The organism is Lentzea albidocapillata (genome assembly GCF_000719115.1).
GTDB lineage: Bacteria > Actinomycetota > Actinomycetes > Mycobacteriales > Pseudonocardiaceae > Lentzea > Lentzea albidocapillata.
Window position 1 is genome coordinate 56,805 of the sequence record NZ_JOEA01000025.1, and the last position, 55,856, is coordinate 112,660.

Below are 55,856 nucleotides of genomic sequence, written 5' to 3' on the forward strand. Positions count from 1 at the left end.
CTCGCATCGGGCAGACAGGGGTGGATGAGCAGGCTTATCTCGTCCAGCAGCCCCGCGCTGAGCAGTGCACCGATCAGCGCACCGCCACTGTCCACGCGCACGACCTCCACACCGTCCCGTTTGCCGAGTTCGTTGAGCGCCGCGGCGAGATCGACGCGCTCGGTACCGACCACCAACTCCGGTACAGATCGATCATCCGGCCGTGGCGGGGTCGCCTCGGCGTGCAGCGCGAGGACGTCCGACCAGTGCCCGACCTCGCGCAGCACCTCCCACTGCCGGACACGTCCTCGTCCGTCGACAACGGCCAGCAGCGGTCCGTCCTCGGCCGGACCAGGGCGGGCGGCGGCAGCCAGAACCTCTTCCTGCGCGAGAATCGTGTCGGCCCCCGTCAACGTGACGTCCTCCCTCCAGGTCGCCGCGAGTTCGTAGAACCGGCCGACATCCGGCTCGAATCCGGTCGTGGCCCCGTCCAGGGCGACGGCGACGTGAGCGACGACGTAGGGGCGGCCCGCAGGGGTGCGCATCTCTGTCGGCATAGTCGCGAAGGTAGCGCCCACCAAGTACGGAAAGGTGTGCGGGCTGCTGACGCGTCGACGCGCAGCTGCTTGGCTACTTGTGCTCGCGATTAGGGGCACGATGGGGACAGAAGCTGTGACCCGCCGGGGATTCCTGGCCAGACGGTGATCGTGATCCTGGCCGGAGCGGGTGTGGCCTTGGTGGCCGCCGTTGTGGTGGACGTGGCGCTTCGATGGCGGGCTAGGCCGGCCACAGCTGGATGAGCCAGCGTTCGATGCCGGATTCGAGGGTTCCCTCATCCAGTTCGGCGGCCTCATCTCGGTTGCCGACGTGGACGCGGGCGTGGTGGGCGCCTGGCTGCTCGATCGACAGCGTGTGGTCGGAATGCTCCGCGGTGACGGACTGGAGGCGGACCGCGGACTGCACATCGCAGGTCAACTCCAGCACGTGATCCCAGTAGCCGGAGGCGGTGGACGGGGCGTCGTTCCAGAGTTCGAGTCGCACCAGTGGGTAATGGTCGGTGGCGGCGCTGTGCAGCAGCAGGCCGCCGGGGCCGCCGACGGCGACCCAATCGCCCACGGGGTCCGGCAGGGCCAGCGGACTGCGCAGCATGCTGATCTCTTGTACGACGAACTGGCCGTACTCGACCACGATGGTGTCCTCAAGCGCCGTAACAAGACTCGACATCGTGATCCTTTACTCACGGGCCAGCGAGGATGCTGCGAACGAAGAAGGGATCGCCGTCCAAGATCCGGTCGGTGCCCAGCCAACCGCCGGAAGCTGGATTGGGGCGGTGACCGCGCACGCCGGCTGGGCGAATGCCGTGAAGTGGGCAGCCTTGCGTTCGTAGCGGCGTGCCGGCCGCCGGAACCGGGAACCATTCCGGGGCCCGTTCGATGACGGACCGATGGCGACCCAACCGCTTGCCGGCTCGATGGCCCCGGTGGGCGTCGGCCCAGGTATCTGAGTCACCGTGACGAAGGGCGCAGCCGGCCTCGCCCGCGCCCTTCGTCAGATGGTTGCGGCGACGATGTGGTGTGCGGCGAGGTCGACGTCCTCGGTTGTGGTCCAGCGGCCCAACGACAGCCGCAGTGCGCCCAGACCTCGTCCGGCGTCCATGCCCATGGCGGTGAGCACGGGTGACGGTTGGTGATGTCCGCTGTGGCAGGCCGATCCGGTGGAGGCGGCGATCTGCGGTGTGGCGGCGAGAAGTTCGTGCCCGGCAACGCCGTCGATGCTGATGTTGAGAGTGTTGGGCAGCCGCGCCGTCTCCGGTCCGTTGAGGTGGACGCGGCCCGGCAACGCGGTGGCGAGCAGGTGATGCAGACGGTCTCGCAATGCGCGGATGCGGTCGTGGCCACCGGTCGCGAGGTCTGTCGCGGCGAGTTCGGCCGCAGCGCCCAGTGCGGCGGCGAGGGCGACGTTCTCGGTGCCCGCGCGCAGGCCGTGTTCCTGGCCTCCGCCGTACACCAGCGGTTCCAGCGGTACGCCGGGCCAGATGCACAGGGCGCCGATTCCCTTGGGGGCGTAAATCTTGTGCCCCACCACCGTCACTAGATCAAGCTCGGTCGCGTCGAACGGGATCTTGCCGATCGCCTGGGCGGCATCGGTGTGGAACACCACGCCGTACTCGCGGGAGACCCGGGCCAGTTCGTCGATGGGTTGCAGGGCACCGGTTTCGTTGTTCGCCGCCATCACGGACGCCAGCACGGTGTGCGGGGTGATCGCCGCAGCGAGATCGGCCGGGTCGACAAGGCCGTCGCTGTCGACGGGCAGGAACGTCACCTCCGCGTTGTGCCAGCGGCGCAACGCCTCGCAGGCCTGGAGCACAGCGGGATGCTCGGTGGGCTGGGTGATCACGTGCGGCCGGCCCACGCCGGAGGCCAGCACGGTGCCGCGGATGGCGAGGTTGTCGGCCTCGGAGCCGGATCCGGTGAACACGATCCGCTCAGCTGAGGTGCCGAGTAGCGCAGCGACCTGATCGCGGGCGTGATCCAGCGCGATGCGGGACTCGCGGCCGTAGTGGTGGGTGCTGGACGGGTTGCCGAACTCCGCGGTCAGATACGGCAGCATCGATTCGGTCACCGCCGGGTCGATCGGCGTGGTGGCGTTGTAGTCGAGGTAGATCGGTCCGTCGAGAAGTCCACGTGGGACGGTCACGCGCTGACCTTCCTGTTGGAGTGGGTTTCGTACATGCGCACGGCGACCACGATTCCAGACAATGTAGTAAGCGCGGCGACCACCCACACCGCGGCGCGCAGGCCCCAGAGGTCGGCGACGATGCCGCCGAGCAGGGCGCCCACCGCGAAACCGCCGTCGCGCCAGAGCCGGTAGACGCCGACGGCTCGCGCGCGCCACGCCGGGTGCGCGACGTCGCCGATCGTCGCCAGCAAGGTCGGGTAGACCATCGCGGTACCCGCGCCCAGCAGCACGGCCGCGACCAGCCACACCGCGAAGGTGTTCGCGACCGCCACGAGTGCGAGCGCGGCGGCCTGAACGAGCATCCCACCGGTGATCAGGTGTTTGCGGCCCCAGCGGTCAGACAGCGGACCGGTGACCAGCTGCCCCAGACCCCACACCGCCGGGTAGACGGCGGCCAGGACACCGATCTTGGCGACCGACAACCCGGCGGTGGCGAACAGGATCGGGAACAGGCCCCACGCCAGGCCGTCGTTGAGGTTGTTCACCATCCCGGCCTGGCTCGCCGCCGACAGCGCAGGCTCCCGCAGGCTCGTGCGAGTGAAGATCTCCCGCTCACTCGGCATGCCCTCAGCGGCAGCGGGGTGCTGTGTCGCTTCGAGCCGTGCGTGTTCTCGGGTCTCCCGCACGGCGAACACGGTCAACCCGATACCGAGGACCACATAGGACAGTCCGAGCAGGAACGGTGCCGGGCGCAGTCCGTAGCGGGCGGCGAGGTAGCCGGTGGCGAGCGCGGTGACCGCGACGGCGATGTAGCCGGCGGCTTCGTTGAGGCCCATCGCGAGGCCGCGGCGGGACGGCCCGGCCAGGTCGATCTTCATGATCACGGTGGTGGACCAGGTCAGGCCCTGGTTCACGCCGAGCAGCACGTTCGCGGCGATCACCCAGCTCCACGACGGCGCCCAGATCAGCATCAGTGGCACGGGGATCGCGGCCAGCCAACCGGCCAGCAGCACCGGGCGGCGGCCGAAGCGGTCGGACCAGGTGCCCGCGAAGTAGTTGGTGGCGGCTTTGGTCAGACCGAAGGCGACCACGTAGGTGAGCACGAACGTGTAGCCGGTCAGGCCGAACTCGTCCTTGGCCAGCAGCGGCAGCACCGCACGTTCCTGCCCGAGCACGCCGCCGACCAGTGCGTTGACCGCGATGAGCAGGCTGAACTGGGCGAGGTTGGCGCGCAGGCCGAGTCGGAGGCTCATCTGCCGCTCTCCAGGCGTCCGCCGGTCGCGTCGGCCCAGTCCTGAGGTCCGCCGGTGAGTACGGCGACGTCGCGGTGTCCCGCCTGTTCGAGGAGGCTGGCGGCGCCCATGGCACGTTCGCCGTGTCCACACATCACGATCAGCGGTTCCTGAGGCACCTCGTCCACGCGGCTGCGCAGGTCGCCGAGTTCGACGTGCTGCGCGCCCGGTAGATGTCCGGAGGTGAACTCGCCCGCCTGCCGGATGTCCAGCACCGGCCCGCTCACCTCGTCCGGGCCCACCAACCTGGTTGTGGCGGTGGGAAGTTCCGCGGTGGTCCACGCGTCCATGCCTCCGTGAAGCTCGCTGAGGTCGAGGTAGCCGATCTTGGCGGCCTGCCAGACGATCTCCGCCGGGTCCTGGCCGGCGCCGCGTACCACGACCAGCGGCCGGTCGTGCGGCGCCAGCCAGCCGAGCCACGATGCGAACACCGCCCGCAGCGGAATCGACAGCGCGCCAGGCACGTGCGCGGCGGCGAACTCGTCGACCGGCCGGACGTCGATCAATCGCGCGCCGTCGGCCAGAAGCCGCCGCACCGCACCGACCTCCAGCGGCGGCAGCTCAGGCGTTCCCACCAGAACGCCCTGGCGGTTGATCTCGCCGAGCCGGCGGAAGTACGGCGGATAGCTGCCCAGCGAGCCGAGCAGCTCCTTCACGAACGCGTCCTCGTCAGCCGTACGCAGCAACGGGTTCGTCGCCTTCTCCCGGCCGATCGTGCTGGTGCGGTCCGCGCCAGGCGGGGCGGAGCAGAAGGATCCGGCGCCATGCGTGGGCCAGACGGCCACGTCGTCGGGCAGCTCGACGAGCCTGCGCAGCGACGCGTACTGGGCGCGGGCGAGGTCCTCGGTCCGGTCGGGTGAGACGAGGTCGGTGCGGGCGGCGGCGCCCACGATCAGCGAGCCACCGGTGAACACCCCGAGCGGACGGTCGCCGTCGAGCAGCAGGAACGACAGGTGCTCGTCGGTGTGGCCGGGGGTCCCTAACGCCCGCAGGCGTAAGCCGCCGAGGTCGACCTCGTCGCCGTCGCGCAGCCCGTAGTGCGCGAACTCGCGATGCCCGGCCGCGGAGGCGAGCACGCGGGTGTCCTCGGTCGCGGAAAGCTGACGAGCGCCGGACAGGAAGTCGGCGTGCAGGTGGGTGTCGGCGGCGAACGCCACGCGCAGGCCACGTCGCTGGGCGGCGCTGCCGACGTCCCTCAGATCGAGGCTCACGTCGACCACCAGCGCCCGGCCGTCACCCAGATCGACCAGATACGCGGAGTTCCCCAGTCCCTCGTCGACCAGCGGGACTACCTCAGGCATGGCCATCGTCTCCTTCCCACATCCAGTGTTCTACACTATTCCAAGGATGATTGGAGAACCATGGGCGACCGGGATGCCAAGAACGCGTTGTTCGACCAGTTCGCTCGGGTCGGCAAGGCCCTCGCGAGCGGCAAGCGACTGGAACTGCTCGACCTGATCGCTCAGGGCGAGCGCACGGTCGACGCGCTCGCGAAGTCGGCGGAGCTGGGGCTGACCACCGCGTCGGCGCATCTGCAGACCCTCAAGCAGGCCAACCTCGTGGTCACCCGGCGCGAAGGCACGAAGATCTTCTACCGGCTGGCAGGAGACGACGTCGCCGCGCTGTTCGCGCTGCTGCGCACCGTCGCGGACGACCGGCTGCCGGACGTCCGCACCGCGCGTGAGGCCTACCTCGGCGACGACACGGAAGCAGTCAGCCGCGAGGAGCTCCTCGAACGCGTCCGGTCGGGACGCGCGACGGTGATCGACGTGCGGCCCGCCGAGGAGTACGCCGCCGGGCACATCCCCGGCGCCGTGTCCGTTCCGCTGGACGAACTGGCGGACCGGCTGGCCGAGCTTCCGGCCGGCCAGGAGATCGTGGCGTACTGCCGCGGCGCCTACTGCGTGCTCTCCCACGACGCCGTCCGCCTGCTCACCGCGCAGGGACGAACTGCCCGGCGCCTTGCCGACGGCATGCTCGAGTGGCGCCTCGCCGAACTCCCCGTCGCGGTCTGAGGAATGGACACCGTGAACACCCTGATCACACGTCACCCTGCCCAAAGACGCATCCTGACGGTGCTCGTCGCAGCCCAGGTCCTCAGCGGCGCCGGCCTGGCCGCGGGCATCACCGTCGGCGCGCTGCTCGCCCAGGACATGCTCGGCGCCACCAGCGCGGCAGGCTTACCCGCGGCCCTGTTCACCATCGGCTCCGCCCTCGCGGCCCTGCTGATCGCCCGCGTCTCCGGCCTGCGCGGCAGACGCGCCGGTCTCGCGGGCGGTTACCTCGCCGGTGCGGTGGGCGCGCTCGGCGTCGTCATCGCTGCCGCCACCGACAACGCCGTGCTGCTGTTCGTCGCGTTGTTCGTCTACGGCGCGGGCAGCGCGACCAACCTCCAAGCGCGCTACGCCGGCGCCGACCTCGCCGCCCCGCAACGCCGAGGCAGCGCGGTGAGCACGGTCCTCGTCGCCACCACGCTCGGCGCGGTGCTCGGACCCAACCTCGTCACGGCGACCGGCGAACTGGCCACGAGCTGGCACGTCCCGGCGCTCGCCGGCCCGTTCATCCTCGCGGTCTTCGCCTACACCGCGGCCGCCATCGTGCTGTGGGCACTGCTTCGTCCCGACCCGCTTCTCACCGCCAGGTCCCTACCCGCGGCCCCTGTGGCCAGCCGTGACTCCCGCGGCGACGCGCGGCTGCTGCTGATCGGCACGACCACCATGGTGGTCATCCAGCTGGTGATGATCGCGATCATGACCATGACCCCGGTGCACATGCGCTTGCACGGTCACGGCCTAGCGGCCACCGGGTTCGTCATCGCCGTCCACGTGGCCGGCATGTTCCTGCCCTCACCGCTCAGCGGCTGGCTCGTGGACCGGATCGGCAGGCTGCCCGTGATCGCCGCCTCCGGCGTCACGCTGCTCGCGGCCGGCCTGGTCGCCGGGTTCGCCCCGGCCGAGTCGACTCCGCTGCTCACCCTCGCGCTCGGACTGCTCGGTCTCGGCTGGAACCTCGGGCTGGTCAGCGGTTCCGCGCTCATCACCGACGCCGTGCCGCTCGAAACCCGCGCCACCGTGCAGGGCCGCATCGACATGGCCATCGCCGTAGCCGGTGCGACCGGTGGCATGGCCTCCGGCTTCGTCGTCGCGAGCAGCAGCTACCCCGCCTTGTCGTTCGCGGGCGGCATCATCGCGCTCGCTCTCGTGCCGCTGGTCGTCGTCCGTCCCCGGCTCAGGGTCTGACTTTCTGGCCGGTCGATGTCGTGGCACGCTCGGTGCCGGTCGTCTTCTGGTCAGGAGGTGTCGAGCATGAAGTACGTGCTGATGTTCTGCGAGACCGAACAGTGGGAGAAGGACTGGGAGGCGATGGACCAGTCCGAGCGCGACGCGGGCTTCGCCAAGGTCCAGCAGTGGATGGCCGAGCACGCGGACAAGATCACGCACAACCGCAAACTGGCCGGCCCGGAGACCGCGACCACCGTGCGGCTGGAGAACGGCGAGCCGATCGTCACCGACGGCCCGTTCATCGAGGGCAAGGAAGTGGTCAGCGGCTACGTCGAGGTCGAGGTCGCCGACCTCGACGAGGCGCTGCGGATGGCCAGGACCTGGCCAGCCTGCCCGTTGGTGGAAATCCGACCGGTCTTGATGTGACCTCACCCGACGCCGTGCTGGCCCGCGTGGTGCGTGAGCACGCGGGCCGGCTGGCCGCGTCCCTGGTGTCGCTGCTGGGTGACTTCTCCGCCGCCGAGGACCTCGTCGCCGACGCGGTGGAGACGGCACTACGCCGCTGGCCGGTCGAAGGCGTTCCGGACCGGCCGGACGCGTGGCTGCTCACCGTCGCCAAGAACCGCGGGCTGGACGTGCTGCGCCGCCAGGCCCGCTACCGCGAGAAGCTCGCCCAGCTGCAGTGGCCCGTGCAGCCAGAACCGGACGACCGGCTGCGGCTGATCTTCACCTGCTGCCACCCCGCATTGTCCCGCGAGGCACAGATCGCACTGACGCTGCGCGTGGTGTGCGGACTGACCACCGCGCAGATCGCCCGCGCGTTCCTCGTGCCGGAAACCACCGTGGCGCAACGACTCACCCGCGCCAAGCGCAAGATCACCGACGCGGGCATCCCCTATCGGATCCCCGCACCCGAGGAGCTCGGCGAGCGGCTCGCCCAGGTGCTGCACGTGGTCTACCTGATGTTCAACGAGGGCTACCTGTCCAGCAGCGCGGACCGCGTGCAGTCACACGACCTCGTGGCCGACGCCGACTGGCTCGCCTCGTTGCTGCACGGGCTGATGCCGCGCGAGCCCGAGATCGCCGGCCTGCTCGCCCTGATCCGACTGCACCGCGCCCGCGCAGAGGCCCGCTTCTCCCCCGGCGGCAACCTGGTGCAGCTGCAGGATCAGGACCGGTCACGGTGGGACCAGCAGATGATCGGCGAGGCCGTGGAGGTGCTGACCCGCGCTGCCCGCCATCGCCGACCAGGCCCGTATCAGCTCCAGGCGGCGATCGTCGCGTGCCACGCGGAGGCGAAGTCCTGGGAGGACACCGACTGGCCGCAGATCGTGATCCTCTACGACATGCTGCTGTGCCTCGCGCCGTCCCCGGTGACCCGGCTGCACCGCGCGATCGCGCTCCGGTACGTCGCCGGGGCGGAGAAAGCGTTGGCCGAGCTGGATTCCCTCGGCCTGGACCGCTACCACCTCTACCACGCCACGCGCGCCGAACTACTCCGCGACCTCGGCCGCGGCGACGAGGCACGCGAGGCAGATCAGCGCGCGTTGGAGCTGACCGCCAACCCCGCGGAGCAGGCACTGCTGGAACAGCGGCTCAGGCCTTGACCGCGGCCACCCGTTCGACCATGCCGAGCTTGAGCCGTTCCTGCCGCTGCACCACGAACCCGGCCTGCTCCACCAACGGCAACGGCCGCCGGGTCTGGTAGTCGCCGCACATCCGCACGCTCAGCTTCTCCAGCAGCGACTGTACGAAGTGGACGACGCGGTGGTGGCTGCCGACGTGGTCGAGCAACAGCAACTTCCCACCAGGCTTCAACACGCGATGCATCTCGGCGATCGCCGCACGCTCGTCCGGGACACCGCACAGGCCGAGTGTGCAGACCACGGTGTCGAACGACTCGTCCCGGAACGGCAACGCCTGTGCGTCTCCCTCGTGCAACTCGACTTCACGCCCGAGTTCGGTCGCGCGGGTTCGGGCGATGCCCAGCATGGCCGGACTGAGGTCCAACCCGGTCAGCCTGACGTCCGCCGGGTAATGCGGGAAGTTGAGGCCGGTACCGATCGCCACCTCCAGCACGTCACCGGTCGCCTGCGGGCACACCCACTCACGGCCGCCGCTGAACTGGATGCGTTCGAAGAACCCGATGTCACGGTCGTAGCGCGGCGCGTAGCGGTCCCACACGTCACGGAGGCCTTCGGTGTCGAGCTTCTTGCTCATGTCGATGTCCCTTCAGGATCGTGCGGGCAAATGACCGACTTGGTCAGTCAACACCGCGAGCCGCCTGAATTGCGCTGTGCACCACCAGGGCGATGCGGTCGGCGGCTCGATCCGGGTCGGGTTGACCGGCGTCGAGCCAGGCGATCACGGACTCCAGGGTGGCCGTCGGCACGATCTGCACAGCCCAGTCCAGCCACGGACCCTCCGGGATCACCGCCGCGAGCTCGCGTCGCGTGACCTCCGCCGACATCGCCTGCATTCCGTCCACCACGTCACGGAACTCCGGTTCGCGCACGGCATGGCGGAACAGCAACCGGAACCCGTCCGGATCTTCGGCGGCAGCGCGCAGCAGAGCGGAGATACTGCCCTCGTCGAAGTCACCGGAGCCGACCGTCGCCTCGAGCCGGGCACACGCCCTGTCGAGCACAGCTCTGTACAGGTCGGCTTTCGAGTCGAAGTGCCGGTACAACAACACAGAGGTGACCCCGGCTTCGGCTGTCACTCCGTCGAGTCCGGTCGCCACGTATCCGGTACGGGCGAACGCGCGGGTCGCGGCGTCCAGGATCTGCTCGCGCCGCTGAGCACGCGGCATGCGCCGCACGTTCTGAGGACCCGCCACCACTGCACCTCCACTTGTTTAGAGCAGACTAAACAAGTAGCTTTGTTTAAGTCAACTTATACAAGATGACCTGAACAAGGGGCGCACGTCATGGTTTCTCCTGCTCAACTGCCGTTCGAGCAGCCCCAGCCGCTGCAGGTTCCTCCGCAACTGCGCGTACTTCAGTCCCAGGGCGCGGTCCACCGGATCCGCACCGCGGTGGGCCACGACGCGTGGCTGGTCACCGACTACGCCCACGTGCGCGAGCTACTCGGCGACGACCGGCTCGGCAGATCCCACCCCGACCCGCAGAACGCGGCACGCACCGGCGAATCCGCCCTGTTCGGCGGCCCGCTGGGAGACTTCGTCACCGAGCGGGCCGACCACGCCCGCATGCGCGCACTGCTGCAACCGCACTTCTCCCCCAAACACATGCGCGCACTGCGTCCCCGCATCGACGCACTGACCGCGCAACTGCTCGATCAACTGACCATCTCAGCAACTCCAGCCGATCTGCACGCCGCGGTCGCGGTCCCGCTGCCGATCCTCGTGATCTGCGAGCTGCTCGGCGTGCCCTACGACGACCGCGACCAGTTCCGCGCGTGGACCGAGGCCGCCGCGAACATCAACGACCGCAGCATTTCCGAACAAGGTCTCGGCAACCTGTTCGGCTACGGCATGCGCCTTGTCGAGACCAAGCGGCAAGAGCCGGGCGACGACGTGATCTCACGCCTGTGCGTGACCGACGGCGTCTCCACAGAGGAAGCCGCCATGCTCTCCATGGCACTGCTGTTCGCCGGCCACGAGACGACCGTGGTCCAGATCGGCATGGGCGCGCTGCTCCTGCTGGCCAACCCCGATCAGTGGAACGCCCTGCGCGACGACCCCGGCCTCATCCCGAACGCCGTCGAAGAAATCCTTCGGGCGCCCGGCAAGGGTGGCGGCGGGATCCCCCGCTACGCCCGCACCGACATGGAGATCGACGGCGTCAGGATCAGCGCCGGCGACCTCGTCCTGCTCGACAACGGTGCCGCAAACCACGACCCGGCCGTCTTCGCCGAGCCCGACCGAGTTGACATCACCCGCAAGGCTGCCGCCCACCTCACGTTCGGGCATGGCCTTCGCTACTGCATCGGCGCACCTCTGGCCCGTATGGAACTGCAAGCCGTGTTCTCCCAACTGATCCCGCGCTTCCCCACCATGCGCCTGGCCGCTTCGGCCGAGAACCTGACGGTCCGGAAAGACGTGCTGACCGGTGGACTCACCGCACTCCCGGTGACGTGGGACCGCTGACCTCCCACCGGGTGCGCTCCCACGTCGCCTGGCCGATGGCGAGCAGGCTCTGCACGGGAGTTTCCATTCGTCCAAGGCGGATGCGCCCGGCTGCTGCGAGGATGCAGGCATGCCTAGCTGGGATGACGTGGTGACGATGGCGTCGCGCCTGCCTGAGGTCGAGGAAGCGACCTGGCACCGGACACCATCGTTGAAGGTGGCCGGGAAGGGCTTCGCGCGCCTGCGGACCGAGGCCGAGGGCGGGCTCGTGCTGATGTGCGAGCTGGACGAGAAAGCAGCGCTGCTCGCGACCGGTGACGCAGCCTTTTACACGACACCGCACTACGACGGGTACGGCGCGATCCTCGTCGACCTGGCGAAGATCGACCCCGGCCGGCTGGCAGAGCTGGTCGAGCAGGCGTGGCGACTCAAGGCGCCCGCCAAGCTCCGCAAGGTGCTCGACCGTGAGTAAGGCCCTGGCTACGGCCCGGCGAATCGCCGACGAAGTGCTGTTCCCCACCGCAGCAGCGGTCGACGTCGCCGACCGGGTCCCTCCCGGTCATCTGGACTTGCTGGCGGAGCAAAGTTTTTACGGGCTTGCTTCTCCTCAGTCCACTTTGGACGTGCCCGACTACCAGACGGTGCAACGAATCGTGGAGACCTTCGCCGGAGGGTGCCTCACGACGGCGTTCGTATGGGTGCAGCACCACGGCGCGGTGATGGCGGTGGCCGAGTCGCGCAACGAGACCCTCCGCACGGCGTACCTGGCTGATCTCACCACGGGCGCGGTGCGAGCAGGTCTCGCCGCGGGCGCTGCCACCCGTCCGGGGCCGCCGCTGCTGCGCGCCACGCCTGCCGACGGAGGCTGGATCTTCGACGGCACAGCACCGTGGGTGACAGGTTGGGGAATGGTCGACGTGCTGCACATCGCGGCCCGCGACGACAACGATCTGCTGGTGTGGGCTCTGCTCGATGCCGCAGAAAACGCGGCGATCACGACAACGCCGGTGGAGCTGATCGCGGTGCAGGCCAGCCGGACGGTGACGATGAAGGTCGAGCAGCTGTTCGTACCGAACGAGAAGGTCACGTCCACTGTGTCACTCGCCAAGCACCTTGAAGGCGACCTGGAGTCGGTGCGTTTCACCGGATCGCTCGCGCTCGGCGTGGCCGGGCGGGCAGCCCGGCTGGCGGACATCGACCACGCTGAACTCGACGCGGCACGAGACGTGTTGCACCACGCAAGTCACAGCGAGGTCCCGCAGGCACGGGCCGCCGTTGCGGAGTTGGCGCTGCGAACGGCGGCCGCACTCGTCGTGCATGACGGAAGCCGGGCGATGCTGCCACGTGAGCACGGGCAGCGCCTTCTACGCGAGGCCGGGTTCCTGCTCGTGTTCGGGTCACGACCAGAGATCAAGACCGCGCTGCTCGACCGCCTCACCTCTTGATCGCCAGCTCTCGCCCCGGTCCAACTGGTCGGGGTTGGCGAGATGGACAAGGATGCAGGTCCAAGCACGGAATCTCTGAGCTCCGATCTCAACGACGAGGATCAACATGTCGACTGCACACCCCACTGCGATCATCACCGGTGGGACCGGCGGCATGGGGCTGGCAACGGCAGGGCTCATGGGTCACGACCACCGAATCGTGCTGGCAGACCTCGACCGGACGCGCCTCGATGACGCGGTGCGCGAACTGGCCATGGCCGGAGTTGAAGCGATCGGCGTGGTGTGCGACATCACCGACAAGGCATCCGTCGAGCAACTGTTCCAGCGCGCGGAGTCTGAAGGAAGTCACGTTCGCGCAGTGGTCCACGCCGCTGGAATCAGTCCGCACATGGGCACGGCTGAACGCATCGCTCGCATCAACGCGACCGGCACCGTCAACATCGCGCGAGCATTCCTCGCGCGAGCTGCGGACGGTGACGCACTCGTCAACGTGGCATCCACCGCCGGACACAGCATTCCCAGGATCCTCGTCCCGCTCCGTGCTTTCCGCCTTGCCGAGCAGCGGCCCGACGACTTCGAGAAGGCGATCGTCAGTCGCGCGCGGGTCGTCGGCCGGAAGCTCAAACCCGGGCTGGCCTACGCGATCAGCAAGAACTTCGTCCACTGGTACAGCCGTTTCCTCGCGGCCGGGTTCGGAGAGCGGGGAGCGCGGGTCGTTTCCGTCTCTCCAGGGAGCTTCGACACCGCGATGGGGCGCCTGGAGGAGAACCACGGCGCCGGCGAGCTGGTGAAGTCGGCAGCGATCAAGCGATTCGGCAGGCCTGAGGAGGTCGCGGCTGTGCTCGCGTTCTGCGCGAGCGAGGCACCCGGCTATCTGACCGGGGTCGACATCCTGGTCGATGGGGGCACCAAGGCCGGGAAAGAGTTGGGAACGAGAGGTCGACGGCAGGCGCGATGAGTGGCGCCACCCACACCGGAACGCCGAGCCGAAGCGCAAGGTTCAGCACGTTGCCAAAAGCCGAACCGCACCGCTAGCTCTGACAGCCACATCCCGACGCCGTTTGGCCTCCGTGACGGTGACGGCCGGGTCGACCGACTGCTCACCGGAAGTGCAGCAGGCGCTGACGCCACAGCACGACGCTTCACTCTGCGCCGGTGCTGTTGCACCGGCAGACTCGATGCCGAGTGGCTTCACGGCACGAACAATGGCTCCGTGCATGCCATCGGCGGCCTCGAACGTCGGAGTGATCTCGATGCCGGTGAAGCCGGCGGTCTGCAGGCCTTCGCGGTACTCGGTGAAGGTGAGCGCTCCGGCGATGCAGCTGACGTAGGAGCCGCGTTCGGCTCGCTCGGCAGGGGTGAGGTGGTCGTCGGCGACGACGTCGGAGATGCCGAGACGGCCACCGGGACGCAGGACGCGGAAGGTCTCGGCGAACACGGCGGGCTTGTCGACGGAGAGGTTGATGACGCAGTTGGAGATGACGACGTCGATGGTGTTGCCGGGCAACGGGATGTCTTCGATGTTGCCCTTGAGGAACTCGACGTTGGTGGCGCCGGCCTTGTCCGCGTTGGACAGGGCGAGCGCGAGCATCTCGTCGGTCATGTCCAGGCCGTAGGCCTTGCCGGTCGGACCGACGCGACGGGCCGAGAGCAGGACGTCGATGCCGCCACCGGAGCCCAGGTCCAGCACCCGCTCACCCTCGCGGAGGTCGGCGACGGCGATGGGGTTGCCGCAGCCGAGTGAGGCCGCCACGGCCTCGGCTGGGAGTTCGTCGCGCTGGGCCGCCGGGTAGAGCGTCGCGCCGAAGGTCTCGTCGACCTCCACGGCCTGCGGTCCACAGCAGCCGCCCCCGCCTTGGGCGACGGCGGTCGCGGCTGCGGCGTAGCGGGCACGGACGGTCTCGCGCAGCTCAGTCTGCTCACCCATGGGAGGCTCCTCCAGGCTGTATTGAAGTTTGTCTATGTATTGTTGCGCGAAACCCGAAGTGCCGTCAATATTGAAATATGTCGAAGCAGGAGCCCGGTTGCTGCGAGCCGCTGCCGGAAGACCCACTGGCAGCGGTTCAGGCGGCCGAGCTGTCGGGGATGTTCAAGGCGCTGGGAGACCCGGTGCGCCTGCGGCTGCTGTCGATGATCGCTTCCCGGACCGAAGGCGGGGTCTGCGTCTGCGAGCTGACGCCGGCGTTCGAGCTGTCCCAGCCGACGATCTCGCATCACCTCAAGCTGCTGCGGCAGGCCGGTTTGGTCGACTGCGAGCGCCGGGGCACGTGGGTCTACTACTGGGTGCGCCCGGAGACGACCGACCGGATGGCCGCGATGCTGAGCAGCGTGCGGCAGCAGGTCACGGCCTGAGCGTCAGCGCGATCTTCGCGACCGTTGCCTTCGCGGTCGGCCCGACCCCGATGAGCGTCGCCGACGCGGGTCCGGTCCAGCCGCCGTAGCCGAGCAGGTGAAGGCGCGGCTCCCCGGTGGCGGTCGTACCGTCCACTGCGACGCGACCGTCGGCGTCGCGCACACGCAGCGGAGCCAGGTGGCCCAAGGCAGGGCGGAAGCCGGTGCACCACACGACAACATCGGCCCCGGACAAGGCTTCGACGTCCGTCGGGACGGCCACGAGCAGTCCGTTGTCGCGGGCTTCGCGAACGGGAGGTACGGCCACGATGTCGCCGAGTTCGCTGACGCCGCCGCGCCGGGTGGCGATGTCGAACAGCGCTTTGCCGTCGATCTCGTCCGGCATGTACCGCGGCGGCCGGCGCGTCATCCAGGTCAGCTCGGTGTGCGGTATGAGGTCGGCGGCGATCTGCGCGCCGGAGTTGCCGCCGCCGACCACGACCACCTTCTGGCCGGCGAACTCGTGCGGGTCGCGGTAGTCGACGGTGTGCAACTGGCGGCCGGGCAGGTCCACCAGAGGCCGGAAGGGTCGCCACCAGGTGCCCGTTGCGCTGATGACGTGCCGCGCCGACCAAGTGCCGGAGTCGGTGTGCACCAGCAGGCGGTCGCCGTCGTGCGTCACCGAGGTGACCTGGACGGGCCGCTGGACGGGGATGTCGTAGCGCTTCTCGTAGGCCGCGAGGTAGTCGACGACGTGCTGTGCGGTCGGGTATCCGTCCGGAAAGGACGGCATGGGCCAGCCGGGCAGCGAACTGTGACGGGCGACGGAGAACAGGCGCAGCGAGTTCCACGTGAGCGGCCACGCCCCACCTGGCACGGGTTGCGCGTCGAGCACCACGTGGTCGATGCCCGCTCGGCGCAGGTAGAAGGCGGCGGCCAGCCCTGCCTGACCGCCGCCGACCACCACGACGTCAGACTTGAGCACGAGCCGCCCAACGACGACGCAGCCAGAGGCTGACGTAGACGAGCGCGACGAGGACCGGCACCTCGATCAGCGGCCCGACCACACCGGCCAGGGCCTGCCCGGACGTCACGCCGAACACACTGATCGCGACGGCGATGGCGAGCTCGAAGTTGTTGCCCGCGGCGGTGAACGCCAGCGTCGTGGTCCGCTCGTAGGAGAGTCCGGACGCCTTACCCAGCGCGTAGGAACCGGCCCACATGATCGCGAAGTAGACCAGCAACGGCAGCGCGATCCGCACGACGTCGAGCGGCTTGTTCGTGATGGTCTCGCCCTGCAACGCGAACAGGATGACGATCGTGAACAGCAAGCCGTACAACGCGACTGGACCGACCCGCGGCAGGAACTTGGATTCGTACCACTCCCGGCCACGGGTCCGCTCCCCCAGCTTGCGGCTCAGGTAGCCGGCCAGCAGGGGGATGCCGAGGAAGATGAGCACGGACTTGGCGATCTCCCACGCGGAGAAGTCCACCGATGCGGTGTCCAGACCGAGCCAGCCGGGCAACAGGTCGAGGTAGAACCAGCCGAGCACACCGAACATGACCACCTGGAACACGGAGTTCAACGCCACCAGCACGGCGGCGGCCTCGCGGTCGCCGCAGGCGAGGTCGTTCCAGATGATGACCATGGCGATGCAGCGGGCGAGGCCGACGATGATCAGCCCTGTCCGGTACTCCGGCAGATCAGCTAGGAAGATCCAGGCCAGCGCGAACATCAGCGCCGGGCCCAGCACCCAGTTCAGCACCAGCGACAGCACCATCGTGCGGCGATCGCGGGTGACGGTGTCGAGCTTGTCGTAGCGGACCTTCGCGAGCACCGGGTACATCATCAGCAGCAGGCCCAGGGCGATCGGCAACGAGACGCCGTCGACTTTCACGGCGTCCAGCACGCCCTGCAGGCCCGGAACGCCGCGGCCGAGCAGCAGGCCGGCGACCATGGCGACGCCGATCCACACCGGCAGGAACCTGTCCAGGAAGGACAGTCGGTGCAACACGTCCGGTGCCGCGGTTTGCTTGGTGCTCAACAGGTTCTCCGTCAGGTCAGTCGCAGCAGGCGCTGCTGTCGCGCAGCGGTCCTCCTGGCGCCAGCACGGCGGCCAGGGTGTCGATGGCGGCGTTGTCGATGCGGTACCAGCTCCAGGTGCCGCGCCGTTCCCGGCTGAGCACACCGGCGTTGACGAGGATCTTGAGGTGGTGGCTCAGCGAGGACTGCGGCATGTCGAACTGGTCGGCGAGGTCGCAGAAGCACGCCTCCTGCTCCTCGGTCCGCCGCACCAGGCCGACCAGTTCGACCCGGATCGGATCGCCGAGCGCCTTGAACAGGCGTGCGGCGGTCGCCGAGTCGAGCAGCGTCTGGTCCGGGCTCGTCATGACGATGACCATAACGGGTTGAATTGACAAAAGTCGATACACGGGGTGTGATCTGCATCGACATACTTCGGTCCAAGGAGATCTGATGTCCCGCACGAGCGGACTCCCTCAGCACGAGCTCACCGCCCAGCTGCTCCGGATCACCGACGAACTCTCCGACAGGTTCCACGGCGTGTTCAGCCGCGAGACCGTCGCCAAGGTCGTGGACGAGACCTACGACCTGCTCGCCGAGAACGCCACCGTCACCACCTACCTGCCGGTCCTGACCGCGCGCTTCACCAAGCAGCGGCTGGCCGACCAGGGCCGCGCCGACGGCCTGACGACCATCACCGTGCCGCAGGTCCTGTTCATCTGCGTCCACAACGCCGGCCGCTCCCAGATCGCCGCCGCGCTGCTGGAGCACCACTCGTTCGGCAAGGTCTCCGTGCGCTCGGCGGGCAGCAAGCCGACCGGCACCATCCCGCAGACCGTCACCGACGCCCTCAACGAACTCGGCATCGAGCTGACCGAGGCGTTCCCCAAGCCGCTGACCGACGAGGTCGTGCGCGCCGCCGACGTCGTGGTCACCATGGGCTGTGGCGACACCTGCCCGGTCTACCCCGGCAAGCGCTACCTGGACTGGGACGTCGCCGACCCGGCGGGCGCGTCGCTGAACACCGTGCGGGAGATCCGCGACGACATCGACCGCCGCATCCGCGGCCTGCTGTCCGAACTTCTCCAGGACTGAGACACCGCTGTTCACCTGGATCACGCATCATGAGAACCACCGCAACGAGGAGATGACCGTGTCCAAGACCCCCGAGGTGCTGTTCGTCTGCGTGCACAACGCGGGCCGCTCCCAGATGGCCGCGGCGCTGCTGCAGCACTACGGCATGGGGCGGATCAGCGTGCGCTCGGCCGGATCCGAGCCCGCAGAGAAGGTCAACCCGGCGGCCGCGGCCGCCGTGGCCGAGTGGGGCCTCGACATCACCGCCGAGGTCCCCTCGAAGCTCACGACCGAGGACGTCGAAGCCTCCGACGTCGTGATCACCATGGGCTGCGGCGACACCTGCCCGGTGTTCCCCGGCAAGCGCTACCTCGACTGGCAGCTCGACGACCCGGCGGGTCAGGGCATCGAGTCGGTCCGTCCGATCCGCGACGACATCGACCGCCGCGTGCGCGGCCTGGTCGCCGAGCTGCTGGACTGACGCGGAACGCTGGCGGTCGACAACACGGCCGCCAGCACCCCGATCACACCCAGCACGACGAACACCGCCGGGTATCCCCCGAGCCACGCCGCCATGGCACTGCCCGCCCACGGCGCGATCGCCGCCGTCAGCATCACCGGCACGGCGAGCAATCCGCTCAACTGTCCGTAGTGGACAGCGCCCCAGCGATCGGTGATCGCCGTTGCCTGCACCAGCGTGAAGATCCCGCGTGCCACACCTGCGAGCACGGAGCCGGCGATGAGCAGCAGGGCCGGGCCGGGGATCACGCCCAGCAACGTCGTCACCACCGCACTTGCCAGCAGGACCAGCGCTGTCCGCGTGCGTACCGACGTCCTCGCGGCCAGCCTGGCATAACCGAGCCGTCCGAGTACCTGGCCCACCCCTCCGAGGCCCAGGGCCACGGCGGCCGCTGATGTCGACATCCCACGTTCGGTCAGCAGCGGCACGAGGTTGACCACAACCGCGTAGACGCTGAACGCCGCCAGGCTCATCGAGATCGTCAGGACGATGAACGGCCTGCTTCTCGCCACCGCCGACGGATGATGCTCCGCCTCGTGCTCGATCTCCGGCCACGGCAGCCGCAAGCCGAACAGATGCAGCGGAACCGTAGTGACAGCAAGGATTCCAGCCAGCACCAGGTAGGTGCCTCGCCAGTCCAGATGCGTGTTCAGCACGGCGGTCAACGGTGCGAACACCGTGCTGGCCAGTCCTGCCACCAACGTGAGCGCGGTCAGCGCCGACACCCGCCTCGCCCCGTACCAGCGGGTGAGCGCGGCGAAGGCGGGAGCGTAGAACACTCCGGCCATCGCGACACCGATCAGCAACCACGCGATCGTGAACCACACCAACGACTGCGCGGTCTCCAGCATGATGAGCGCCGGCACCGCGACGATCGAGCCGGTGGTCATGATGGCGCGTGGACCGCGGCGGTCCAGCAGTTTGCCCACCGGCACGCCGACGAGTCCCGCCACGATCTGGCTCGCCGAGAAGCCAGCGGTGATCGCGGCCAGCGACCACCCGGTCTGCGCACTGATCGTCGGCAGCAGCACGGGAAACGCGTAGTAGAGAATCCCCCAGCTGATGATCTCGGTGGAGCACAACACGATCAACACGCGGCGCAGCCCGGCGCCTGTGCCGGGCCGCGCCGTCGTGTCAGCGCGCACTGGACGCGAGGCCGACCGTCAGTTCCCCCTGCTCCGGCGAGCCGCAGCAACCACCCTCGTTCTTCTGCTCCTCCGGTGCGTCGAACACGCCGGCGCCACCGCACACCCCGGTCTCGGGCAGCACGAGCTCGACACGTCCGGCGGCCTCGTGGTCACCGGCGATCGCGGCTACCACCGATCGCGCCTGCTCGTAGCCGGTCAGCGACAGGAACGTCGGCGCGCGGCCGTAGCTCTTGATGCCGACCAGGTAGACGTTCGGCTCGGGGTGGCGCAGCTCAGCCTCGCCGTGTGGGTAGACGGTGCCGCACGAGTGCACGTTGGGGTCGATGAGCGGCGCGAGCTTCGACGGCGCCTGCAGCACCGGGTCCAGGTCGAGCCGAACTTCCGACAGCCACGACAGATCAGGCCGGAACCCGGTCAGCACAACGATCTCGTCGATGCCTTCGACCTGGTGGCCGTCGAACGACTCCAGCGTGAGACTGCCGTCCGCGGCACGTTCGATCGCAGCGGTGCGGAACCCCGTGGCGGTCTCGACGTACCCGGCCTCAGCAGCCTTCTTCGCCCGCAGACCCAACGCACCGCGCGCCGGCAGCTGGTCGGCCTCCCCACCACCGAACGCGTTGCCGACCGCACCGCGGCGCAGCAACCACACGATCTTCGTGCCGGGCTCCTGCTCCGCGAGCTCTGCCAGCACGACCAACGCGGTGAGCGCGGAGTGCCCGCTGCCCGCGACCGCGACCCGCTTGCCCGCGTAACGAGAGCGTTCGGCCACGAGATCCGGCACGCGGTAGGTGATCTTCTCGGCCGCAGCCTTCTCCCCCACCGCGGGAAGCCCGTCTCCGCCCAGCGGGTTCGGCGAGCCCCACGTGCCGGAAGCGTCGATCACCGCACGCGCAGTGATCCGCTCTTCCCCCTCGGCGGTCTGCACATGCACGGTCAAAGGCTCGTCCTCGCGCCCGGAGTCGACGATCCGGTCGCGCCCACGCCGTGCCACGCCCACCACTCGGGCACCGAACCGAACCCGGTCGCCCAGCACATCGGCCAACGGCCGGAGGTAGCTCTCCACCCATTCCCCGCCGCTCGGGTACGCGTCCCCGTCCGGCCGTACCCAGCCGGCCTCCTTCAGCAGCCGCTCGGCCGCCGGGTCGACGAGTTCGCTCCACTGCGAGAACAGCCGGACATACTTCCACTGCGACACGGCTGCACCGGCGCGATCGCCCGCCTCCAGCACGAGCACCTGCTCGCCCCGTTCGACCAAGTTCGCCGCCGCGGACAAACCCGCAGGCCCGGCACCCACCACGACGACTGGCAACTCGCTCACGACGCACCCCTTGTATCGACAGATTTCGAATCAACACCAGGGACTCTATCGACCGGGATCGATTGACGCAACCATCGATTTGCGTCGATACTTCAACCATGACGACCACAGCGGCCTCACCGGCCGTGCTGCCTGCCGACGACGCCGCGACCTACGCGGACTGGTTCGCGTGCCTCGCCGAACCGACCCGCGTGCGACTCCTGCACGCCGTCGCCACCGCGGCACGCTCGATGACCGTCGGCGAACTGACCGAACTGCTCGGCGTCAGCCAGTCCACCTGCTCGCACCACGTGCGCAAGCTGGTCGAGGTCGGCTTCCTGCGCCAGCACAAGGAAGGCACCGCCACCCACGTCAGCGTGAACCCGTCCTGCTGCACCGGCCTGCCCCACGCCGCCGACGTCGTCATGGGCGTGCTCGCACCGCGCCCGTGCTGCCCCGGCAACCTCCCGGCGGACGTCCTGCTGCGTCCGTTGGAGATCTCCGACTGGACCGCTGTGCGCCGCATCTACGGCGAAGGCATCGCCACCGGCGACGCCACCTTCGAAACCGAAGTACCCCTGCGCAGGGCGCTCGACGCCAAGTGGCTTCCTGAGCACCGCTGGATCGCCGAGATCGACGGCCAGGTCGCGGGCTGGGCCGCCCTCACCGCCGTGTCCACACGGGACTGCTACGCCGGCGTCGCCGAGACATCCGTCTACGTAGGCACGGACTTCCGCGGCCGCGGTGTCGGCAAAGCCCTGGTACACAAGCAAGTCAATGCCGCCGACGACGCCGGCCTCTGGACGTTGCAGACCTCGATCTTCCCCGAGAACCGCGCAAGCCTCGCCCTGCACCACTCCGCGGGCTTCCGCACCCTCGGCGTCCGCGAACGCATCGCGCAACACCACGGCGTGTGGCGCGACACCGTCTTCCTCGAACGCCGAACCGCCATCTGACACCCATCTGACCACTCATCTGACCACTCATCCGTCGCCGTGCTCGGCGACGGCTACTTCGAGGTGCCCATGAACAGCCACGACGCCATCGTCATCGGCGCCGGCCAGTCCGGCCTCGCCGCGGCCCACGCCCTCCTCGCACGAGGCCTGCGCCCCCTCGTGCTCGAAGCAGGCGACGAACCAACCGGCTCCTGGCCGCACTACTACGACAGCCTCACCCTGTTCTCCCCCGCCCGCTACAGCGCGCTGCCCGGCCTGCCGTTCCCCGGCGATCCCGAGCGCTACCCGCACCGCGACGAAGTCGCCGACTACCTGCGCACCTACGCCGCGCATCTCGGCGCCGGCATCCGCACCGGCCACCGTGTCGCAGAAGTGGTGCGGGACAACGAGTTCCGTGTCGCGACCGCCGACGGAACGAACTTCACCGCGCCGATCGTCATCGCCGCCACCGGCGGATTCGGCAACCCGTACCGGCCCGCCCTGCCCGGCCTCGACGACTTCCCCGGCACCGTCCTGCATGCGGCGCAGTACCGTTCGCCCGCACCGTTCCACGGCCGGCGCGTCATCGTGGTCGGCGCCGGCAACTCCGCCGTCCAGATCGCCGCGGAACTCGCCGAACACGCCCACGTCACCCTCGCGACCCGCAAGCCGGTGAAGTTCTCGGCTCAACGCCCGTTCGGCCGCGACCTGCACTTCTGGCTCGACCGCACCGGCCTCGACCGTCTCCCGATCGGCCCCTGGCTGCCCGGCGGATTCACCACCCCGGTCCTCGACACCGGCCGCTACCGCAGCGCCATCGACGATCGGCGCCCCGACCGCCGGCCGATGTTCACGGCGCTGGAGGGCTCGAAGGTCATCTGGCCGGACGAACGGCGCGAACACGTCGATGCCGTCATCCTGGCCACCGGGTACCGCCCCGACCTGCCGTACCTCGACCGGCTGCGCACCGAGCACGACCGCGGAGTGTCCCGCCACCACCGCGGACTCGGCTTCGTCGGCCTGGAATGGCAGCGCAGCCTCTCCTCCGCCACCTTGCGAGGTGCCGGACGCGACGCCACCCACGTCGTTCGCCGTCTGCTCACGTAACCGGGTTCACGGCAAGACCCCGCGCGTCTTTCGAAATGCCGCCAAAATTCTTGCTCACCACCGCAAAGATCCTTCAGTGAATGAAACACGCAGGTCAGATACTCACAGCCGATTCTCAGGGACCGTTCGCCGGATTCTTCTGATCACGCGGACACGATCGGCGCCTGCCAGTTATGCGTGTAGCATGGAGACAAAACGCCACTTCCTGAACGGCGCTTCCAAAAAGGCCTGACGCTCCATATCGGAACATCACCCGGCCAGATCAGCGCCCCGGGAACGGAGTACCGATATGAGCACGCAGACCTGGACGACCCATCCGTTGACCACGAAGCGGCTGACCTTGCGACCCTGGCAGGTCGACGACGCACAGGCCGCACTGGAGATCTACGGGCACGCCGAGGTGACTCGGTGGCTCAGCCCCGACATGGACCGGGTGCCAGACCTCGCGGCCATGCGGCTGCTGCTGCAGCAGTGGGGCGCAGAAAGCGCCCGGTTGCCCGTTCCGGCCGGTCGATGGGCCATCCAGCGCAACACGGACGATCGTGTGATCGGCGGCGCCGTCCTGCTCCCGCTGCCGCCGGGCGACGAGGATCTGGAGATCGGCTGGCAGCTGCGCCCCGACACCTGGGGCAACGGCTACGCCACCGAGACCACCCACGCGCTGGCCGGCTGGGCGTTCAGCCAGAACGTCCAGGAGATCTTCGCCGTCGTCCGCCCCGGCAACGCCCGCGCCGCCGCCACCGTCCGGAAAAACGGCATGCACTGGGTCGGCGAGACCACCAAGTACTTCGGTGTCGAACTGCAGGTGTTCCGCCTCCGTGCGGCCGACCTCGATCTCGCGGCGCCCGCGGCACTCCAGCCACCCAACCTCAGCGGCGACTGATTTTCCGCACCGCGCAGCCCCCAACATCAAGGAAACGGACACAGTGGATCAGCTCAGCCTCGGAGTCATCGCCCAGTCCCGCAAGGAGAACGAGCTCCGGCTTCCCCTCCACCCGCTGCACCTGGACCGGATCGACGCGGACCTCCGTGGCCGGATCTACCTCGAACACGGCTACGGGGAACGCTTCGGCGTCTCCGACGAGCGGCTCGCGGCATCCGTCGCGGGACTGCGCTCGCGGGAGGAGCTCATCGCGGAATGCGATGTCGTCCTGCTGCTCAAACCACTCGCCGAGGACATCGCGCAACTGCGGGAAGGCCAGGCGCTGTGGGGCTGGCCGCACTGCGTCCAGGACGAGAAGATCACGCAGCTGGCCATCGAACGACGGCTGACGCTCATCGCCTTCGAGGCCATGAACCACTGGACCTCCGACGGTTCGTTCAGCCTGCACGTCTTCCACAAGAACAACGAGCTCGCGGGCTACTGCTCGGTGCTGCACGCCCTGCAGCTGACCGGCTCGACCGGCGACTACGGGCGGCGGCTGCGCGCCGTCGTGATCGGCTTCGGCGCGACCGCACGAGGCGCCGTGACGGCTCTCAACGCACTCGGGGTGCACGAGGTCACCATCCTCACCAACCGCGGCGTCGCCGCCGTCAACGCACCGATCCACTCCGCACGGATCATCCACTTCGACCACGACGATGCCGATCCGCAGCGCAGCCACGCCTTCACCGACAACGGCCGCGTACCGCTGGCGGAACTCCTCGCGGAACACGACATCATCGTCAACTGCGTGCTTCAGGACACCGACGCGCCGCTGACGTTCCTCACCAACGACGATCTGTCCACTTTGGCCTCGGGAACACTGGTCATCGACGTCTCCTGCGACGCGGGCATGGGCTTCGAATGGGCGCGCCCCACCACGTTCGACGAGCCGGACTTCCTGGTGGGTGACCACGTGCGCTACTACGGCGTGGACCACAGCCCGTCCTACCTGTGGAACTCGGCGACCTGGGAGATCAGCGAAGCGCTGCTGCCGCACCTGCGTTCGGTGCTCACCGGCGACTGGGACTCCAGCGAGATCATCCAGCGTGCCGTCGAGATCCGCGAGGGAACCATCGTGAACCCGCGCATCCTCTCGTTCCAGCATCGATCATCGGAGTACCCGCATGCCCGCGGCTGAGCTGCACACCGCCGTGCCGGCAGACCGCTCCGCTGCCGGTGACGTACGGCACCCGGTGTCACCGCAGGAACTAATTCGGCCTCGGCGGTGTTGTACGGAGTGGTCGTAGAGTTTTGTGTTCGTGTTCATCACGCTCGCGGAAACGATGTTGCGGGCGCTTCTTTCTTTTTCTTGCAGGACAAGCTGGAGAAGTCGCCGTCTGAACCCGGCCTGGGAACCGCATCCTGCGGCGCCCACACCCAGCACCAGCAAGGAGAAAGACAATGACTCAGGGAACCGTGAAGTGGTTCAACGCGGAGAAGGGCTTCGGCTTCCTCTCCCGTGAGAGCGGACCGGACGTCTTCGTGCACTACTCGGAGATCGACGGCGACGGCTACCGCAGCCTCGAGGACGCCCAGCGCGTCGAGTTCGAGGTCACCCAGGGCCCCAAGGGCCCGCAGGCCACCGCCGTCCGCGCCATCTGACCTCATACCGTGCTCCTGCCGGCTGACGCCCGCTGGCGGAGACACCGACCCGGTGCCCCTCGACGATCCCCCGACCGAGGGGCACCGGCCTTTCACACCGATTACCACCGTTGCCTCACGGGTATCCGCACGACGGAGAACGTCAGCTGTTTCCGGAGGTAAGAACGGAGATAAGAACGTGAGTGCGAAAGTCGAATCGATCGCCCCCCGAACAGATGCCGCGCCGCAGCCCATGCTGGCCGGCGAGAAGTCCCCGACCGAAATGTTCCTGGTCAAGATGTTCGCCGTGATACCGGCGCTGGCACTCGCCGCAGCGATTCCACTGGCTTGGGGCTGGGGCCTCGGCTGGGTCGACGTCGGCCTCGCCGTGTTCTTCTACACCCTTACCTGTCTCGGTGTGACGATCGGATTCCACCGCTATTTCACCCACGGAGCCTTCAAAGCCAACCGCGCGCTGCGGATCGCGCTCGCGGTCACCGGCAGCATGGCCATGCAGGGCCCGATCATCGGCTGGGTCGCCGACCACCGCCGCCACCACGCCTACGCCGACCGCGAAGGCGACCCGCACTCGCCGTGGCTCTTCGGCACCTCGGCCCGCGCACTGGCGAAGGGCTTCCTGCACGCCCACATGGGCTGGATGTTCCGGCGGCAACTGACCAACGCCGCGCGCTTCGCGCCCGACCTGCTGGCCGACGCCGACATCCAGCGCGTCAACCGCTGGTTCCCCGCGCTGACCGCCGCGACACTGCTCGCACCGGCACTCGCCGGAGGTCTGATCACCTGGAGCTGGTGGGGTGCGCTCACCGCGTTCTTCTGGGCGAGTCTCGTCCGCGTCGCCGTGCTGCACCACGTCACCTGGTCGGTCAACTCGATCTGCCACATGATCGGCGACCGGCCGTTCGAGGCGCGTGACAAGTCCGCCAACTTCTGGCCACTGGCGATCCTGTCGATGGGCGAGTCCTGGCACAACTCCCACCACGCCGACCCCACCTGCGCCCGCCACGGCGTCCGCCGCGGTCAGCTCGACATCTCCGCGCGCCTGATCTGGGTCTTCGAGAAGCTCGGCTGGGCCACCCACGTCCGCTGGCCGAGGCCGGAACGTCTCGCCCGCAAGCTCAAGACCACCACGTCCTGACATCAGTGGAACAGTGGGGCCGTCAGCGGACGCAAAGGTTCGCTGCCCCTCACTCGCGCCTGACTTCGCGGAGGACACATGGCCAGGCGATCGACCGGACCCGCACCGGGCGACGTGCCCGCGGATGTGGCGGCGTTCGTCCAGGCACTCCGGGAGATCAGCCTGGCAGGGAGGACGCTTTCGGCCAAGGAACGCCACGACCTGCACGGCGCGGGTGCCGACGCGGCGGAACGTGGTGTGCCGCTGCGCGAGCTGATCAAGGGGCATCTCGCGGAGATGTGGCGATCATGGGCGACCCTGCCGGGCGTGGCCGCCGCCCAGAACACCGATGCCCTGAAACGAATCGGTGAAGCCGTGTTCCGGGCAGCGGAGGACGCCGTCGGCGAACTGACGAAGGGATACGAGGAGACCCAGCGCTGGACCGTGCGCAGGGACGAGTCGCTGCGTCGCGAGTTCATCGACGACCTGCTCACCGGACGCGATCTCGGCCAGCTCGCGGAACGTGCCGAGCGGTACGGGCTGCAGCTCGCCGGCACGAACGTCGTCGCGGCGGCGTCCGCGTCCCAGTCGTTCCTCGACTCGGGCGCGGCGACGTCGAGCGTCCAGGCCGCGATGAGCCTGCGGTTCAGCTCCCGCCACGTGCTCGTGGCCGCGCGCGAGGGCCTCCTGGTGTGCGTGGTCCCGCACGACCTCGCCGGCGCACCCGAGGAGTTCGCGCGTCAGGTCAGCGAGGTCGTGGGACGGAGCTCCCGATGGCGGGTCGGTCTCGGCCAGCCGCAGTCCGGTCCCGGCGGAGCGGTCCGTTCCTTCGAGCAGGCCCGCAACGCCCTCGACATCGCCGACCGCCTCGATCTGGGCGAACGGTTCGTCAAAGCCGCGGATCTGCTGGTCTACCAAGTGCTTCTACGTGACAGCGCGGCACTCGGCGAGCTCGTCACCGCTGTCCTCGAGCCGTTGCACGGGGCGCGTGGAGGAGCTGAGCGTCTGATGAACACGCTGGAGGCGTATTTCGCTTCCGGGCGAGTCACGACCGCCACCGCGCTCACGCTCGGCATCGGCGTACGCACGGTCACCTATCGCCTCGACCGCGTCCGCGAGCTGACCGGCTATCGCGCCGACGATCCCGCCCAGGCGTTCACGCTTCAGGTGGCGGTGCTCGGGGCACGCCTGCTCGGCTGGCCCTGATTGCCGGGCACCGGCAGGCAACGGCGGTCCAACTGGCCGGGCGGACGCCTGTCCGCCGGGCCGTATCGGGCCGACGATGGTGGGGAGACGTCGTACGTTTGAGGCGTACCTCCGTCTAGGGAGGGTCGCACCATGGATCCCTGGCTCATCTGGCTGATCATCGCGCTGGGGCTGGCCATCGCCGAGATCTTCACGCTCACCGCGGCACTCGGCATGCTCGCGGTCGCAGGGGTCGTCACGGCGGGGACGGCGGCGATCGGCCTGCCGGTTCCCGGCCAGTTGGTGGTGTTCAGCGTCGTGTCCGCCGCCGGTGTGCTGCTGGTCAGGCCGTGGGCGCGGCGAATGATGCTGCAGCCGCGGCTCGAACAGTTCGGCGTCGAAGCGTTGGTCGGTGCGTCCGGCTACGTCCTGCGCGAGGTGAACAACCACGAAGGTCTGGTGCGTCTCCGCGGTGAGGACTGGACGGCTCGTCCCTACGACGAGTCCCTCGTCATCCCCGCCGGGCGCACGGTCGACGTACTGCAAATCGACGGCAGCACCGCCGTCGTCTACCCACGGGAGTGAGCCATGTCCACACTGCTCGTCGCCGGACTCGTGCTCGCGATCTTCGCGGCGTTCACCGTCCTGCGCGCCGTGCGCATCGTGCCGCAGGCCCGCGCGCGCAACGTCGAACGCCTGGGCCGGTACCAGCGCACCCTCACGCCCGGTCTCAACTTCGTCATCCCCTACATCGATCGCGTCTACCCGCCGATCGACCTGCGTGAGCAGGTGGTCTCGTTCCAGCCGCAGCCGGTGATCACCGAGGACAACCTGGTCGTGCAGATCGACACGGTGCTGTACTTCCAGGTCACCGATCCTCGTTCCGCCGCCTACGAGATCGCGAGCTTCCTGCAGGCGGTCGAACAGCTCACCGTCACCACCCTGCGCAACGTCGTGGGATCCATGGATCTCGAGAAGACCCTCACCTCGCGCGACACGATCAACAACCAGTTGCGCGGCGTGCTCGACGACGCGACGGGCAAGTGGGGTCTGCGGGTCAACCGCGTGGAGATCAAGGCCATCGATCCGCCGCAGAGCATCAAGGAGGCGATGGAGAAGCAGATGCGGGCCGAACGCGACAAGCGGGCCGCGATCCTGACCGCCGAGGGACAGCGGCAGTCGCAGATCCTCACGGCCGAGGGTGACAAGCAGGCCGCCGTGTTGCGCGCCGAAGGGCACCGTGCCGCCACCATCCTCGAGGCGGAGGGCCAGTCCCGCGCGATCGACCAGGTCTTCCAGGCGATCCACCGCAACGATCCGGACCCCAAGCTGCTCGCCTACCAGTACCTCCAGGTCCTGCCGAAGCTCGCGCAGGGAGAGGGCAACACGTTCTGGGTGATTCCGAGCGAGGTCACCACCGCGCTGCGCGACGTCTCGAAGGCGTTCTCCGAGACGCTGCCGCGATCGGCCGCCGCCAGGACCGATGACGCCGTCGAAGCCGCCACCGCGCAGGCGGAGAAGGACGTCGCGCAGGCGAGCGAGGCAGCCGCCGAAGCGGTCTCGGACGCCGCGGACGCCGCCACACCGGTGAACGCGCTGCGCCCGGAACTGGCGGGTCGCTGAGACGGCACGGATAGTCGGTGGCGAGTCCGGGAGGTGCGTGACGGTGGGATTGGCAGAGGACGAGCAGCGCGAGCTGGACGCCATCGAGCGACGTCTCGCCGAGGACGATCCCAAGTTCGCCTCCAAACTCGTCAGGACGCCGCCACCGCATCACCGGTTGCCGCCACGCGTGCTGAAGTTGATCAGCCTGCTGCTGATCTACGTGGTCGGCCTGGTGGTGGTCATCACGGGCGTGTCGCTGTCGTCGCTCGTGCTGATCGCGCTCGGTGCGGCCGTGACCGCGGTCAGCCCGGTGATCATCGTCGTCCAGACCTGGCGCACCCGCCGAAACGACGAGCCATCGGGCTGATCCGCGTTCCTGCCAAGATCACATCAACACGGCTCAGGACGTGATCGTGGGGTACGGTCGGGCTGTTGCCGTGATGAGCGGCATGGTGTGCCGGGAAGTCTGGTCGGCGATGCGGCCGACGACACCCGGAGTGAGCTTTGGAACCCGTGAATACCCGGCTGTTCAGCCGCGCGTCCTGGCCCGAGGCCAAGCGCATCGCCGACCTGCTCCGCCTCGAGACCGTCGGCGGCGTCATCATGCTGATCGCGGCGGTGGTCGGCCTGGTCTGGGCGAACTCGCCATGGGCGTCGATCTACGAGACCCTGCGCTCCGTCGAGATCGGCCCCGAGTCACTGCACCTGCGGCTCAGTCTCGCCGAATGGGCGTCCGACGGCCTGCTGGTGATCTTCTTCTTCGTCGCGGGCCTGGAGCTCAAACGCGAGTTCGTCGCGGGCGACCTGCGCGATCCTCGTCGTGCCGCCGTTCCGATCGCGGCGGCGTTCGGCGGCGTCCTCGTGCCGGCGTTGATCTACACCGCGGTCAACCTCGGAGGTGGGCCCGCGCTGTCCGGCTGGGCCATCCCCACCGCCACCGACATCGCGTTCGCACTGGCGGTGCTCGCGGTGATCGGCCGGTGCCTCCCGTCGGCGCTGCGGACGTTCCTGCTGACCCTCGCGGTCGTGGACGACCTGATCGCGATCGTCATCATCGCCCTCTTCTACACCGATGACCTGTCACTGCTGCCGTTGCTGCTGATGTTCGTCCCGCTGGCCTTGTTCACGGTGCTCGTCCAGCGACGTATCCGGTCATGGTGGCTGCTGATCCCCTTGGCGGTGGCGACGTGGGCACTCATGCACGCCTCAGGTGTGCACGCGACCGTGGCAGGCGTGTTGCTCGGATTCGCGGTGCCGGTGATCCGCCGGTCCGGCGAAGGCCCCGGCCTGGCCGAAATGTTCCAGCACCGGTGGCAACCTCTGTCCGCCGGTGTCGCTGTGCCGGTCTTCGCCTTCTTCGCCGCCGGTGTCTCGATCGGAGGCCTGAGCGGTTTCATCACCTCGCTCACCGACAGCGTCACACTTGGCATCGTGCTCGGTCTGCTGGTGGGCAAAACGATCGGCATCACCGCGGCCACCTGGCTGGTCGCGCGGTTCACCAAGGCTGATCTGGACGACGACCTCGCATGGATCGACGTGGTCGGCCTGTCGATCCTCGCCGGTATCGGGTTCACCGTCTCGCTGCTGGTCAGCGAGCTGTCGTTCGGTGAGGGCAGCGCGGACTACAGCAACGCGAAGGTGGCCGTGCTGCTGGGTTCCGTGCTGTCGGCGTTGATCGCGACGGTGGTCCTGCGTGTGCGCAACAGGGTGTATCGGCGCATCTTCGAGGAAGAGAACCGCGACGCGGACAACGACGGCATCCCGGACGTGCACCAGGTCGATCAGGGGCGCGGGGACCGGTCAGGCTGATCGTTCAGCGACTCCATCACTGCTGCTCCCGAGCAGGCCGCTCAGGTTGCCCGGTGGGCAGGCCGTCCGGGGGCTCGACGCTCAACGCCTTCGCCACGGGCACGTCCGTCGACGAGTGCAGGACGATCGACAACGCGATGGTGATCGCGACCAGGTCGAACACGTGCTCGCCGGCGGGTATCCCCGCCTGCAGCACGAGGAGCCCGTAGACCACGGACGCGAAACCCTTGGGGCCGAACCACGCGGCGACGGACCGCTCGCGTGCGGGCAGCGGCGTGCGCAGCAACGACAGCATCATCGCCGCCGGCCGCACGAGCAGGATCGCGATGACCGCGACCGCCCAGTCCCCCACGCTCAGGTGCGAGATGCGCTCGGGCGTGATCAGCGCGCCGAAGACGAGCAGTGCCGCGAACTTGGTGATCTCGGACAGCAGGTCACCGAAGTGCTCGAAGTGTTCTGCCGCAACGCGATCCAGCGTCGCGATCGTCGATCCCGCGGCGAACGCGGCGAGGTAGGGGTTGGCGTGGGTGAGGTGGCAGGTCGCGTACAGCATCACCGCGATCGCCAACGGGCCGAGCGCCTGCAGCCGAGGTTCGGCGGTGAAGATCCGCAACCGCCACGCCAGCACCACGACCGCGGGAATGACAACGCCCAGCGCGAGCCCGGCGGCCAGTTCGATGCCGATGGTGAGGAAGTCGGTGTCCCTGTTCGCCGCGGTGGCCAGGAAGATCAGCACGAACGGCAGCGCGAGACCGTCGTTCAGCCCGGACTCGACGTTGAGCAGGCGGCGCAACCGCATCGGCACGTCGGTGCGGCCGACGATGGCGGAGGCGAACACCGGGTCGGTCGGCGAGAGGATCGCGCCGATCAGGAACGAGGTCGTCCAGTCCAGGCCGGTGAGGAAGTGCGTCGGCACGGCGATGCCGACCATGGTCAGCGGCATGGCCAGGCCCAGCGCCCTGCCCGAGAGCCGCCACCCCTGCTTCAGGTCGGGCAGTCCCGCGCGCTGGCCATCGGTGAACAGGACCGTGAACAGCGCGAGATCAGCCAGTACGGTGACGAACGCGCTGTTGGACGGAATGTCGACGAGCCCGAGACCGCCCTGCCCGATCAACGCTCCGGCGACCAGGAACATCAACGCGGTCGACAGGATCGTGCGAGCGGCGAGACCGGACAGCGAGACGCTGATCAGCAGGACCAGACCGAATGCGAGCACCAGCGCCATCGACGAACCCCGTCCACGTCAATCAAGCCCACCGCGGTTTCGCGATGGGCGTTGCCGACCAGACTTCCCGGCGCACCGCGCGCAAACATGCCGTAAAGATCCGCTCGAAGCAAACCGGCAGGTCTCGACATGAGCTGAACAGACGTTTAGTGTTTTGAACACGCGTTCAGCATTTGATCGGACATCGCGGGGTCGCCTGCTGGGCGGTGATCCGGCCGAGGCCTGTTCGCCGACGACCGCTGGCTGACGGCGCTCACCGACATCGAGAAGAGGATGAGGTCGTGAAGGTCCTGCTGGTCACCCACGGCACACGCGGAGACGTGCAACCGTTGCTGGCGTTGGCGGTGGCGCTCAAGAAGGCGGGTCACGAGGCGCTGCTGGCCGCACCGGAATCGTTCGCTTCCAGCGCACTGACGCAGGACGTCGAGTTCGCGCCCCTCGACAACGGCCCCAACAGATTGTTCGAAGATCCGCTGATGGCCGAGGCGATCGAGGGCGGGTATCGCGGCGTCCGCGGCAAGATCACCGCCCTGTCGGCCATCAGGCGCATCAAGCCGTTGATGGCCGACGTGCTGCGCGATGTCGGTGCGGTCGCACGGCCCAGCGGCGCGGATCTCGTGGTGCACACGCCCAGCGTGCCCGCACAGCACGCGGCGGAGATGCTCGGCGTGCCCGCGGTGCTCGCCGCGCTGCAACCCGGCTGGGTGCCGACGTCGGAGTTCCCGTGCCCCATGGTGCCGCTGCCCCGGCTGCCCCGGTTTTTCAACCGGGCGACCTACCTGACGGTGTCGGCGACCCTGCGCGCCTACTCCGGCATCGTCAACACGTGGCGTACCAACGACCTCGGCCTGCCACGCGGCCAGGGCCCACGTCAGGCCAACGTTCTGCAAGCGTTCAGTGCCCTCGTCACGCCCGTCGATCCCGCGTGGCCGGATTCGGTGCGCACCACCGGCTTCTGGTACCTGCCGCGGGAAGCGAACTGGGCGCCGAACCCGGCCTTGCAGGCCTTTCTGGACACTGGCCCGGCACCGGTCTACATCGGGTTCGGCAGCATGGCGGGACGTGACGCGCAGCGCACCGGTGACATCGTCGCCGAGGCGGCGCGGGCAGCCGGAGTGCGCGCGATCGTCGCGACAGGGTGGGGTGGGCTCGCCGCGCGCTCGTCGGACGATCTTCTGGTGATCGATCAGGTGCCCCACGACTGGCTTTTCGGCCGGGTGAGCGCGGTGGTGCACCACGGTGGCGGAGGGACGACAGCGGCAGCACTCGCCGCGGGTGTGCCGCAGGTCGTGTGCCCGTTCGTCGCGGACCAGCCGCACTGGGCTCAGCGGATGCATGCAGTCGGTGTCGCACCAGAACCCGTGCCGTACAGGAAGCTCGCCGTCGACACGCTGACTCAAGCGATCACCCAGGCTCTGGCACTGCGACAGCGTGCAGGAGAGGTCGGCGAGCAGATACGGGCCGAGAACGGCGTCGGCGCAGCAGTGCGCGAGCTGGAGAGGATCCACAATGGACGTGGCTGACCGCGTCGCCAAGACGTTCCGCGCGGTGTTGATCTCGCCTGCGTTGACACGCAAGGAAACGTCGTCCACCGCCGCGACATCGCCGTACCGCTTGGCCAGGCCACGGGCGTCGATCACCGGCGTCACTGGTCAGCGACCTTGACGCACCGCACGGTGCGCTCGATCTCCGACACAGACAGCGAACGCCCTGACGGTGCGACGTAGCGCTCGGTGAACTCGGACGGGCCCAGCTGTTCGACCTCGGCCCACCCGTAGGGCGCGAGGAACCCGGCAACCTCCTCGGGAAGGAGCCCGAACTTCCACACATGGCGCTTCACGACGAACTCGCGGTAGGCGGCCTCGCCGCCGAACAGCGCAGTGCCGTCGAGGAAGTCCTTGCGCACGAACGTGAACACCAGCTCGCTGCCCGCAGGCGCTTGAGCGAGAAAGCCAAACGTCGCGCGTACCGCCTCTTCGGTGAGGTACTGGGTGACCGCTTCCCAGATGAAGAGTGTCCGCACTTCGGCGTGGTAGCCGTGCTCGGCGAGCAGCTCGTCGAGGTGCTGACTTTCGAAGTCGATCGGAACGAGGCTGAGGTTCGGCGGCACCTCACCGAAGATCGCACGCAACCGGTCGTGCTTGCTCTCGATGTTGGCGGGCAGGTCGACCTCGAACACTCGCTTGTGGCGGAGCCGGCAGCCGCGTGTGTCGAACCCGGCGCCAAGGACGACCACCGCCCCGGCATCGGTGGCAGCGAGACGGTCGTCCATGTACCGCTTGCGGCACAACATGCCGGCCCACAGGCCAGGGATCTTCTTCTCCGTGGCCGCGATGAGTGCGCTCCGCACCGGACACCAGCGAGCCGCGGCCGCGACCAGACGCCCGGAAGGGGGAAGAATGCGTGCTGCCAAGTCGTCTCGGACGACCGGGTGAGCGTCGTACTGGTCCGCTGCGGCGATGACCATCGGGCCGATTGCCGTGCCTGCGACTGCCGTGTCCATGGAAGCTCCTGCGCCTAGACGTCGTTGAACGACGCCGACCAGGCTTCCCGGCACACCTGTGGGAACTGTACCGCCATTTTGACAGCCCCTGTGCCCCGGCCGTGCCGTTGCTCTGGTTCCTCACCAGGACACGGGAAGTGATTCAACGCCGTAGAACACACCGGGAGGTCGGTAGCGGACGGTCTCGACCGGTATGTCGAGAGCCAGGTCGGGGAATCGGCGAAGCAGGGCGGGAAAAGCGATCGTCAGTTCGGCACGGGCGAGGCCGGCTCCGATGCAGTGGTGAATGCCGAAGCCGAACGCCAGGTGCGGCTTCGGTGTGCGGGTGACGTCGAAGACATCACCGTCGTGAAGCAGTTCGGGATCCCGGTTGGCGGCGGACAGGGAGACCATGACCAGATCCCCTTTGCTGATCTCGTGTCCTGCCAGGACCGTGTCACACGTGGCGGTGCGGGGGATGGTCATCTGCAGGACCGAGCCGAACCGAAGCAGTTCCTCGACGGCGGGCTCGACGGCGTCCGGGTGGTTCCGGATCCGCTGCAACTGCTCCGGATGCCGCAGTAGCGCGAGGGCGCCGACGCCGAGCATGCTGGCGGTGGTCTCGTGCCCGGCGAACAGCAGCAGTTCGGCCAGGTTGGCCAGTTCGGTGCGGCTGAGTTCCGACCCGTGGTTGCGCACGAGCGCACCGAGGATGTCGTCGCCTGGGCCAGCCATGGCTCGCTCGGCGAGTTCACTCATGTAGGCCCGCGACTCGGCTGTGATCCGCTGGATCTCATGCTCGCCGGTCAACCCCAGCACCTGTCCGGCGGCTCGTCGCTGGAACTGGTCGCGATCAGCGTAGGGCACCCCGAGAAGCTCGCAGATGACCAGGCTTGGCACCGGCAGGGCGAAGGCCGTCACCAGGTCGGCCGGCGGCCCTGCGGCGGCCATGTCGTCCAGGCAGTTCTCGATGATCTCGGTGATGCGCGGCTGGAGCGCGCGGATTCGCCGCACGGTGAACTCGCGGGTGAGCATCCGCCGCACCCTGGTGTGGTCAGGAGGATCGGCGGTGAGCAGCGGGTCCCTGGCCGCGTCGTCCTGGTCGAGCGAAGACGTGGACGCCTGGCCGGTTTTGGCACTGGAGTACGTCGCCGGATCGGCGAGGACGGTCCGGACATGCTCGTACCGGGTCACGATCCACGCGGATCCGCCCATGGGGGTGGGTACCTGCCGCACACCTTGCGTCTGCGGGTCGTCGCGTAGTTGCTGGATTTCGGGTAGGGGGTCCAACCCGTCACGAACGAGATGAACGAACATGCTTGCCGGATCTGTCATATTCCGCTCCTGCCGCCAGACCATGCGATCGGCGTGATCCGTCGACCACGTCATACAGTGATGTATAGCATGCTATTCTTCTGTCGTGGAGGGAAACTCGATCGACCCGGACCCGCGGCGAGACACCGGCGTGCCCCGGTCCCGGTCGGAGTCCTCGCTCGGCTACCAGCTCAACCGGACAACCCGATTGCTGGGCCGCGAACTGCGGACGCGACTGGAGCCCTTCGGCATCGCCGCCGCCCCTTTCGCCGTGCTGTTCGAGCTCTACCACCTCGATGGGCTCACCCAAGCGGAACTTCGCGCGCGCCTTCAGGTGGAGCAGCCCACCATGGCCAAGACCCTCGACCGAATGGAACGGGACGGCCTGATCACCCGCCAACCCGATCAGCACGACCGGCGCCGGTCACTCATTTCGCTCACCCCACAAGCTCATCGACTGCGCGCGGAGGTCATCGCCGCCGTCCAGGCGGGTAACGCCGCCGCTCTGCGCGGCTTGGACCAGAGCAGGATCGACCAGTTCTTCGAAACGCTGGCCCTGATCATCGGCAACCTGACCCAGGACGATTAGCGAGCGCGTCATGTGGCGGCCCTGCGTCGAAACGACGATCGATCTTCGCGGCCACCGCACAGCGGCGTGTACCGTTCCCATCGCTGCGTATCCCTGGCTGGGACAGGCAACGCGCTCGAAGCCAGCACATACTCGGATCCATGAGCGGAACTACACGGCTCGGTGACTTCCTCAAGGCGCGGCGCTCGCAGCTTCGTCCGGATGTCCTCGTGAACCGGGTCAGCGCGGCGTCACCGCCACCTCACGGCCGCTGACGGCCGCTGCAGTCCTCCACCTGGGCGAAGCACGCCCTGGCGGTGATCACCCCCTGAAAGGCGCGGCGCTGCCGCATGCCTGAAAACAGTGAGGAAAGCATGTCCGCGAAACTTGCCAAGCAGTCGCTGGTAGCCGCTGTCCTGGCCGCGAGTTCCCTGTTCGCGCTCGGCACCGCTCCGGCGTCGGCCGCCTCCTTCCCGCTGTGCGCGGCGCGCGTCGTCCAGCACTTCGACCTGGACAAGGGGCAGACGCCCGAAAGCATCGTGTTCTCCCCGAACGGCACGGCCTACGTGGCCTTCGCCAAGGCCCGGCAGATCGCCGAGATCTCGCCCGGCGGCGCAATCCGGATCCTGGCCACGCTGCCCGCGCCCGCGGACGGCGGAGTCAACACCCCCGGTCTGGGTTTCCCCCTGACGGTAGGCATCGACCGCGCTTCCGACGGCACCCTGTACTTCCTGTACGCCACCGGAACCGCCGACCTCACCGGCGTGTGGCGGCTGCGTCCCGGCGGCACGCCACAGCGCATCGCGGCGTTGCCCGCCACCAGCCTGCCGAACGGCCTCGCACTCGACCAGAGGACTCGTAGTCTCTACGTCGCGGACTCCAGCGGTGCCGTCTGGCGGATGTCCACTAAGGATGGTGCCGCGACGGTCTGGTCGGCTGACAAGGAGCTCGCACCGGCCGGCTTCCTCGGCGCGAACGGGATCAAGCTCCGCGACGGAGCCGCGTGGGTGACCAACCTCGACCGGGGCACCATCGTGCGTATTCCGCTGCACGCCAATGGAAAAGCGGGTTCCGCACAGGTCACCGCCACCGGCCTGACCGGAATCGACGACTTCGCCTTCACCGGCAAGGGCAACGAGATCATCGCCGCCTTGAACACCACCAACCAGGTCGCGCTCGTCAAGCCCGACGGCACACACCACGTGGTGCTGACCGCTGCCGACGGACTCCAGGGCCCGACCACGATCGCACTGCGCGGCCGCACCGTCTACGTGCCCAGCGCCGCCTACCTCACCGCGAAGGACCCCAACCTGCTGCGGGCCCACCTGGCGCGCTGACTGTCCACATCACCGGAAACCAGTGAGGTAACACGATGAACGAGCTCAAACTCGGTGATGTCACGGTCACCAGGGTCGAAGAGATGCACGGCCCGATCATGCCGGCCGGCCAGTTCTTCCCCGACCTGCCCTCGTTGGCCTGGCAGGACAACCGCGCGGTTCTGGTACCCGATCACCTCGGTGAGCAGGACGACATGGTCCACGTCGCCATGCAGACCTGGCTGCTGCGCAGCGAAGGCAAGGTCGTTCTGGTCGACACCGGTGTCGGCAACGACAAGTCACGGCCCGCGGTCGACGCGTGGGACCACCTGCAGTCGAACTACCTCGGCAACCTCGCCTCGGCCGGTGTGTCGCCCGAGGATGTCGACCTCGTGATCAACACCCACCTGCACGTCGACCACGTCGGCTGGAACACCAGGCTGGTCGACGACGCCTGGGTGCCCACGTTCCCCAACGCCACCTACCTGATGCCCAAGGCGGACTTCGAGTTCTGGAACCCCGCCAACAACTCCGGCATCGCGGGCGGCGTCAACGAGAACGTCTTCACCGACAGCGTCGCTCCCGTCCACGAAGCCGGCCAGGTCCAGCTGTGGGAAGGTGGCCACACGATCGACGCGAACCTGCGGCTGGAAGAGGCCTCCGGCCACACCCCCGGTTCGAGTGTCGTCCTGCTGGACTCCGAAGGCGACCGAGCCCTCTTCGCCGGTGATCTCCTGCACACCCCGCTGCAGATCATGCACCCCGACCACAACAGCTGCTTCTGCGAAGACCCGGTCCGCGCTCGCTCCACCCGGCGCAGGCTGCTCGGCTGGGCCGCGGACACCAACGCTCTCGTACTACCCGCGCACTTCAGCGGCCACGGAGCACTGGAGGTGGCGAGCCGGGGCGACGCGTTCGAGATCAAGAACTGGGCCCCGTTCACCCGGTACTGACAGCACGGTCGAAGGCCGTCACCCAGCTGTGGTGACGGCCTTCGACTTCCGCAATCGTCGAGGAAGTCCCATGCCATCAACCGATGCCACCATCGTCACCACCACCTCCGGCCCGATCCGCGGCCGCGCACACGAGCACGGCACCGTCTACCTCTCGGTGCCCTACGCCGCTGCTCCGGTCGCCGGCGCCCGGTTCACCGAACCGCGTCCTCATCCCGGGTGGACCGAGGTCCGGGCTGCGACACAGCGAGGAGCCACCGCGCCGCAGCCCGTCCGGGACCGCTTCGGAGTCCTCGACATGTCCCCCTTCTTCGGCCCCGGCTGGCTGCGTGGCGACGACTACCTGACCGTCAACGTCTGGGCCCCGAAACAGGACGGGCCACATCCCGTCATGGTCTTCGTGCACGGCGGCGGCTTCATCGCGGGCTCCAGCCACGCACCGCTCTACGACGGGTCGGCCTTCGCACGCGACGGCGTCGTCCTGGTCTCCGTCAACTATCGCCTGGGCGCTCCCGGCTTCCTGCACCTGCCCGACGCTCCGGACAACCGCGGCCTGCTCGACGTGCGGGCCGCACTGGGCTGGGTGCAGGACAACATCCACAACTTCGGCGGTGACACGGGCAACGTCACCCTGTTCGGCCAGTCCGCCGGAGCCATCATCGTCGGCGGCATCCTCGCCGATCCGCTTTCGTCGGGCCTGTTCCAGCGCGCGATCGTCCAAAGTGGAAGCGGTACCGCGGCCTTCACCCCCGAGCAGGCGAGCATCGTCACCGCGGCGGTCGGACACGAGCTGGGATTCGATCCCACGGCGGCGAGCCTGGCCGACGTTCCCGACGAACGCCTCGTCGCGCTCCTGCCTCACCTCAACGACCTGGATCTGCGGACCTCCTCCCACCACGACCCACTCGGCGGCATCACCCGCTTCGGCCTCGTCGCCCCGCACCAACCCGCCGCCGCGGTGGCCGCCGGGCACGGTGCGGACGTCGACCTGCTGATCGGGTCGAACCTCGACGAGGGCAGCCTCTACCTGGCGCCACTCGGCCTGCTCGAGGCCACCACCGACGCCGACGTCCACGCCGCGGCAGCACGCTTCCATCCCGAACCTGATGCCGTGGTGCGCGCCTACCGGCAACAACACCCTTCGGCCAGCGCCGCAGAACTCCGTGTCATCGTCCTCGGCGACGGGCTGTTCCGCTCCGGTACCCGCGCCCTGGCCACCGCACATGCCACCGCCACCCCAGGCCGCACCTACCACTACGAGTTCAGCTGGCGCTCCGACGCGATCAACGGTCAGCTGGGCGCGAGTCACGTCATGGAACTCCCGTTCGTGTTCGACAGGCTCTCCCTGACCACGTTGCACGGACCGGACGCACTACTGGGCAAGGCTGAGGCACCCGCCGCACTCGCGTCCTGGATGCACCAGACGTGGGTCAGGTTCGCGGAGACGGGCAATCCCGGCTGGCGCAGCCACGATCCGGTCGACGGATACGTCCATCCGATCGGAACGACCGAGACCGTCAGCTCGGCATCCGGACTGACCTCGAGCACATCGGCCCGCCACCCGTCGCCAGACGGAGCGATGCGGCGGCTCCTACCTGGGTCACGGGAGCAACCGCCACCGCTACCGCATCGGCACTCAGTGGCGGCGCCGGCGGCTGAGCAGCAGGACGGCGACTCCGCCGATGGTGAGCAGGGAAGCCAGGAGAATCGCTGTGCCAAGGCCGCCGACGCCGGTTGAGGCCAGACCGCCGCGGAGGGGCACGACTGCGGTGGTGGTGGTCGGCGGCGTACTGGGCGCCTTGGTGGTCGTCGTGGTGGGAGCTGCGCACGAGCGGCCGGCCGTCGGATCCACGTCGCCCACGGCGATGGTGAAGACGTCGCTGTCAGTGGCGGTGCTGCCATCGGCGAGCGTCGCCGTGACGTCCACGGTGACGCGGTAGATCCCCTCGGCGCTGAAGGCCCAGTTGGCGTGGGCGTGAGTGCCCAGCGGAACGGTGATCACGTCCGGGAGGCCGTCGGCCGAGTCGGCCAGGACGGTCGGGGTGAGGCCGGTGAGGAACACGGCCATGCGACCGGGACCGTCCACAGCGGACATACGAACGCTGACGTCGCCGGAGATGTCCTGCGGGTTCAAGGACTCGGTGTTCCAGCCCGCCCAGACGATTCCGGGGATCTGGGTCTGCGGGATGAGCCACACAGGTGCGCCGGGTGAGCCGAGGAAGCCGTAGGCCGGGTCGTTCGGCACGGTGTTGCGGGCTGCGGGAACGAGGTGCAGCACCACGTCGGAAGGATCGCGCCACACCGCCGCGTCCGGGCCAGTGGTGCCGTCCTTGATCTCGGTGCGCAGCGCGCCCTCGCGGAGACGTGGGGCGATGAGGTCGACATGGCCATCGTTCAGCACGACGCACGATGCCGGGGGCACGGTGGTTGTCGTCGAGGCGGTCGTCGTGGCGGCGGCGGTTGTGGTCGTAGTTGTGGTGGTCGTGGTCGTAGTTGTCGTAGTCGTTGTGGTGGTGGTCGGTACGCCTGGTCGGACAGTGTTGGGATCGATGTCGCCAACGGCGATCGTGTAGGTCGTGGTGTCGCGCAGTGGCGCGCCCGCGGGCGTCATGGCTTCGACGGTGAACGCGAGCCGGTAGACGCCCTGCGCAGAGAACGTCCAGTTCGCGTGGGCGTGCGTGCCGAGCGCCAGTGGGTGGTGTTGGGGCAGGGGTTGAGCGGTGTCGAAGATGCGTGGCAGCGGCTCGCCGAACGGACCGGACTGGAACACCGTCAGCTTGCCCGGTGCCGGGGCGCCCCGCTGATCACCGGAGACGGAGTCGAGCGTCCAGCGCACGGAGTTCGGATCCACCTGCGCCGCGGTCAGGGACTCGGTGTTCCAGCCCGCCCAGACGACGTTGGGATCCTGCACCTCGGGGATGAGCCAGAGATCGCTGCCGGCAGGGCCGAGGAACGCGTACTCGGGCAGGTCGGGCACCTGGATGCGGGACTCCGGCTGCACATGCGTGACGACCTGCTCGGGATCGTGCCACGTCGGCGGTGTCGTGTTGCCGTCCTTGTAACGCACGTCCAGGGCACCCTCGGTCACGACCGGTGCGAGCAGGTCGACGTGGCCCTGGTCGACGACGGTCGTGGTGTCCTGGGCGAAGGCCGTGGCGAGGGACAGCGAGGTGAGCGCGGCCACCGTCACGGTGGCGAGCGCGGCCCAGCCGCGGTTCAAGGTGCTCACGAGGTCTTCTCCTGGACGCGGCGGCGGGTGATGACGAGCACGGCCACACCCGAGGCGAGCAGAGCCAGGCCCAGGCCGGTGACGGCGGGCAGGCCGGCGGGGCCGGTCGACGCGAGAGCGGTGGTGGGATTGCGGTTGGCGGTGCCGGGCTGCTGCGCCGGTGGCGAAGTGCCGTCGCCGATCGTGAAGGTGTAGGTCTCGGTGTCGGTCAGCGGTCCGCCGGCGCCGGGTGCGGTGGCGGTGAACGTGAGGCGGTAACGGCCAGGTTCGGCGAACACCCAGTTGGCGTGGGCGTGCGTGCCCAGTGGCACGGACTGCACGTCCGGGAGACCGTCGGTGCTGTTGAAGAGGACCGTCGGCTCCCCGAACGAGCCGGTGGTGAACAGGCCGAACGCACCGGGGCCCTCGACGGCGGTCAGCGACCACGTCACCGGTCCGGACACGTCGGCCGGGCGCAGTTCCTCGGTGGACCAGCCCGCCCAGAGGACGTCGGCCCGCTGGGTCTGCGGCAGCAGGAAGACCTGCTTGCCCGCCGCGCCGAGGAACGCGAGTTCCGGGCTCGCGGGCAACGCGGTCCGAGAAGCGGAAGTGGCCTTCAGTTCCACGTCGGCCGGCTCGCGCCACGTCGTGGTGCCGGCGACTGTGCCGTCCTTGACCTGGATGTGCAGTCCATCCGGGAGTAGCCGGGGCGCGACGGCGTCAACGTGTCCCCTGTCGATGACGACGCGACCGGTGGCCGTCGGAGGTTGTTGGGCGGCGACACGAACCTGCGGGCTCGGCGCGATCACCTCGGGCCGAGGAGCCGGCGGGAGGACCTGAGGCGCCACTTCGGGGCGAGCCACCTCGGCGACCGACAGAGCGTAGACGCTCTCGACGGCCAGCGGCCGACCGTCGAGAGCATGCGCGGTGGCTTCGAGGCGGAGCTCGTGACCGCCCGGTCCCGGCAGATCGACCTCGAGCGTTCCGGTGGACGCGACGGGAACCGCGACGGGCTCCGCGGCCGGTTCCCCGCTGTCCACAACGGACGCTCGCAGGGTGACCCTGTCGCCGAAGACGGTGCCGGGCTTGATGGAACTGGTGTCCCAGGTCAGCTCGACGGGCCTGGCCGGATCGGCCGCCTCGACCCGCTGTTGTGCGACCTCGATCTCGAGACGGTCTCCCGCCACGTCCAGGACTGCATCCGCAACGGGGTCAACAGGTTCGGCGAGCACGGCGGGCGCACTCAGCAGCAGTGCGGCGACAACGGCGAACAGCCCCGCCGTGACGCGTGTGGATGCACGCACGCGCATGTGTTTTCGAACCTCCAGGCACCAGCGCCGCCGGATCGGCGGCGCGATCCGACCGTAATACAAACGACAATCGTTTCCAATAGACCATTCAGCCCTGTTGACAACGATTTTCATTGACAAGACTGTGCCGTGTGCCGCGGCCCGCTCGGGTCGCACCACTGCACGATTGGAGTCCACGTCCGTGCGCACCACTGCACACATCGCCCTGCTCTTCGCGGCAGCGACCGGGTTGACCACCCTCACCGCCGCGCCCGCCACCGCCGAAACGATCACCACGATCGACAGCGGTCACGTCGACGTCTTCGGCGTCGCCTTCGAGAGCGGCGCCTTCCACCTGCACGTCCACGACGAAGCCGCCGCGGCCGAGTACGAGCCCTCGGAGGTGCTGCTGGTCGCGAAGTCCGCCGCCAGGACATCCGTGCCCGCCGACCCCGCGTACAGATTCCTCGGCACGCCCGGCGCGCCGGTCTGGGTCCTGCCCCAGGTGCAGGACCCGGACCTGCTGTGGCCCGGGATCGCCGCCGAGGAGATCGAGCCGGGGATCTTCACCGAGGGGACGCTGAAGCTGAAGGTCGAGCGCGTCCGCGGTCCCGGCGACTTCAGCATCTTCACCACCGACGCCGTGGGTGCGCCGACCGTCCTGGTGGACAGCGGCGACGGCCTGCCCGACCGCATCGAACTCACCGCCGGAGGGCACCAGCACGCCAACTGGGCGTTCGAGGCCGCCGGCACCTACACGGTGACCGTGCGCGCCGCGGGCGTCCTCGCCGCGACCGGGCAGAAGGTCGTTTCCGAGTCCGCCACCTACCGTCTCAAGGTGAACCGATGATCCGCCGCCTCACCGCCGTCGCACTGGCCGCCGGGCTCGCCCTGGTGACCTCGGGTACCGCACACGCCGCGGTGACCCTCTCGTCCGGCCACGCCGACGCCATCGACGTCGACTGGACCGGCAGTGCCCTCACGCTCGACGTCCGCGACGACACCGTCGTTCCCGGCGCGGACCGCGACCCGTCCACCGTGACGCTGAACGCCGTGTCGGCGAGCCGCACCACGGTGCCGTCGAACTCCTCCTACGCGTTCCTCGGCTCCCCCGGCTCACCGGTGTGGATCCTGCCGCAGAGCCAGGCGAACGGCGTGCTGTGGGCGGGCTTCAGCACCGAGGGCGTGCCGACGGGAGTACTGCAGGGCAACGCGCTCACCGTGAAGCTGGTGTCCGTCACCGGACCCGCGGGCTTCAGCGTCTTCACCACGAGCTCGTTCGGCACGCCGACCGTGTGGTTCGACAGCGGCAACGGCCTGCCCGACAGCCGCTCGTTCGCCGTGAACACCCACGCCCACGCCAACTGGGCGTTCGAAGCGGCCGGTACCTACACCGCGGTCTTCGAGGTCACGGCCACCCAGGCCGCCGGCGGCGCGGTCACCACGGGCCAGAAGACCTACACCTTCACCGTTCAGCCGTGATCCGTGCGGAGGCCGAGGCGTACGCCTCGGCCTCCGCATCTCGCGCAACAGATTGGCGTGACGACGTGCTCCTTGGCCTGCGCCGACCCCTGCTGGTCGGGTTGATCGTCATGGTGGGGGCTTCGGGCTGCGCCGCTCCTGCCTCGCTGAGCGATCGCGACGGCCGGTTGCAGGTGGTCACCACGACCGGACTGCTGCAGGACCTCGTGCGCAACGTCGGCGGGTCGAGGGTCAACGTGACCTCGCTGGTGCCCGACGGAGCCGACCCGCACTCCTACGAACCGAGCCTGCGTGACGTGCGGAACGTGGTGTACGCGGACGTGGCGTTCAGCAACTACGTGATGCTGGAGGAGCACTCCGTCATCAGGGCCCTGGATGCCAACCTCCGCCCGGAGGCGGCGAACGTCTCGCTGGCCGAGGACGCGGTCAAGTACGCCGCCGAGATCATCCCGCTGGTCGAGGACGTCACGCTGGACACCGTGTGGCTCGGACTGCGGGCCAAGGGCGACGGGAAGGCTCACGGCGCGAACCGCGCGTCGGAGGTCATGCTGAGCATGACCTCCGCCAGCGGTCCCGGGAACGTCTACGGCTACCTCACCGGGTCGTTCGGCGACGCCGACATCTACTTCGACTCCAGCGACGGTTTCAACCCCGGCGACGGGTACGGCGACGACACCGCGATCCTGCCCGCCGACGCCCACACCCACATGTCCTGGGCGTTCACCCGGCCTGGTGTCTACGAGGTGACCCTGTCCGCACGCCTGCGGGTGGACCAGCGGTCACGACCGGTCCCGCTCGGCGAGTCGAAGTTCACCTTCGCGGTCGGTGTACAGCCCCCGAACCGGCCCGTGCAGGTGGACCGCGGGCACGCCGACCTCACCGTCGATCTGGACCGCGAGCAGGTCTACGCCCTCTTCGATCCGCAGGGAGGCGGGGAGAAGGCGCAGCAGGCCGTGCCGGCGTCCGATGCCGTCGTCGTGGTGCCGAGCAAGGCGCTCAGCGAGATCCCCGCCGGGTTCGGGTTCCTGGGCCGGCCCGGTGAGCGGGTCTACCAGCTCGCCCAGGCCGTGCTCGGCAAGCACGTGCACGGCGAGATCGATCCGCACCTGTGGCAGAACGTGCGCAACGCCATGGCCTACACAAAGGTCATCCGGGACGCGCTGATCGAGAAGGATCCCGAGGGCGCGCGGGAGTACCGGCGCAACACGGAGACCTACCTCGCCGAGCTGGACACACTCGACCGGTACGTGCGCGCGCAGATCGGCGAGATCCCGGCGTCGCGCCGTCATCTGATCACGACACACGACGCGTTCGGCTATCTCGCCCAGGCGTACGGCATGAGCGTGGCCGGGTTCGTCACGCCCAACCCCGCCACCGAGCCCTCCCTGGCCGACCGCCGCAAGCTCACCGAGACGATCCGCAACCTCGCGGTGCCCGCGGTGTTCCTCGAACCCAACCTGGCCGCCCGTTCGTCGACGCTCACCCAGGTCGCCGGCGAGCAGGGAATCCGGGTCTGCCCGATCTACGGCGACACCTTCGACGGCGAGGTCACGACCTACGTCCGGATGATGCGGTTCAACGCCGACTCGCTGCGCGACTGCCTGCGCTGATGAAAGAGGAGTACATGAGACGGTCCCTGCCGAGCGCCCTGCTGGTCGTGGCAGCGCTGCTGGCGCCCGCCGCGGCCCTGGTGCAGCCACCCAGCGACGGGCCGGACCAGACCATCGCGCCCGACCAGCGGATCGCGCTGGACGAGGCCGTGCTGGCGCGCGGCCACGTGGACATCGGCCCTCGTTACGTCGACGGCGCGTGGAAGCTGATGGTGCATGACGACACCGGCGAACAGTCCGTGTGGCGGAACCTGGATCGCACGGCGTTCCAGGTTTCGGACAAGGCGTTGCTCACGGTGCCGGACAACCCCGCGTACGCCTTCATCGGCAAGCCGGGCGCGCGGGTGCATGTGCTCCCGCAGGTGCAGAACCCCGAGGTGACCTGGGTCGGCTGGAACACCCAGGACCCCGAGGTGATGGAGGTCGTCGACCGAGGGGTCACCCTGACCCTCACCGGCGTCGACGGCCCCGGCGAGTTGTTCGTCTACCTGCAGGCCGGCAACTTCGGCGCCGCCGACGTGCTCTGGAACTCCACCAAGGCCGAACGCCAGGACATCTGGGTCGACACCAACACGCACACGCACGCCAACTGGGTCTTCACCACTCCCGGCGTCTACCTCGTCCAGGTGGAGGCGCACGCGAAACTGGTGGACGGCAAGGAGGCTCGCAACACCGCGACGCTGCGCTTCGCCGTCGGTGACGCGACCGACGCCAGATCAGCTTTGTCTGCTGCGCCGCGAACGCCGGCGAGCGCAACACCTTCTGCGGCGTCCGAAAAGGACAGTACCGGCGGTTCAGGACCGCCCTGGGGTGTCATCGCACTGATCGCGGCCGTCGCCGTGCTGGCGGTGCTCGTCGTCGTTGTGGTCGTGCGCGGTCGCGCAGCGAAGCGGCAGGGGACATCCGGGTGAACGCGCTGCGGGTGAGCGGCCTGGCCGTGGATCTGGGCGGACGCCGGGTGCTGACCGATGTCGGCCTCACCGTCGACCGTGGCGAACTGGTCGGGCTGGTCGGTCCGAACGGCGCGGGCAAGACCACGTTGCTGCGCAGCCTGATGGGCCTCCTGAAACCCAAGGCGGGCGAGGTGGAGGTGGACGGGGAACCGGTGCGCCGCGCGGGCACCGGCCTGGGGTACGTGCCTCAGCGGCACGAGTTCGCCTGGGACTTCCCGCTCTCGGTGGAGGGCGTGGTGATGACCGGCCGCACCGGACGGCTCGGCCTGTTCCGCAGGCCGCGTGCGGCGGACTGGCGCGCGGTGGTCGAGGCGCTCGACCGGGTGCGCATGGCCGATCTGCGGACCCGCCCGGTCGGTGAACTGTCCGGTGGGCAGCGTCAGCGCGTGCTGCTGGCGAGGGCGTTGGCGCTCCAGCCGTCGGCGCTGTTGCTCGACGAGCCCTTCACGGGCCTGGACATGCCCACTCAGGAACTGCTCTCGGACCTGTTGCTGTCACTGGCCAGGGACTCCAACGCCGTGCTGACCACCACCCACGACTTACCGGGCGCGCTCTACACCTGCGACCGGCTCATCCTGCTCAACCGCACGGTCGTCGCCGCGGGGCCACCAGATCAGCTGCGCGACGAGAAGCCGTGGATGGACACCTTCGGCGTCAGCGAGGGCAGCCCGTTGCTCAAGATCCTCAAGGCGGTCTGAATGTCCCCCATCGACTTCCTCCGCGACCTGGTCAATCCCGACCTCGCGTTCCTGCCCAAGGCGTTGCTGGTCGCGGTGATGTCCTCGATCGTCTGCGGCGTCGTGGGCTGTTACGTCGTACTGCGGGGAATGGCGTTCATCGGCGACGCGGTCGCACATGCGGTGTTCCCCGGACTGGCCATCGCTTTCGCGGTGTCGGGCAACCTGATCCTCGGCGGCACCATCGCCGGCGTGGCGACCGCCGTGCTGGTCGCCGTGTTCTCGCAGAACCGGCGGCTGCGCGAGGACTCCGTCATCGGGATCTTCTTCGTGGCCGCGTTCGCGCTGGGCATCGTGGTGATCTCCAGGGCACCAGGCTACGCGGGATCGTTGCAGCAGTTCCTGTTCGGCTCCATCACCGGCATCCCGGACGAGGACCTGTACACGGTCGCGGTGACCGGCATCATCGTGCTGGGCGCGGTTTTCTTGCTGCACAAGGAGTTCGTCGCGGTCACCATCGACCGGGAGATGGCACGGGCGACGGGTCTGCGGGTGTTCTGGCTCGACATCGTGCTCTATGTGCTGGTCACCCTCGCGGTGGTGATCTCGGTGCAGACCATCGGCAACATCCTGGTGCTCGCGCTCCTGGTAACCCCCGCGGCGACCGCGCGCCTGCTGACCGACCGGCTCGCCGTGATGATGCTGCTGGCGCCTGTGATCGGCGGCTTGTGTGCGTTGGTCGGCCTGTACGTGTCGTGGTCGTGGGACTTCCCGACGGGCGGAACGATCGTCCTCGTCCTCACCGCGGTGTTCCTCACGGCCTGGGTTCTGGCGCCCAGGCACGGTCTGCTCGCCCGCGCCCCACGACGCCGAGCCGAGAGCGCCGCGAGTTAGCCCCGCGGACGACCTGTGCAGCGGTCAGGAACTGCCGCTCGGATTCGAGCACATGCGCGATGCCGCGCTCATGGTCGGTTCGCGGTCTGGGCCGTGCGCACATCCGCACTCCCTGTCAGCACGGCGGCCCGGCGATCTTGACCCGATCGTCAGCCATGCCCTCCCCGCCTCTGTCCCATGTGGATGGTCCTGGCCGTGAGCAGCGCCACGTCGTCACGGTTGCCCAGCCACACCGGCGAGGCGCGGTCGAGCAAACCGTTCCACGCGACGCGATCGTCCTGGGCCAGGTACGCCTGGGCTCGTCCGACTCGTGCGGCGAGCTCCGCGAGCACCACCTCTCGCACCGTCTCGGTGAGCGGGGCGGGCAGGTCCAGCAGCACGCTGCGGCTGGTGACCTGCTCGAGTCCGGCGGACCGCAACAGGCCCGGCCATCCGCGGGCCTCGCGCACGGCCGTGGGTCTGCTCTCGAACCACGCCGTGAACCACTCGTTGTGCGCGGCGTCGAGCCGAGCCTCCAGTCCAGGTCTGCCCACGCCGACGTCCCAGGGCAGGCAACGCGCGGGCAGGCCGCCCTCTCCGAGTGCGAGCAGGCCGCCGGGAGAGAGCAGCCCGGCCAGCCCGGACACCGCGTCCTGCCAGGACAACGCGTGGTGCACGCAGGCACCGGACCAGATCAGCGACACCGGTTCAGGCAGCGGTATGGGACCGTCGTCGAGGTCGTGAAGCACCGTGCGCACACGGTCGCCCAGCCCTGCCTGCTCAGCGCGCTCGCGCACCAGAGCGAGCATCGCCTCGTCGTTGTCCACGGCGTAGACCCGTCCGGCGCGTTCGGCCAGCCGCAGCGTGCCGCTGCCGGATCCGGGTCCGACGTCGGCCACCACGCCGGCGACCGGCAGAGCGTCCAGGAGTGCCAGCTCGGTCTGTGCGAACACCGCTTCCGCCGCGGCGGGGTCCGCGGTCGACGGGCCGGTCATCAGGCGTGCTCGTGCAGGTCGGTGAGGTCCCACTCCGGCAGCGGGTCCTCCAGCTCGCGCCAGTGCACCGGACCGGCCTCGAACTCCTCGTCGGTCAGCAACGCGGGTTCCAGGCGGCGGCGCGGTTCGTCGAGGTCGAGGCCGACGCCGATGAAGACCAGTTCCTGGCGGCCCTGCGGGGTGTCCAGCAGTTGCCCGGGTTCCAGGGTGAGGTTCGGGCCCGCCTGTGACCACACCGCGAGAACCTCGGGGCGGCTGGCGATGTGGCAGAAACCCTTGCTGCGCAACACGCCGTCCCAGCCGGCCAGCGCCGCCATCAGCCGGGCGGGGTGGAAGGGCCGCGACGCGCGGAACGCGACCGAGCGGATGCCGTACTCCTCGGTCTCCGGGACGTGGCCGGTGCCCGCCAGTTCCTGGGCCCAGCCGGGCGCCTGCGCGGCGGTGATCGGGTCGTAGCGACCGGTGTCGAGCACCTCGGCCAGCTCGACGACGCCGTGCCGCGTGTGCAGCAGGCGGGCGGTGGGATTCATCCTGCGCAGCACGGCGTCGAGCGTCGCGAGCTGTTCGCCGGTCACGAGGTCGGTCTTGTTGACCACCAGCAGGTCCGCGAACTCGACCTGGTCGACCAGCAGGTCCGAGATCGTGCGCTCGTCCTCCTCCGCGGCGGCCAGGTCGCGCTCGGCCAGGTGGTCACCGGTGGTCAGCTCGCGCAGGAAGCCCGCCGCGTCCACCAGCGTCACCATCGTGTCCAGCTGTGCGTGGTCGGACAGGCTCGTGCCGTCCTCGAAGGTCCAGTCGAAGGTCGCGGCCACCGGCATCGGCTCCGAAATGCCGGTGGACTCGATGAGGATCGTGTCGAACCGGCCTGAGCGCGCCAGCTCGCCGACGCTGTCGAGCAGGTCCTCCCGCAACGTGCAGCAGATGCAGCCGTTGGTCAGCTCGACCAGCCGCTCGGTGGTGCGGTCCAGGGTGCCCTGACCCGCCACCAGCGCGGCGTCGATGTTGATCTCGCTCATGTCGTTGACGATCACCGCCACGCGCCGCCCTTCCCGGTTGGCGAGCACGTGGTTGAGCAACGTCGTCTTGCCCGAGCCGAGGAAGCCGGACAGCACGGTGACCGGGGTGCGCCTGAACATATGGACATGATAATCATATTCATGGTCGAAATGTGACCGGTTCCGGCCTCGCGATCATCCGTACTGAGTGGAAGGCACGCACATGCCCCGACACGGCCTCGCTTCCCGCCGAGCCGTCCCGTTCCTCGTCATCGCCGCGGCGATGACGGCGTGTTCCGCTCCTCCGGCGGACGGCGGTGCGACCACCCCTGGCGGCTCCAGACCTTCGATCGACCGCAGGGCGGCACCGCTGGAGCCGGCGCTGACCGTCACCGATCCCCAGGGCCGGACGCTCGCTCTCACGAAGCGGCCCGAGCGGATCGTCTGCCTGAACGGGCTGTGCGACGACATCGTGACCACGCTGGGACTCACGCCGGTCGGCACGAGCAACCCGGCACTGATCAAGCACCCGGCACTGCTCGGCGAGCAGGCGGGCGCCGCCGTCGCGGTGGTGCCGGGCACGTTCGGCAGCGAGGACGTCGAGGCCATCGCGGCGATGCGGCCGGACCTCGTGATCGGGCTGCCCGGTGTGCACGACCCGCTGAAGGAGGCGGTCGAGCGCTTCGCTCCACTGTGGACGGCTGATCCGGTGACGTGGGAGCAGTCCGTCGGTTTCCTTCGTGCCCTGGGCGCGCTGACGGGCCGGGTGGAGCAGGCTCGTGGTGCCGAGGAACAGTTCCGCGGCACCGCTGAGCGGCCTGACAGTTCGTCAGCTGGTGCGCCAGGGCCGTTACGCCGCAAGAGGTCCGTTCGGAATGCTGACCGAGGCGGACGACGACGAGGTGCGTGCGGCGCTGCGCGACACCGGAACACAGCAGTGGGCGGACATCCCGGTGGACCAGCTCTCCGGCGGCCAGCGACAGCGCGTGCGGCTGGCTCTCGCGCTGGCACAGGACGCACCGGTGCTGCTGCTCGACGAGCCGACCACCTACCTGGACGTCCGGCACCAGCTGGAGGTCCTGGACCTCATCCGCCGACTCCAGCACGAACGATCACTCACCGTCGTCGCGGTACTGCACGACCTCACCCAGGCCGTCCGCTACTCCGATCGCGTCGTGGCGCTGCGGCACGGCCGCGTGCACGCCGAGGGTGCTCCGCAGGATGTCGTGGACACCGCGCTGCTGCGCGATGTCTACGGCGTGCGCGGCCGTGTGTGGCACGACGAGCTCAGCGGCCTCGTCTGCACGTTCGACGGGGTGTCCGAGATGGACTGAGTGTCAGACGGCGCTACGCAGCACAGGGGTCACCCACGCCAGCACCACACCGGACAGCAGAACCAGCACACCGGCCCCGAGACCGGCGCGCGGGTCACCCACCGCCACGGACACGGTTCCCGCCAAGGCGGCACCGACCGGCTGCCCGACGCCCCAGGCCAGCATCCTGGCAGTGGTGTTCACCCGGGACTGCAGCTCCTCCGGGCACACCTGCTGCCGGTAGGTGATCCCGTTGAGAACCACTGTGGCGTGAGCGGCACCCCAGTACACCGCCGCCGCACACACCAGCAGCCAATGCCCGCTCACCAGCACGAAAACGCCACCCAGCAGGGAAAGCGGCAACGCCGTCAACGCGAGCCGCGCGCCACCCCAGCGCGCGGTCAGCCGTGGCACCAACCGGGACGCGACGATCGCTCCGGCACCCCAGCAGCTGAACAACGCGGCGAGCCGGACGTCACCTCGCGGCGCGACCCCCAGCACCCGATCAGCGAACGGCACCAGCACCGCCACCCAGGCACCACTGGCCACCGAGTGCGTGGCGCCGACGAGGGTCAAGGTGCGGATGATCGGCTCACGCCACAGGAACCGCAGCCCTTCCCGTACGTCGGCGACAAGTTCACCGGCACCCCGCACAGGACGCGGATTGGCCATGTTGCTGACGATGCTGCGCAGCAACAACGCCGACCCCACAGCGGTCAGCGCGTTCACCGCCAGCAGTCCCGCCGGTGCGACGACGGCGATCACCAGACCGGTCAGACCGGGCACCACCAGTTCCACCGCGGTGGTGCGTCCGAAGAGAGTCGAGTAGGCGGCTGTCAAACGATCTTTGCCCACCAACGCCGGCAGTGCGCCGAAGTTCGCCGCGTCGAAGAACACGAACGCCGTCTGCGTCGCGAACGCCACAGCCACGACGTGCGGCGCGGACAACACACCGGCCCACCACGCGAGCGGAACGCTCAGCAGGACGGCGGCGACACCGAGGTCGAGCGCCACCATCATCGCCCGGCGATCCAGCCGATCCGCCAGTGCCCCGGCGAGCAGTCCGAACACCAGGTACGGCAACGCCTCCGCCACCGCGACCGCCGATGTCCACCCCGCCGATCCGGTCAGCTGGTAGACCAGCACCGGCAACGACACAGCCGACACCACGGCGCCCGCGACCGACAGCACGCGCGCCAGCAGGTAACGACTGAAATCACGCTCGGACGCGTGCAGTTCTTCGATGCTCGTCACGCTAACAGCATATGACTATCATGTTCATCTTTGCGACGGCTGCACCGAAGGCTCGTCATCGGCCTCAGCCGAGGGGCTGCACCACAAAGTCGACGTCGGCCGGCACGCCTGCGACGCCCTGTGTCGCAACAACTCCAAGGCAGGCGCCCGCAGCACGCACGCCCTCTCGCGCCTCAGCGAGGAAGCTCGCGGGTAGCTCGTTTCCGGCTTGGTCGAGCAGGACGTCGTCGAAGCCGAGTGATGCCGCCTCACGGGCCAGCGCCACGACGTAGCCGCGCACTTCGGGATGGCTCGAGTTGGTGAAGGCAAGAGCGCCGTCGTGAGCAGCATGGCCCCGCAACCCGGCGTGCCACGCCGCCTTCGCGAGAACCGGGTCGCGGAACGGCACCACTCGCGCCACGGCGCGCAGCCCGGCCCGGTGCAGCTGGTCGACGGCTGATCGCGGGTCGTAGCGGTCGCTGACCGCACCGATCTGACCGGCCAGCACGACGTTCGAGAGGTAAGGGACCTGACCGGCCTCGTCCTTCACGTCGAGCACGACGGTGTCGATCTCGCCCTTGCGGGCCATCGCGAACACCGCTTGACGTGACTGCGGCGACGTCCACTCCCCCGGCGTGAGATGCGCAACCCGCATCGCGGGACGGACGACCGGCACCGTCATGTGCCGTCCCGTCGCGTTTCCCGCCGTATCGCGTGCTTCTACGAACACGGTCGCCGCCGCCGGTACGGTGACTTCGAAAGTTCCATCGAGCAGTTGCGCGGAGTTCTGGCCGACCCGTACGAGCACCGCTTCGCTTGTCGTTCCGCGCACGGTGATGGAGGTACGCGGATCAGCCGCCTCGGTCCGATCGATGGTGAGCGAGGGTGCGGTGTTGTCGATCGTGAAGTTGTGCTCGATCTCCGCGTCCAGCCACAGCAGTGAGGCACCGCGGACCCGAGCACGCAGCGTGTGCACGCCTTCGACCGGCTCGAAGCCGTGGAGCCGCAGGCGGTCTCCGTCACGACGAGTCAGAACGGGCTCGTCGTCGACGAACACATCCACTTTGTCCAGCGCGCTCGGGTCTTCAGCGGTGACGCTCACCTCGCGCACGGCGGCCGTCTTCAAGACCGCACCGTGTTCGAGTCCGTCGACAGCGAGCCCGAATCGCTTGAGGTGCAACACGGAAGCCACGCCGGTGAACGACAACGTGCACACCGCGGCGAGCAAGGCGAGCAGGATGCGTTCGGACTTTCGCAGTCGGACGTTCATCGTTCATCCCGTGGTCGTTGGCCCGTGAAGGCCAGCTACCCCTGCCAGGAAAGGAAAAACCCGACATCATGATGTTGACACGAGCGAGTGAATGCGGTCGTGTTCAGGCAGTCCACCCTCAAGGCCGCGTGCCTCGCTGACGACTACTCCCTGGCGGCGTCGTAGGCGAGGTGCAGCCAGTCCGAGACGGCGACGGCGGACAGGGCGGTCATGACGAGGCGGGTAGCCCTCGGCGCGAGCACCAGACCCGCGGTGAGAGCGCCCGCGATCCAGACGCCGGAGCAGAACGGACAGGTCACCAGCTCGCCGACGGCGTGGCGCACGCCGTGACCGCGCACGGTCTCCTTGACCTCGGCCGCACCGGCGGGCTCCTCAAAGCGAGTGAACGGCGCTCGCAGCACGCTGGTGATCGAGGACTTGGTGAGCAGCCTGCTCGACTTGTGGGTGGCCAGAGCCAGCAGGATGATGTCGTCCGGAGTGAACCGCTGCGGTAGCCGTGTCCCCCTGTGCCGGCCGACAGCCGTGGCGACACCCACCAGAGCGCCGTACGAGCACAACGATGCCAGGTAACCGAACAATGGGCGTCGTTCGCCGTCCGCGTAGGCGAGCTGGGCACGTTCGAAGGACTCTGCGATCGACATGGCAAAGGTGTTGCCGCTGCGCGTGTGGCCAAACCCAGGGGTTCGGGGGGCCCGAGTGCCCGCTGCGATGACCCTTCC

General features: G+C 68.8%; 58 protein-coding genes (1 of these 58 only partly in view). 34 read left to right on the top strand and 24 right to left on the bottom strand.

Annotation, left to right across the window (positions count from 1 at the left end):
* The 5 genes from IG04_RS0135265 to IG04_RS0135285 all read right to left on the bottom strand — a co-directional run.
* Positions 1 to 536: the 5' portion of a dihydrofolate reductase family protein gene (locus IG04_RS0135265; protein ID WP_030481077.1), read on the bottom strand. Its footprint begins 112 nt before the window's first position; the window shows 536 of its 648 coding nt (coding positions 1-536); its start codon is at positions 534 to 536; its stop codon lies beyond the left edge, outside the window.
* A 220-nt stretch (positions 537 to 756) separates the two neighbouring features.
* Positions 757 to 1,203 carry a hypothetical protein gene (locus IG04_RS0135270; protein ID WP_144065529.1) on the bottom strand — a complete coding sequence of 149 codons (447 nt, stop codon included), beginning with the start codon at positions 1,201 to 1,203 and terminating at the stop codon, positions 757 to 759.
* 324 nt (positions 1,204 to 1,527) lie between these two features.
* Entirely contained in the window at positions 1,528 to 2,676 is a 1,149-nt protein-coding gene (locus tag IG04_RS0135275; protein ID WP_030481079.1) for a cysteine desulfurase family protein, read from the bottom strand.
* Positions 2,673 to 3,911, bottom strand: coding sequence for an MFS transporter (locus IG04_RS0135280; RefSeq protein ID WP_030481080.1), 1,239 nt, complete (start codon positions 3,909 to 3,911; stop codon positions 2,673 to 2,675). Before IG04_RS0135280 ends, IG04_RS0135275 begins: the two co-directional genes overlap by 4 nt.
* Positions 3,908 to 5,251, bottom strand: a complete 1,344-nt coding sequence (locus IG04_RS0135285) for an MBL fold metallo-hydrolase (RefSeq protein ID WP_245816454.1) — start codon at positions 5,249 to 5,251, stop codon at positions 3,908 to 3,910. The genes IG04_RS0135280 and IG04_RS0135285 overlap by 4 nt, the downstream gene beginning before the upstream one ends.
* A gap of 60 nt (positions 5,252 to 5,311) precedes the next feature.
* Between IG04_RS0135285 and IG04_RS0135290 the strand changes: the two genes are divergently transcribed.
* From IG04_RS0135290 to IG04_RS0135305, 4 genes are all read left to right on the top strand, one after another.
* Entirely contained in the window at positions 5,312 to 5,965 is a 654-nt protein-coding gene (locus IG04_RS0135290) for an ArsR/SmtB family transcription factor (RefSeq protein WP_030481082.1), read from the top strand.
* Positions 5,966 to 5,977: 12 nt separating this feature from the next.
* On the top strand, positions 5,978 to 7,189 hold the full coding sequence (locus tag IG04_RS0135295; protein WP_245816453.1) for an MFS transporter: 1,212 nt from the start codon (positions 5,978 to 5,980) through the stop codon (positions 7,187 to 7,189).
* 66 nt (positions 7,190 to 7,255) lie between these two features.
* Positions 7,256 to 7,597, top strand: coding sequence for a YciI family protein (locus IG04_RS0135300; RefSeq protein WP_030481084.1), 342 nt, complete (start codon positions 7,256 to 7,258; stop codon positions 7,595 to 7,597).
* Positions 7,594 to 8,778, top strand: a complete 1,185-nt coding sequence (locus tag IG04_RS0135305) for an RNA polymerase sigma factor (protein WP_030481085.1) — start codon at positions 7,594 to 7,596, stop codon at positions 8,776 to 8,778. Before IG04_RS0135300 ends, IG04_RS0135305 begins: the two co-directional genes overlap by 4 nt.
* On the opposite strand, the gene IG04_RS0135310 is transcribed toward IG04_RS0135305, so the two are convergent.
* Together IG04_RS0135310 and IG04_RS0135315 are read right to left on the bottom strand one after the other, a co-directional pair.
* The gene (locus tag IG04_RS0135310) at positions 8,768 to 9,391 is read right to left on the bottom strand and encodes a class I SAM-dependent methyltransferase (protein WP_030481086.1); all 624 of its coding nucleotides are present in this window, start codon (positions 9,389 to 9,391) and stop codon (positions 8,768 to 8,770) included. The two genes, IG04_RS0135305 and IG04_RS0135310, sit on opposite strands and share 11 nt — an antisense overlap.
* 43 nt (positions 9,392 to 9,434) lie before the next feature.
* Positions 9,435 to 10,010: a TetR/AcrR family transcriptional regulator gene (locus IG04_RS0135315; RefSeq protein WP_245816452.1), complete on the bottom strand. Its 576-nt coding sequence runs from the start codon at positions 10,008 to 10,010 to the stop codon at positions 9,435 to 9,437.
* A 90-nt stretch (positions 10,011 to 10,100) separates the two neighbouring features.
* Between IG04_RS0135315 and IG04_RS0135320 the strand changes: the two genes are divergently transcribed.
* From IG04_RS0135320 to IG04_RS0135335, 4 genes are all read left to right on the top strand, one after another.
* On the top strand, positions 10,101 to 11,282 hold the full coding sequence (locus IG04_RS0135320) for a cytochrome P450 (protein WP_030481088.1): 1,182 nt from the start codon (positions 10,101 to 10,103) through the stop codon (positions 11,280 to 11,282).
* A gap of 109 nt (positions 11,283 to 11,391) precedes the next feature.
* Entirely contained in the window at positions 11,392 to 11,733 is a 342-nt protein-coding gene (locus IG04_RS0135325; protein WP_030481089.1) for an MmcQ/YjbR family DNA-binding protein, read from the top strand.
* A complete protein-coding gene (locus tag IG04_RS0135330; RefSeq protein ID WP_030481090.1) occupies positions 11,726 to 12,706 on the top strand; it encodes an acyl-CoA dehydrogenase family protein in 981 nt (326 codons plus the stop codon). Before IG04_RS0135325 ends, IG04_RS0135330 begins: the two co-directional genes overlap by 8 nt.
* A 106-nt stretch (positions 12,707 to 12,812) precedes the next feature.
* Positions 12,813 to 13,664: an SDR family NAD(P)-dependent oxidoreductase gene (locus IG04_RS0135335; RefSeq protein ID WP_036016558.1), complete on the top strand. Its 852-nt coding sequence runs from the start codon at positions 12,813 to 12,815 to the stop codon at positions 13,662 to 13,664.
* Between the two features lie 42 nt (positions 13,665 to 13,706).
* Here the strand turns inward: IG04_RS0135335 and arsM are convergent, their stop codons facing one another.
* Positions 13,707 to 14,633, bottom strand: coding sequence for an arsenite methyltransferase (arsM, locus tag IG04_RS0135340; RefSeq protein ID WP_084401862.1), 927 nt, complete (start codon positions 14,631 to 14,633; stop codon positions 13,707 to 13,709).
* A 77-nt stretch (positions 14,634 to 14,710) separates the two neighbouring features.
* On the opposite strand from arsM, the gene IG04_RS0135345 reads away from it, so the two are divergent.
* Positions 14,711 to 15,058 carry an ArsR/SmtB family transcription factor gene (locus IG04_RS0135345; RefSeq protein WP_030481093.1) on the top strand — a complete coding sequence of 116 codons (348 nt, stop codon included), beginning with the start codon at positions 14,711 to 14,713 and terminating at the stop codon, positions 15,056 to 15,058.
* Here the strand turns inward: IG04_RS0135345 and IG04_RS0135350 are convergent.
* The 3 genes from IG04_RS0135350 to IG04_RS0135360 are packed head-to-tail and all read right to left on the bottom strand — an operon-like array spanning position 15,048 to position 17,428.
* A complete protein-coding gene (locus tag IG04_RS0135350; protein ID WP_030481094.1) occupies positions 15,048 to 16,022 on the bottom strand; it encodes an ArsO family NAD(P)H-dependent flavin-containing monooxygenase in 975 nt (324 codons plus the stop codon). The two genes, IG04_RS0135345 and IG04_RS0135350, sit on opposite strands and share 11 nt — an antisense overlap.
* A complete protein-coding gene (gene arsB / locus IG04_RS0135355; RefSeq protein ID WP_030481095.1) occupies positions 16,009 to 17,082 on the bottom strand; it encodes an ACR3 family arsenite efflux transporter in 1,074 nt (357 codons plus the stop codon). The genes IG04_RS0135350 and arsB overlap by 14 nt, the downstream gene beginning before the upstream one ends.
* 16 nt (positions 17,083 to 17,098) lie before the next feature.
* Positions 17,099 to 17,428, bottom strand: a complete 330-nt coding sequence (locus tag IG04_RS0135360; protein ID WP_051771356.1) for an ArsR/SmtB family transcription factor — start codon at positions 17,426 to 17,428, stop codon at positions 17,099 to 17,101.
* An 85-nt stretch (positions 17,429 to 17,513) separates the two neighbouring features.
* On the opposite strand from IG04_RS0135360, the gene IG04_RS0135365 reads away from it, so the two are divergent.
* Positions 17,514 to 18,155 (top strand): arsenate reductase/protein-tyrosine-phosphatase family protein, encoded by a 642-nt coding sequence (locus IG04_RS0135365; RefSeq protein ID WP_030481097.1) that lies wholly within the window; start codon positions 17,514 to 17,516, stop codon positions 18,153 to 18,155.
* A gap of 58 nt (positions 18,156 to 18,213) precedes the next feature.
* Complete coding sequence (locus IG04_RS0135370) at positions 18,214 to 18,615, top strand: arsenate-mycothiol transferase ArsC (RefSeq protein ID WP_030481098.1); 402 nt, start codon at positions 18,214 to 18,216, stop codon at positions 18,613 to 18,615.
* On the opposite strand, the gene IG04_RS0135375 is transcribed toward IG04_RS0135370, so the two are convergent.
* Positions 18,534 to 19,748, bottom strand: a complete 1,215-nt coding sequence (locus tag IG04_RS0135375; RefSeq protein ID WP_084401891.1) for an MFS transporter — start codon at positions 19,746 to 19,748, stop codon at positions 18,534 to 18,536. The two genes, IG04_RS0135370 and IG04_RS0135375, sit on opposite strands and share 82 nt — an antisense overlap.
* A 40-nt stretch (positions 19,749 to 19,788) precedes the next feature.
* Entirely contained in the window at positions 19,789 to 21,120 is a 1,332-nt protein-coding gene (locus IG04_RS0135380; protein ID WP_030481100.1) for an FAD-dependent oxidoreductase, read from the bottom strand.
* A gap of 98 nt (positions 21,121 to 21,218) precedes the next feature.
* Here IG04_RS0135380 and IG04_RS0135385 point away from each other — a divergent pair, with 98 nt between their 5' ends.
* The 11 genes from IG04_RS0135385 to nhaA all read left to right on the top strand — a co-directional run bounded on the left by IG04_RS0135385 (position 21,219) and on the right by nhaA (position 31,381).
* Complete coding sequence (locus tag IG04_RS0135385) at positions 21,219 to 22,055, top strand: helix-turn-helix domain-containing GNAT family N-acetyltransferase (RefSeq protein ID WP_030481101.1); 837 nt, start codon at positions 21,219 to 21,221, stop codon at positions 22,053 to 22,055.
* 69 nt (positions 22,056 to 22,124) lie between these two features.
* Positions 22,125 to 23,141 carry a flavin-containing monooxygenase gene (locus IG04_RS0135390; RefSeq protein ID WP_030481102.1) on the top strand — a complete coding sequence of 339 codons (1,017 nt, stop codon included), beginning with the start codon at positions 22,125 to 22,127 and terminating at the stop codon, positions 23,139 to 23,141.
* A 289-nt stretch (positions 23,142 to 23,430) separates the two neighbouring features.
* A complete protein-coding gene (locus IG04_RS0135395; RefSeq protein ID WP_036016560.1) occupies positions 23,431 to 24,024 on the top strand; it encodes a GNAT family N-acetyltransferase in 594 nt (197 codons plus the stop codon).
* A 43-nt stretch (positions 24,025 to 24,067) separates the two neighbouring features.
* Positions 24,068 to 25,204: a N(5)-(carboxyethyl)ornithine synthase gene (locus tag IG04_RS0135400; protein ID WP_030481104.1), complete on the top strand. Its 1,137-nt coding sequence runs from the start codon at positions 24,068 to 24,070 to the stop codon at positions 25,202 to 25,204.
* Positions 25,205 to 25,467: 263 nt separating this feature from the next.
* Entirely contained in the window at positions 25,468 to 25,668 is a 201-nt protein-coding gene (locus IG04_RS0135405) for a cold-shock protein (protein WP_030481105.1), read from the top strand.
* 232 nt (positions 25,669 to 25,900) lie between these two features.
* On the top strand, positions 25,901 to 26,803 hold the full coding sequence (locus IG04_RS0135410; protein ID WP_036016561.1) for an acyl-CoA desaturase: 903 nt from the start codon (positions 25,901 to 25,903) through the stop codon (positions 26,801 to 26,803).
* A 78-nt stretch (positions 26,804 to 26,881) separates the two neighbouring features.
* Complete coding sequence (locus tag IG04_RS0135415) at positions 26,882 to 27,988, top strand: PucR family transcriptional regulator (RefSeq protein WP_030481107.1); 1,107 nt, start codon at positions 26,882 to 26,884, stop codon at positions 27,986 to 27,988.
* A gap of 132 nt (positions 27,989 to 28,120) precedes the next feature.
* Complete coding sequence (locus IG04_RS0135420) at positions 28,121 to 28,552, top strand: NfeD family protein (RefSeq protein ID WP_030481108.1); 432 nt, start codon at positions 28,121 to 28,123, stop codon at positions 28,550 to 28,552.
* 3 nt (positions 28,553 to 28,555) lie between these two features.
* Positions 28,556 to 29,590, top strand: coding sequence for an SPFH domain-containing protein (locus IG04_RS0135425; protein WP_030481109.1), 1,035 nt, complete (start codon positions 28,556 to 28,558; stop codon positions 29,588 to 29,590).
* A gap of 43 nt (positions 29,591 to 29,633) precedes the next feature.
* Positions 29,634 to 29,939, top strand: a complete 306-nt coding sequence (locus IG04_RS0135430; RefSeq protein WP_030481110.1) for a DUF3040 domain-containing protein — start codon at positions 29,634 to 29,636, stop codon at positions 29,937 to 29,939.
* A 137-nt stretch (positions 29,940 to 30,076) separates the two neighbouring features.
* Positions 30,077 to 31,381, top strand: coding sequence for a Na+/H+ antiporter NhaA (gene nhaA, locus IG04_RS0135435; RefSeq protein ID WP_030481111.1), 1,305 nt, complete (start codon positions 30,077 to 30,079; stop codon positions 31,379 to 31,381).
* A 16-nt stretch (positions 31,382 to 31,397) separates the two neighbouring features.
* On the opposite strand, the gene IG04_RS0135440 is transcribed toward nhaA, so the two are convergent.
* Positions 31,398 to 32,606, bottom strand: coding sequence for a cation:proton antiporter (locus IG04_RS0135440; protein WP_030481112.1), 1,209 nt, complete (start codon positions 32,604 to 32,606; stop codon positions 31,398 to 31,400).
* Between the two features lie 281 nt (positions 32,607 to 32,887).
* On the opposite strand from IG04_RS0135440, the gene IG04_RS0135445 reads away from it, so the two are divergent.
* Positions 32,888 to 34,129: a glycosyltransferase gene (locus IG04_RS0135445; RefSeq protein ID WP_030481113.1), complete on the top strand. Its 1,242-nt coding sequence runs from the start codon at positions 32,888 to 32,890 to the stop codon at positions 34,127 to 34,129.
* 122 nt (positions 34,130 to 34,251) lie between these two features.
* Here the strand turns inward: IG04_RS0135445 and IG04_RS0135455 are convergent, their stop codons facing one another.
* Together IG04_RS0135455 and IG04_RS0135460 are read right to left on the bottom strand one after the other, a co-directional pair.
* Complete coding sequence (locus IG04_RS0135455) at positions 34,252 to 35,109, bottom strand: SAM-dependent methyltransferase (protein ID WP_030481114.1); 858 nt, start codon at positions 35,107 to 35,109, stop codon at positions 34,252 to 34,254.
* 120 nt (positions 35,110 to 35,229) lie between these two features.
* The gene (locus tag IG04_RS0135460; protein WP_245816449.1) at positions 35,230 to 36,303 is read right to left on the bottom strand and encodes a cytochrome P450; all 1,074 of its coding nucleotides are present in this window, start codon (positions 36,301 to 36,303) and stop codon (positions 35,230 to 35,232) included.
* Positions 36,304 to 36,508: 205 nt separating this feature from the next.
* Here IG04_RS0135460 and IG04_RS0135465 point away from each other — a divergent pair, with 205 nt between their 5' ends.
* From IG04_RS0135465 to IG04_RS0135480, 4 genes are all read left to right on the top strand, one after another.
* Complete coding sequence (locus IG04_RS0135465) at positions 36,509 to 36,991, top strand: MarR family winged helix-turn-helix transcriptional regulator (protein WP_036016562.1); 483 nt, start codon at positions 36,509 to 36,511, stop codon at positions 36,989 to 36,991.
* A 353-nt stretch (positions 36,992 to 37,344) separates the two neighbouring features.
* Complete coding sequence (locus IG04_RS0135470) at positions 37,345 to 38,307, top strand: SMP-30/gluconolactonase/LRE family protein (RefSeq protein WP_030481117.1); 963 nt, start codon at positions 37,345 to 37,347, stop codon at positions 38,305 to 38,307.
* A 35-nt stretch (positions 38,308 to 38,342) separates the two neighbouring features.
* Positions 38,343 to 39,239 carry an MBL fold metallo-hydrolase gene (locus tag IG04_RS0135475; RefSeq protein ID WP_030481118.1) on the top strand — a complete coding sequence of 299 codons (897 nt, stop codon included), beginning with the start codon at positions 38,343 to 38,345 and terminating at the stop codon, positions 39,237 to 39,239.
* A 70-nt stretch (positions 39,240 to 39,309) separates the two neighbouring features.
* Entirely contained in the window at positions 39,310 to 40,977 is a 1,668-nt protein-coding gene (locus tag IG04_RS0135480) for a carboxylesterase/lipase family protein (RefSeq protein WP_063758353.1), read from the top strand.
* On the opposite strand, the gene IG04_RS47370 is transcribed toward IG04_RS0135480, so the two are convergent.
* Together IG04_RS47370 and IG04_RS44530 are read right to left on the bottom strand one after the other, a co-directional pair.
* Positions 40,876 to 42,468, bottom strand: coding sequence for a choice-of-anchor M domain-containing protein (locus IG04_RS47370; protein ID WP_051771343.1), 1,593 nt, complete (start codon positions 42,466 to 42,468; stop codon positions 40,876 to 40,878). The genes IG04_RS0135480 and IG04_RS47370 overlap by 102 nt on opposite strands.
* Positions 42,465 to 43,757, bottom strand: a complete 1,293-nt coding sequence (locus IG04_RS44530) for a choice-of-anchor M domain-containing protein (RefSeq protein ID WP_051771344.1) — start codon at positions 43,755 to 43,757, stop codon at positions 42,465 to 42,467. The genes IG04_RS47370 and IG04_RS44530 overlap by 4 nt, the downstream gene beginning before the upstream one ends.
* A gap of 181 nt (positions 43,758 to 43,938) precedes the next feature.
* On the opposite strand from IG04_RS44530, the gene IG04_RS0135495 reads away from it, so the two are divergent.
* From IG04_RS0135495 to IG04_RS0135520, 6 genes are read left to right on the top strand one after another with little or no spacing between them, the layout of a single operon-like run.
* Entirely contained in the window at positions 43,939 to 44,586 is a 648-nt protein-coding gene (locus IG04_RS0135495; RefSeq protein WP_051771345.1) for a choice-of-anchor M domain-containing protein, read from the top strand.
* Entirely contained in the window at positions 44,583 to 45,218 is a 636-nt protein-coding gene (locus tag IG04_RS0135500) for a choice-of-anchor M domain-containing protein (RefSeq protein ID WP_030481123.1), read from the top strand. Before IG04_RS0135495 ends, IG04_RS0135500 begins: the two co-directional genes overlap by 4 nt.
* A complete protein-coding gene (locus IG04_RS0135505) occupies positions 45,215 to 46,828 on the top strand; it encodes an anchored repeat ABC transporter, substrate-binding protein (protein ID WP_245816447.1) in 1,614 nt (537 codons plus the stop codon). Before IG04_RS0135500 ends, IG04_RS0135505 begins: the two co-directional genes overlap by 4 nt.
* Before the next feature lie 14 nt (positions 46,829 to 46,842).
* Complete coding sequence (locus tag IG04_RS0135510; protein ID WP_051771346.1) at positions 46,843 to 47,739, top strand: choice-of-anchor M domain-containing protein; 897 nt, start codon at positions 46,843 to 46,845, stop codon at positions 47,737 to 47,739.
* Positions 47,736 to 48,479 (top strand): anchored repeat-type ABC transporter ATP-binding subunit, encoded by a 744-nt coding sequence (locus IG04_RS0135515; protein ID WP_030481126.1) that lies wholly within the window; start codon positions 47,736 to 47,738, stop codon positions 48,477 to 48,479. The genes IG04_RS0135510 and IG04_RS0135515 overlap by 4 nt, the downstream gene beginning before the upstream one ends.
* Complete coding sequence (locus IG04_RS0135520; RefSeq protein WP_030481127.1) at positions 48,480 to 49,352, top strand: anchored repeat-type ABC transporter permease subunit; 873 nt, start codon at positions 48,480 to 48,482, stop codon at positions 49,350 to 49,352.
* A gap of 149 nt (positions 49,353 to 49,501) precedes the next feature.
* Here IG04_RS0135520 and IG04_RS0135525 read toward each other — a convergent pair whose 3' ends face one another.
* From IG04_RS0135525 to IG04_RS0135535, 3 genes are read right to left on the bottom strand one after another with little or no spacing between them, the layout of a single operon-like run.
* Positions 49,502 to 50,326 (bottom strand): class I SAM-dependent methyltransferase, encoded by an 825-nt coding sequence (locus IG04_RS0135525; protein WP_051771347.1) that lies wholly within the window; start codon positions 50,324 to 50,326, stop codon positions 49,502 to 49,504.
* Positions 50,326 to 51,462 (bottom strand): GTP-binding protein, encoded by a 1,137-nt coding sequence (locus tag IG04_RS0135530; RefSeq protein WP_030481129.1) that lies wholly within the window; start codon positions 51,460 to 51,462, stop codon positions 50,326 to 50,328. The genes IG04_RS0135525 and IG04_RS0135530 overlap by 1 nt, the downstream gene beginning before the upstream one ends.
* A gap of 54 nt (positions 51,463 to 51,516) precedes the next feature.
* Positions 51,517 to 51,930, bottom strand: a complete 414-nt coding sequence (locus IG04_RS0135535; protein ID WP_030481130.1) for a hypothetical protein — start codon at positions 51,928 to 51,930, stop codon at positions 51,517 to 51,519.
* Positions 51,931 to 52,196: 266 nt separating this feature from the next.
* Here IG04_RS0135535 and IG04_RS0135540 point away from each other — a divergent pair, with 266 nt between their 5' ends.
* Positions 52,197 to 52,655, top strand: coding sequence for an ABC transporter ATP-binding protein (locus tag IG04_RS0135540; RefSeq protein WP_245816445.1), 459 nt, complete (start codon positions 52,197 to 52,199; stop codon positions 52,653 to 52,655).
* A 3-nt stretch (positions 52,656 to 52,658) separates the two neighbouring features.
* Here IG04_RS0135540 and IG04_RS0135545 read toward each other — a convergent pair whose 3' ends face one another.
* From IG04_RS0135545 to IG04_RS0135555, 3 genes are all read right to left on the bottom strand, one after another.
* Positions 52,659 to 53,888: an MFS transporter gene (locus IG04_RS0135545; protein ID WP_030481132.1), complete on the bottom strand. Its 1,230-nt coding sequence runs from the start codon at positions 53,886 to 53,888 to the stop codon at positions 52,659 to 52,661.
* Between the two features lie 64 nt (positions 53,889 to 53,952).
* Positions 53,953 to 55,137 (bottom strand): putative glycoside hydrolase, encoded by a 1,185-nt coding sequence (locus IG04_RS0135550; protein WP_051771349.1) that lies wholly within the window; start codon positions 55,135 to 55,137, stop codon positions 53,953 to 53,955.
* A 143-nt stretch (positions 55,138 to 55,280) separates the two neighbouring features.
* Entirely contained in the window at positions 55,281 to 55,778 is a 498-nt protein-coding gene (locus IG04_RS0135555; RefSeq protein ID WP_030481134.1) for a DUF1360 domain-containing protein, read from the bottom strand.
* Between the last annotated feature and the right edge of the window lie 78 nt (positions 55,779 to 55,856).

Bases quoted from the DNA above. Each gene is read 5' to 3' on its own strand.
- IG04_RS0135425 (WP_030481109.1), top strand. From the start codon at position 28,556: ATGTCCACACTGCTCGTCGCCGGACTCGTGCTCGCGATCTTCGCGGCG.
- IG04_RS44530 (WP_051771344.1), bottom strand. From the start codon at position 43,757: ATGCGCGTGCGTGCATCCACACGCGTCACGGCGGGGCTGTTCGCCGTT.
- IG04_RS0135385 (WP_030481101.1), top strand. From the start codon at position 21,219: ATGACGACCACAGCGGCCTCACCGGCCGTGCTGCCTGCCGACGACGCC.
- IG04_RS0135440 (WP_030481112.1), bottom strand. From the start codon at position 32,606: ATGGCGCTGGTGCTCGCATTCGGTCTGGTCCTGCTGATCAGCGTCTCG.
- IG04_RS0135280 (WP_030481080.1), bottom strand. From the start codon at position 3,911: ATGAGCCTCCGACTCGGCCTGCGCGCCAACCTCGCCCAGTTCAGCCTG.
- IG04_RS0135415 (WP_030481107.1), top strand. From the start codon at position 26,882: ATGGCCAGGCGATCGACCGGACCCGCACCGGGCGACGTGCCCGCGGAT.
- IG04_RS0135360 (WP_051771356.1), bottom strand. From the start codon at position 17,428: ATGACGAGCCCGGACCAGACGCTGCTCGACTCGGCGACCGCCGCACGC.
- IG04_RS0135555 (WP_030481134.1), bottom strand. From the start codon at position 55,778: ATGTCGATCGCAGAGTCCTTCGAACGTGCCCAGCTCGCCTACGCGGAC.
- IG04_RS0135480 (WP_063758353.1), top strand. From the start codon at position 39,310: ATGCCATCAACCGATGCCACCATCGTCACCACCACCTCCGGCCCGATC.
- IG04_RS0135460 (WP_245816449.1), bottom strand. From the start codon at position 36,303: ATGGGCGGATCCGCGTGGATCGTGACCCGGTACGAGCATGTCCGGACC.
- IG04_RS0135520 (WP_030481127.1), top strand. From the start codon at position 48,480: ATGTCCCCCATCGACTTCCTCCGCGACCTGGTCAATCCCGACCTCGCG.
- IG04_RS0135500 (WP_030481123.1), top strand. From the start codon at position 44,583: ATGATCCGCCGCCTCACCGCCGTCGCACTGGCCGCCGGGCTCGCCCTG.
- IG04_RS0135345 (WP_030481093.1), top strand. From the start codon at position 14,711: ATGTCGAAGCAGGAGCCCGGTTGCTGCGAGCCGCTGCCGGAAGACCCA.
- IG04_RS0135535 (WP_030481130.1), bottom strand. From the start codon at position 51,930: ATGGCCTCGACGTCCTCGCTGCCGAACGTGCCCGGCACCACCGCGACG.
- IG04_RS0135550 (WP_051771349.1), bottom strand. From the start codon at position 55,137: ATGAACGTCCGACTGCGAAAGTCCGAACGCATCCTGCTCGCCTTGCTC.
- IG04_RS0135285 (WP_245816454.1), bottom strand. From the start codon at position 5,251: ATGCCTGAGGTAGTCCCGCTGGTCGACGAGGGACTGGGGAACTCCGCG.
- IG04_RS0135475 (WP_030481118.1), top strand. From the start codon at position 38,343: ATGAACGAGCTCAAACTCGGTGATGTCACGGTCACCAGGGTCGAAGAG.
- arsM (WP_084401862.1), bottom strand. From the start codon at position 14,633: ATGGGTGAGCAGACTGAGCTGCGCGAGACCGTCCGTGCCCGCTACGCC.
- IG04_RS0135335 (WP_036016558.1), top strand. From the start codon at position 12,813: ATGTCGACTGCACACCCCACTGCGATCATCACCGGTGGGACCGGCGGC.
- IG04_RS0135325 (WP_030481089.1), top strand. From the start codon at position 11,392: ATGCCTAGCTGGGATGACGTGGTGACGATGGCGTCGCGCCTGCCTGAG.
- IG04_RS0135410 (WP_036016561.1), top strand. From the start codon at position 25,901: ATGCTGGCCGGCGAGAAGTCCCCGACCGAAATGTTCCTGGTCAAGATG.
- IG04_RS0135320 (WP_030481088.1), top strand. From the start codon at position 10,101: ATGGTTTCTCCTGCTCAACTGCCGTTCGAGCAGCCCCAGCCGCTGCAG.
- IG04_RS0135365 (WP_030481097.1), top strand. From the start codon at position 17,514: ATGTCCCGCACGAGCGGACTCCCTCAGCACGAGCTCACCGCCCAGCTG.
- IG04_RS0135420 (WP_030481108.1), top strand. From the start codon at position 28,121: ATGGATCCCTGGCTCATCTGGCTGATCATCGCGCTGGGGCTGGCCATC.
- IG04_RS0135310 (WP_030481086.1), bottom strand. From the start codon at position 9,391: ATGAGCAAGAAGCTCGACACCGAAGGCCTCCGTGACGTGTGGGACCGC.
- IG04_RS0135405 (WP_030481105.1), top strand. From the start codon at position 25,468: ATGACTCAGGGAACCGTGAAGTGGTTCAACGCGGAGAAGGGCTTCGGC.
- IG04_RS0135455 (WP_030481114.1), bottom strand. From the start codon at position 35,109: ATGGACACGGCAGTCGCAGGCACGGCAATCGGCCCGATGGTCATCGCC.
- IG04_RS0135390 (WP_030481102.1), top strand. From the start codon at position 22,125: ATGAACAGCCACGACGCCATCGTCATCGGCGCCGGCCAGTCCGGCCTC.
- IG04_RS0135300 (WP_030481084.1), top strand. From the start codon at position 7,256: ATGAAGTACGTGCTGATGTTCTGCGAGACCGAACAGTGGGAGAAGGAC.
- IG04_RS0135290 (WP_030481082.1), top strand. From the start codon at position 5,312: ATGGGCGACCGGGATGCCAAGAACGCGTTGTTCGACCAGTTCGCTCGG.
- IG04_RS0135540 (WP_245816445.1), top strand. From the start codon at position 52,197: ATGCTGACCGAGGCGGACGACGACGAGGTGCGTGCGGCGCTGCGCGAC.
- IG04_RS0135470 (WP_030481117.1), top strand. From the start codon at position 37,345: ATGTCCGCGAAACTTGCCAAGCAGTCGCTGGTAGCCGCTGTCCTGGCC.
- IG04_RS0135395 (WP_036016560.1), top strand. From the start codon at position 23,431: ATGAGCACGCAGACCTGGACGACCCATCCGTTGACCACGAAGCGGCTG.
- IG04_RS0135510 (WP_051771346.1), top strand. From the start codon at position 46,843: ATGAGACGGTCCCTGCCGAGCGCCCTGCTGGTCGTGGCAGCGCTGCTG.
- IG04_RS0135270 (WP_144065529.1), bottom strand. From the start codon at position 1,203: ATGTCGAGTCTTGTTACGGCGCTTGAGGACACCATCGTGGTCGAGTAC.
- IG04_RS0135530 (WP_030481129.1), bottom strand. From the start codon at position 51,462: ATGTTCAGGCGCACCCCGGTCACCGTGCTGTCCGGCTTCCTCGGCTCG.
- IG04_RS0135525 (WP_051771347.1), bottom strand. From the start codon at position 50,326: ATGACCGGCCCGTCGACCGCGGACCCCGCCGCGGCGGAAGCGGTGTTC.